Consider the following 57,671-nt stretch of genomic DNA (forward strand, 5'->3'; position numbering starts at 1 on the left):
ATAGTGAAACAAGCGAAGAAGTTAATATAACTAAAGTAGATACTTGAAGACTTTATTCTCAGAATTCCAAATTTTAGTAAGCTCGATTAAATCGAACTTACACCTAATTTGCTTGGTGACAATAGCGTTTTGGACCCACCTGACCCCATGCCGAACTCAGTAGTGAAACGAAACAGCGCCGATGATAGTGTAGCATTTGTTATGTGAAAGTAGGTCATCGCCAGGCTCCAAATAAGAGAAACCCGTTACAGTAATGTGACGGGTTTTTTGTTGTATGAAATAAAATTAGAGCTCTCAGCTTTAAGCCGTCAGCTATCAGCTGCACAGCGTCAACCTATACACCGTAGCGTGGGTTGAGTATCACGAAACCCACGGAAAAATAAAACCACGGACGATGAGGTGTAGCATTTGTTATGTGGCTCTCTACCGCTGTGGGCACTATGCCATCCTACTGCGTAGCGCACCATGGCGCCAAATAAGCGAAACCCGTTACAGCAATGTGACGGGTTTTTTGTTGTCTGATATAAAAGTGATTTAAGTTTTTATTTTAACTGGCTAACAATTAGAAGATCCCATAGGCTTCAGTTTCTTCTGTATTTTGGTGTTGCAGGTGTTCAGGTCTAAATATTGCTCCGGGATCTATAAGTACACTGTGTTTTTGTTCAAGTTTTATTAAGCCTATCATCATATTTTTTGTTTGTGGTTCGATATCAAACCCAATCGATGTTAGCTTATCCAATGGTTTGATGTCTTCTTTACTGATATTGATATTGTCTTCTACTTTATCAACTAACAGGCCTAGGTGAGGAGTATGTCCATCTTTTGTAGTGAAAATGATGATAGGTTTGTAATCAAGATTAATTTGCTCTCTTGCGGATTCGAAAAGCCTCATGAGTACATTAAAAACGCTTCTTTTTTTTGTATTGAAATGAGCAATAGCTTTCTCTTTTCCTAACCGCCTTTGCATATCAAGCAACTCATTAGCCATAGCATGAAGCTCTCTATGGGGGGTATCGAACTTATCCAGAATGGTTTTGAGATCCTCGTTATCAGTTTTAAAATTAGTATACCATTTACCAAATTCACATTTATCAGGGTCGGTTGACTTATTAAAAGGCGTACCATGTGTCAGGCTAGCTTCAAGAGCATCTAACCACTCTAAATGATCTTTTTCACGTTCTACAAGGAGGTCAGAAAGTTGCTTGTTGGTGATATATGTTGATTGGTTATTGAGAACAATACCTAAGTCAAATATTGGTGTTGGTGTTTCCATATAGTCTTTTACACCAATAAAGCTCTTATTGTCATTTGGTAATGAAGTCAGGTTATTTTCAAAACGCTCCGTTAATAATATGTCTAATATCTTTAACGAAATAGTTTTTTGTCCAACACGAAAGTTAATTAAATCCATAGTTTCCTCATCACCTCCTAGTAGGGTTATATAAGAATAGAACAGTATTGAGAAATAGCAGCTATTTTAATGAGAATAATGAACGATATACCTTATGCTTGTCTGTTTGTTCTGAATAGGTAAAGAGTTCATGTATTTCTTTGTTTTTGCGAAATGTTTCGTCTAGTTGTGACATTAAGCACTTTGCTTCTAAAGGGGATTCACAACTGGTTGCTGCTAGGCTAAAAATGACTGCATTTAAATAACCCTCAAAGTGAAGTCGAGTCGGCCTATCGATATTTTTATCTCGCATATCAGATAAGAACTCTTTACACCAAGTGTTATCGCATTGTGCAGGGTTAGGCACAACCTCAGTCACCATTAAGTCAGTAGGGTACTTCAAGCTAGAAAATAAGTCAGGGCTAGAGGCAAAGGAAATACTGGTATAATCTGGTTTAAAGTCTTCTTCAAACGCTGTGTTTATAAATTTTGACAGAGGGCTGTATGTACCAACCAAGCAAATAGCAGTAACCCCACTGCTTTTTAATGTTTTTAGTGCTCGATCAACATCATGAGTATTACGGAGGTAACGTGCTACTTTAATAGGTTTTAAGTTATATTTTGAGAGTGATTTTAACAGCCCTGTCTCTACAACATAACCAAACTCATCTGCCTGAATTAAAAAACCTATCTTAGTATGCTTTTTCTCTTCGACTAAATATTCTATCTGTACTTTTGCCTCATCGTAATAGCTTGCTCTAATATTAAACACGTTTATAGTCGGGTTTAAGTGCAAAAAGTCAGCTCCACTAAAGGGCATAAGATAAGGTATCCGCAGTTTTTCTAATATTGGTGAAACGGCATGGCTTGTAGGAGTGCCCATTGCCCCAAATAGGGCTAAAACATTTTCGTCTTGAATAAAGCGATGGGTATTATTAACAGCCCTTTTAGGTTCATATCCATCATCGGCAACGATAAGGTTTATTTTTGAACCGTTGACTCCCCCTTTTTTATTAAGCTTATCAAAATAGGTTTGGCTCCCTAAATGAAGTTGCTCGCCAATTTGCTTTGCTGGGCCACTTAAGGCGATGGACATTCCTAATTTTATTTCAGGGGGCTTTGAAGCAGAGCAAAAGCAACTAACGAAAGCAAACAGCCACGGCAAGAAATTAAAATATATTTGAATGTGAGAGAGTTTCATACCAATTAATTACAGCCCGTTTAAATTGTTTACTAAGTGATTTTTTTCCGCTACTAAGTAATGTATGGTGTGGCTTTTCTGACGACCAATTTTGTAATATTAGTCTAATTAAAAGGTATTTGGTATGTTCATCACAATTTTTTAGGCTACTTGGGCAGTGCCAAAATATTCGCCACAATACAGGTTTGATATTGTGAATTTGATAATCACTCGCTATATATGCTTTTAATCGCTCATTTTCGCTTTTTGAATAGGGGGTGTTTTTCATATTACTGATGATCACTTCGACTAATTGGTGATCAAGCTGCTGGTAATGACCGAGCAATTGAAATGCGAAGTCGGCGCTAAACTGTGTGGCTAACGCCTTAATTAAGTTATTGCCTGCATCGGACGGTTTAATAACTAGCGCTGAATATTCTGCAGTTGCTTTATCTTTTTTAAAGCCTAACTTTATTAGACTGAAGTCATTATTTTGCCAAAACCTCAACAACGTATCATTAGCGCCAAAGCTTGCTCCAAAATAGTGGCAGTGTGAAGACAATTGAGTTTCTGTAAATTGAAGTAATTGAGAGCCAATATCATTGTTCTGTTTATCTGGTGCAACAGCAATACGCACAACACGCGCCATTTTCTTTGTTAAAACCGCTGAATTAAACGTAAGTTGAGCTAATGTTTGCGCCATTAAATGGCCTTGTGGCCGACGTTTACCAGCTGCGACTTGTTGAGATATTTCAGGTGTTAACCCACCTTCTATCGCTACCAAACACACTGCAATAATTTTGGAATCATCAAAACACGCAAAAAGACGTTGCGAACTGGCATCGAGCAGGTGGCGTAAATCATTTACGCTGTTTTGATAATGCGCCAATGACAGTAAGCCAACAACTTCAATTAGTAATGACTCATCATGTAAGAAGTTTTTAGACTCTATTTCTTGAAATACAATAGGCCCAAAGCTGCTGGGCTGGTCATCATAGTGAGCATTAAGTGCAAGCAGTGTACATACTTGTTGCTCTAGAGGGTCGTTAGTTGCAAAACGAATTGGCTGTTTGAGCTCAATGCTGCGCATGTTTTTATAATGGGTTTGTAAATAGCGCTTAAATTTTAATGTGTAGCCTCGACCATTGCCTTCATAGCCCACCATAGTACTTGCAAATACAATACGTGGGTAATGGGTGAGCATTTTTATAAGTAGTGGCACGGGGATAGAGGCAGCTTCATCTACAAATAATACATCACATTCTGGAAGCTCGTTCAGTAACTGATCGGGCGGGCTATAATGTAAATTTGCCAGTTGTTTATCTGATGCGTTGTAGCTTAAATTATGTGCTTGTGCGAGGTGTTTAAAACAACTGTGTAATGCAGTAAATTGTTGAGCACAAATCACTATTTTTTTATCTGACAATTGCGCAGCAGCGAAACCCAGTGCTGATGACTTTCCTCGGCCTCTATCTGCACTTATTAATAAAGGGCGATTTGCTCGGCCGTTAGCTGTTTTTACAATTTGCTCAATGCACGCTTGTTGCTCAGTTAAATCAATAACTCCCACTTCGACAGTGTTATTATGAGTAGCTGTAAAGCCATTTAATTGGCTAAAATGCAGTGCCTTACTTTGTGGTAATAATTTTGCTAAGCGTTGGTTAAAAAAGCTTATGGGTCGATTTTGCGCATAGGACTGAAAATAGGTTAAAGCAGGATCACACCAATTTTCTAAGTTACTCACTTCAGGCAAAAGCAGTACCAACAAACCACCTGCTTTAACAGTGCCGCTTAGTGCTGCGAGTTTGTCGGGTAAAATGCCACTAAAGCCATCATAAATCGCATGATCAAACTCTTGACCTAAAATTTGATGAGTGTGCTCTGGCCAAAAACTAGAAGTTAGCTCTGTGCTTTTTGATAATACATTGACCTTGGCGCCATTTAGCTCGTTGAGCAAGTGCTGAGCAGCTAAGTAGCACCAGCTTTGTTCACCTGTGATCAGTAATAATTGCCTATGCTTAGCATAGGCAAGTTGTGATAATGCTTTGTTTAGCTCAGTATTAAATTGCTTGAAGTCGTGCATATTGGGTTACTAGCCATTTACTGCCAACATCGTCAAAGTTCACTTGTACTCGTGATTGCGCACCAGCACCTTCATAATTTAACACCGTACCAATACCAAACTTTGCGTGCACAACGCGTTGGCCTAAATTAAAGCCGCTATCTTCAAATGCTGCATGGCTAACCGATGAGCTAAAGCGTCCAGCAGCAGGTGGGCGAGAGACTTGAGTTTTTATGCGGATTTCTTCAACACAGTCTTCAGGCATTTCACGTAAAAAGCGTGACGGGCTGTGGTATTTTTCTTGGCCGTATAAACGGCGGCTTTCGGCGTGGCTAATATAGAGTTTTTCCATTGCTCGTGTCATGCCTACATAACACAGGCGACGCTCTTCTTCTAAACGACCAGATTCTTCATTACTCTGCTGAGAAGGGAACATGCCTTCTTCAACACCCACCATAAATACCAACGGGAACTCTAAACCTTTTGCTGAGTGAAGGGTCATCATTTGCACAGCATCTTCATGTTCTTCAGCTTGGCCATCACCCGACTCAAGCGAGGTATAGGCTAAAAAGCCTTGCAGAGGTGAACTAAACTCTTCGTCTTCGGGTAATTCGTACTGCCCACACGCGCTAATAAGCTCTTCTAAGTTTTCTACTCGAGCACGGCCTTTCTCGCCCTTTTCGGCTTGGTACATGGCCATTAAGCCTGATGTTTGAATTGCGTACTTGGCTTGCTCTTCGAGTGTCAGGTCGCCAATTTTCTCTTCTATATGCTCAACGAGCTCTACAAACTTACTAACAACGCTAGCTGCACGGCCAGATAAGTGCTGTTGTTCAACAACTGCTTTAGCTGCATACCAAAGAGGTAACGACTCAGCACGAGCACAATCACGTATATGGCTAAGAGTTTTATCACCAATACCGCGAGCAGGCGTATTGATGACGCGTTCAAATGCAGCATCATCTTGACGGTTACCAACAAGGCGTAAATAAGCCAAGGCATCTTTGATCTCTTGACGCTCGAAGAATCGCATACCGCCATAAATACGGTACTTTAAGCCTTCTTGTAACATGGCTTCTTCAAGTACCCGCGATTGCGCGTTACTACGATATAAAATAGCCGCATCTTGCAATGCATTACCCGCATTGAGCCAGCTTCGCAACTTACTGCTAACAAAGCGTGCTTCGTCTAATTCGTTAAACGCGGCATAGATAGAGATTGGCTCACCTTCATTGCCATCAGTCCACAGGCTTTTACCCATACGGTCTGAGTTATTTTGAATCAGCGCATTGGATGCTTTAAGAATGGTGGCGGTAGAGCGGTAGTTTTGTTCAAGACGAATTGTCTCGGCTTCAAAATCAGTTAAAAAGCGTTTAATGTTTTCAATTTTTGCACCGCGCCAGCCATAAATACTTTGATCATCGTCTCCAACAATCATAATGCTGTTGGTATCGCCTGCAAGTAGTTTAAGCCACGCATATTGAATGGTGTTGGTATCTTGGAATTCGTCCACCAACATGTGGGCAAAGCGCTGTTGATAATGGCGCAGTAAGGTTGGATTATTTTTTAATACTTCAAAGCTGCGTAGCAGAATTTCGGCAAAATCAACCAAACCGGCACGATCGCAAGCTTCTTGGTAAGCGGTATACACCTTAAGCATCATTTGCTCATTGATATCATACGCTTGAATGTCTTTTGGGCGAAGACCTTCATCTTTTTTCGCGCTGATGTACCAACCAAATTGCTTAGCAGGCCACTTCTTATCATCAATGTTCATCGCTTTTAACAAGCGCTTAATCATTCTTAGTTGGTCATCGGAGTCTAAAATTTGAAATGCTTCAGGTAAATTAGCTTCGCGGTGATGTGCGCGTAAAATGCGATGCGATAAACCATGGAATGTACCAATCCACATGCCGCCGACTGGTGCGCCGAGTGTTTCTTCAACCCGAGAGCGCATTTCTTTTGCAGCTTTATTAGTAAATGTTACCGCGAAAACGCTGTAAGCAGATGCTTGCTCTACCTGCATTAACCAAGCTATGCGATGAACCAGTACTCGAGTTTTACCAGAGCCAGCGCCTGCTAGCACCAGCATATTTTGCAGTGGAGCAGCTACGGCATCCCGTTGTTTGTCATTTAAGCCATCGAGTAATTCTGAAACGTCCATCATCACGCCTTTTCAATCAATATTGTAGGCAGTATAACAGGTGTTTTTGTTAGGCTAAATAAAATACTGTTTTTATAAACAGTTAATTTTAAAATGTTCTTTATTCTATTTAACCGTGTTTTTAGCTAAGCTATTGTTGTATGAAATATTTGCTGTAGCCAATTTGACTGATATTTAGTAAAAATCACGATTTAAGATAAGTTTCTATTTATTGGTTTTTATATAAGTTTATGATTATTAATAAATTAAAGAGTTGGCACGAAGTGTGTAAGTATCTAATAAGAAAATTAAATTAATAACTGAGGTTAATATGGCAGAGCAAGGTTCAGGCGGTAATGTAATCGCAGCAATTTGTAATATATTTTTTCCAGGACTTGGACAGTTAGTGCAAGGTCGTATTATGGCGGCAATTTTCTTTTTCTTAGCCTGGGTTATTAGTGGCGTACTAATTTACGTCGCAATAGGTTTTGTGCTTCTACCTATCGTATATATTTGGGCCATCATTGATGCCGCACGCTTTAGATCCTACCGGTAGAAAGCTTAATTGAAATGCAAAAGATAGCGCTTTATAGCGCTATTTTTGTATCTGGCTTTCGTGATCCACAACTGACTAGGTTATAATCCTATGTATTAGTTGTATTGAGACAAAGTTATGGAATATCAATTTATTCGTGACCCGATTAGTGGTTTACGTATTAAAATTAGCAGCGAACATGCTGTGATTGGACGCTGGTTAAATGAAGAGATTGGCAAAGATAAAATTGCCATGGTACAGGCTTTAATTGCATCAGTTGCCAGTAGCTTTGAGCCATTAAGGCTGCAAGGTCAAGAAATTGATTTAATCTTAAATAAAGATGAAGCCATTTTTGAGGCACATGCATTGCACCAAGATTCAGAAGATCTTGTTGCCTATCAAGACGATGAACTTATGCTAGAAGAAAATGGATTAAGTAGTGGCTGTGGTTTTGAGGACTTTGTTGATTTAATCAATTCATGGCATGAGTTTACAGCAGGAAGATAAGCACAGAGCCGCAGCTCTGTACTATAAATTTTATTTACGTTATTACTGTTCAGAGACTGATTTAACAGCGGCGAGCAGTAAGTTTTCAGTCAGGCGGACTTTATAATTTGGGTTAGCATATTGAAAATTCACTAACCCTTTTTTATCCACCACAAATACCGCAGGAACAGGTAGCGCAACTTTTGCTTTACCATCGAGTGATACAAAGTTTACTCCAAGCTTATTACGATAAATCGTGGCGGTTTTATCATCTAAGTAGAATGCAAGTCCGAGTGCTTGGCTTAAAGTCAGGCTATCGTCTGAGAGTAATTGATAATTAGGTGAATCAATTTTAGTTTCAGCTAGTTTTTCAGGGCTATCAGGTGATATGGCAATAATTTGCGCCCCCAAATCAGCAATTTGTTTTTCTATTTTTTGAATACTTGCTAATTGCTTTGAGCAATACGGGCACCAGCCGCCGCGATAAACTATCAGTACAGTTGTTTTCTCTGCAAAACGTTTACTTAAATCAATATTATTTCCGTCTTTATCTTTTAGCGTTGTAGCAGGGATTGTTAGCCCAGGCATAAGTGGACTCACTTGCTCAGCTTCATCAGCAATATTAGTCGCTGTTGCTGCAGATACACCTGCACTTAAGAGTATAGTAAAAGTAAGTAAAATTGATTTTAGCATGTAGCTCTCTTTTTATTTGATTTAGATAATGAAACTAGACAGGCTAACAACAGAAATAATTTCAATAGATCTGAGTTATCTGTATTATTAACCGCAATTAGGAAACAGTAACTGGAAGAGACATGTCTGCCAATTTAAATAAACTAGTAGTAATGCTAGAAATGCAAAACGCCATGAATACCAAAGTTCATGAGCAGTGGTTTAGCCAAGGTTTTGAGTGGAACCGTGCAATTTGGGTTGAGTGTGCTGAAATGCTCGATCATTACGGCTGGAAATGGTGGAAAAAACAAACACCAGATACTGAGCAAGTTATCTTAGAGCTAGTAGATATTTTTCATTTTGGATTATCACTGCGCATTGATGGTGAGACAAGTTACCTAGATTTAGCAAAACAGCTTGAAGAAGAATTGAGCTCACCAAAAACAGCAGATGACTTTAAGCAAACACTTGAAATACTAGCGGCGTCAGCTGTTGCTGATAAAACATTTAATGCTGCTGCTTTTGCAGGTTGTATGGCTCAAATCGGTATGAATATTGACGATTTATACCGTGGCTACGTGGGTAAAAATACGCTTAACTTCTTTCGCCAAGATCATGGTTATAAAGATGGCAGTTACATTAAAGTGTGGAACGGTAAAGAAGACAATGAGCATTTAGTTGATGTTGTTAAAAGCCTTGATACCGAACATGCAGGTTTTGCAAAACTTGTATATCAAGGCCTTGAAGCGCGTTACCCTAAAAACTAAGGGTGTACGTTGCTAAAATCGGTGATGCTTAAATAGTCATCTATTTCATTGTGCGGTTGCTTACTATCAGGGTTTGCAACTGCCAATAAATGACCTATGCCAAACTCCCTCGCTGCATTTAATACACTTAAGCTATCATCGACAAATAACGTACGCTGTTTATCAAACCCTAAATCAGCTTGCACTTGCTGCCATAAGCTTTGGCTTTCTTTACTGACACCGTATTGATGTGTAGAGACCACCCCATCTAAATAGTTATCTATATCCGTTTGTTCAAATTTAAGCATCACACTTTCAGGGTGGGCATTGGTTAGTAAGATAAGCTCTTTACCTGCTTTGCGCATGGCGCTTAAAAACGCGGGCACATCTTCGCGTACTTTGATCAAATGCTGGGTTTGGCGTTTAAGCTCCATAATTGGCAGGTTTAGTTGCTGCTCCCAATAGTCGAGGCAATACCACTGAATTTGACCATGCACGGCTTGGTAGCGTTTGTGAATATCAGCTTTGGCATCCGTTAAACTTATATTTTGCATAATCGCGTGTTGTTCAGGGATAACATTTAGCCAAAAGTGATTATCAAAATGCAGATCGAGTAAGGTACCATCCATATCTAATAGTACGGTGTCGATTTTCGACCAATTTAGCATAGGCATTTCTCTATAAAAGATTTATGATTGTGTTAAGCATCCATGATAACAAATTAATGCCAATGACACAGAAAAAGCACCCAACACCACCGCACATTATTAGCAATCAAGTTGTTGCAAAAAGTCGTTTATTTACGGTTGAATCACTAGATTTAAAGTTCTCAAATAATGAACAACGTCAATACGAACGGATCCGTGGCGGCGGCAGAGGGGCTGTGATGATAGTGCCATTAACAGCTGATAACGAATTACTGCTGGTTCGTGAGTACTGTGCGGGCACAAACGATTATCAACTTGGTTTCCCCAAAGGTTTAATCGATCCCGGCGAAACGCCAGAGCAGGCTGCCAACCGTGAGCTTAAAGAAGAAGTTGGCTTTGGTGCTGAGCAATTAGAGCCACTTAAAAAAGTATCTATGGCCCCTAGCTACTTCAATGCCACGATGCACATTCTGTTTGCACAAGGGCTTTACCCGCAAACGCTTGAAGGGGATGAACCAGAGCCATTAGTCGTAGTTAAGTGGCCATTAACGCAATGGCAGTCATTATTACAACAAGATGACTTTACAGAAGCACGAAGCGTTGCAGCTTTGCTATTATTAATGAAGCGCATTGATTCGGAGAGCGGTGAATGAATAAATTACTAGAGCCATGTATTGAGCTTGCACAAAGTGCGGGGGCGGCTATTATGGCGATTTATAAGAAAGATGATATTGGTCAGCAGGAAAAGTCAGATCACACTCCCGTCACAAAAGCTGACTTAGCCGCCAATGATGTTTTAGTCGCAGGATTAAAAGCCCTTGCGCCTGATATTCCTATTATGTCTGAGGAAACACCTATTCCGCCTCTTGCCGATAGGCAAGATTGGCAGCGTTATTGGCTACTAGACCCAATGGATGGTACTGGCGAGTTTATTCTTGAAAGTGGTGATTTTGCCGTAAACATTGCGCTGATCGAAAATAACCGACCTGTATTAGGTGTCATCTTCTGGCCGGCAAAAGGGGTTACCTATTTTGCTAGTCACCAAAACGGCGCATTTAAACGCACTGATGGTGTTGATGAGAAAATCAGTGTAGCTACACCTGATAATTTAACGTTAGCTGTTAGCCGTCGCCAAAAAATAGAAGCCGTAAGTCAGTATTTAAATACCCAATTTACAACGGTAGCGGTGGGCTCATGCTCACTAAAAGCTTGTATTGTAGCTGAAGGTAAAGCCGATTGCTTTTTACGTATTGGCCCGACTGGTGAGTGGGATACCGGTGCTTCACAAGTGATTGTTGAAGAGGCGGGTGGTTGTATTACTGATGCTGAATTTAACCCACTTACGTATAATCAGCGAGAGAGTACTGAAAACCCAGACTTCATTGTAATGGGGCACCCAGATTGGGAGTTCCAGAAAATGATAAGTCCGCACCAAAGAGCGCTTTAATCAGCGCTTTGTTTGCTTTTTGTTCGGTTAAACAGCTTTAAGTGGTTTAGGCCTTGCATTCTAATTTTATTACTATATGATAGCGCTCTCTTCGAAACAGGCTCGCAAATAACACGAAACTGTTAAGAAGAAATTACAGGCGCGGGATGGAGCAGCCTGGTAGCTCGTCGGGCTCATAACCCGAAGGTCGTCGGTTCAAATCCGGCTCCCGCAACCAATTCTCTTCGTTAGACTTGGTGCTGTAAAACTCTAACTTAAGAGGTTAAATTAAGTAGTCGATAGACTTAAAATATACAGGCGCGGGATGGAGCAGCCTGGTAGCTCGTCGGGCTCATAACCCGAAGGTCGTCGGTTCAAATCCGGCTCCCGCAACCAATTTCTTTTAAGGAGTTGGCAGCCACGTTGTAATGTAAGCAACGTTAAATAAGTATACATATTTCAGGCGCGGGATGGAGCAGCCTGGTAGCTCGTCGGGCTCATAACCCGAAGGTCGTCGGTTCAAATCCGGCTCCCGCAACCACTGAAATTACAATTTAGAATATTAAACAGACACGCCCAAAGCGTGTTTTTTTATGCCTGAAATTCAGTGAGTGCAAAGATTGGGCTACTCATAACCCGAAGGTCGTCGATTCGCTCTTCATAAATTCCGGCTCCCGCAACCAACTGAAATAAAATGTAATAATGAATCGACATTCTATGTGAGTGTTTTTTTATGCCTGAAATTCAGTAAGTGCAAAGATTAGGTGACTCATAACCCGAAGGTTGTCGTCACTGCGTGAGGCGCTCTCTCTTTATTAATTCTGGCTTCTGCCACTATTAAAATTACACGTTCTATTAAATCGGCACGGCTAAAGCATGTGTTTATGGCCTAAGTTCAATGAATTAATTAGCTAGGTGTTTTAATAGTTAAGCTGATGAGCGAGTGTGACGCGAAAACTCAAAACTCCTCTTTAATCTGTTTTTGAAGGAAATAATCTAATTCCATAACTAAATGGAATAACAAAGCAGATTCTATTCTTTTTTTATTCGCCAATACCCCGTTATTCTTCATGCTCAAAGAAACCTTTGGGGCGGGCATTAACGCTTTAAAGTTGAAACAAATTTTAGGCAAACTGATTTACTTATAAAAGTAGTCATTTTGTAGTTAACTTTTAGGGTTACGGGGACGAATTCATGTTGTTAGGTCAACTCAATGCAGCGGCAAGCCCGCTATCGCAAGAGCAAGTACAAAAGCTACAAGGTTTAGTAGCTGAGCTTAATCCAATTCAGCAAGCTTGGGTGAGTGGTTACCTTGCTGCGAATGCAAATACTGCAGCCCTTGGTGGAGCTGTGGGCGCAGCACCGAGTGCAGGTGAAGCAGCGGCATTAACTATTTTATATGGTTCGCAAACCGGTAACTCAAAAGGTGTAGCAACTAAGCTGAAAGAACAAGCAGAGTCACGTGGTTTGGCTGTAAAATTGGTTAGCATGGCTGATTACAAACCAACGGCGTTGAAAAAAGAAAAGTTCTTAACTGTTGTTGTATCTACTTATGGTGAAGGTGAGCCACCAGAAGATGCAGAAACACTACACGAATTTTTAACCACCAAGAAAGCGCCTAAACTCGATGGCGTTAAAATCGCGGTCATTGGTTTAGGTGATTCAAGCTATGAGTTTTTCTGCCAAACAGCCAAAGATTTTGAAGAGCGCTTAACTAAGCTTGGCGCAGAGACTATCTATCAGCGTGCTGATTTAGATGTTGATTACGATGATGAAGCAGCTACCTGGATCACTGGCGCATTAGATGCCTTTGAACCTGACTTAAAAGCACAGCAAGATGCAGGCGGCCAAGTAGTCTCTATGCCATTTGGCGCACCAACAGCAGCTGCTAGCCAATACACTAAACAAAACCCTTTTGCGGCAGAATTAAGCTTGGTACAAAAAATTACCGGTCGAGATTCAACTAAAGATGTACGCCACGTTGAAATCTCTCTTGAAGGGTCAGATATTACGTATACTCCTGGTGACTCACTGGGTGTGTATTTCTTAAATGATGAAGTATTGGTCGACGAAGTACTTGAACTGACGCAAATTGATGCAGCCAGTAAGGTTCAACTTGGCGATGAAGAGCTAAGCATTCGCGATGCATTAATTGAAAAATTAGAGCTGACTCAATCCTACCCAGGCTTTGTTGAAAAATACGCAGTGGCGACTGGTACACCTGAGCTATTAAAGCTGGTGGAAGATAAAGCGGCAATGCGTGAATACATTGAGCCTCGTCAAATATTTGATGTGATACGCCAAAATCCAGCAAAAATTGAAGCACAAACCCTCGTAGATTGCCTGCGTAAGCTGCAAGCGCGTTTATATTCAATCGCTTCAAGCCAAGCTGAGGTTGAAGACGAAGTACATCTAACGATTGGTCTTGTTGAGTTTGATGCTTTTGGAAGTGAGCATTTAGGTGGCTGTTCAGGTTATTTGGCCCACCGTGCTGAAGAAGGCTGCAAAGTAAAAGTATTTAGTGAGCATAACGACAACTTCCGTTTACCTAGCAATGACGACACACCAGTGATCATGGTCGGCCCAGGTACGGGTATCGCGCCGTTCCGCGCATTTTTACAAGAGCGTGATTCGCGTGAAGCATCGGGTAAAAACTGGTTGTTCTTTGGTAATCCTCACTTTACTCAAGACTTTTTGTATCAAGTAGAGATTCAAGGTTATTTAAAATCAGGCCTATTGAGCAAAGTTGATGTGGCATTTAGCCGTGACCAAGCTGACAAAGTCTATGTACAAGATAAGCTTCGCCAAAACAGTAAAGACGTTTTTGCATGGCTAGAAGCGGGGGCGCACATATACATTTGTGGTGATGCAAACCGCATGGCGAAAGACGTACACAATGCTTTGGTTGATATCATCAGCGAAAATACCGGTAAGAGCTTTGAAGAGTCTGACCAGTATTTAAAAGACTTACGTAGCGCAAATCGCTATCAGAAAGATGTGTACTAAGTACACAGTGCTTACTTTACAAAAGCACCGCTAACAGCCGTCACTGTAACAAATTTAGGATTAAACATGAGCGAACAAGATAAAAACGTAAAGCTTTCTGATAACGAGCGTTTGAAAAGAGAAAGTAACTTTTTACGTGGCACTATAGAGCAAGATTTAAAAGACGAGATCACCGGTGGCTTTACCGCGGATAACTTTCAGTTAATTCGTTTCCACGGTATGTATCAACAAGATGACCGTGATATTCGTGGTGAGCGTGCTAAGCAAAAGCTTGAGCCACTTCACAATGTAATGCTACGTGCGCGTATGCCGGGCGGCATTATCAAGCCAGAGCAGTGGCTTGCGATTGATAAATTTGCCGATGAGAAAACCAGCTACGGCAGTATCCGTTTAACAACGCGTCAAACATTTCAGTTTCATGGTGTATTAAAGCCAAATATTAAAGGCATGCACCAAATGCTTAACAGCGTAGGTATCGACTCAATTGCAACCGCAGGTGATGTGAACCGTAACGTACTATGTACTACTAACCCTGTTGAATCTGAGCTTCATCAAGAAGCGTATGAGTGGGCGGCAAAAATTTCAGAGCATTTGTTACCAAAAACCAAAGCGTATGCAGAGATCTGGTTAAATGGCGAAAAAGCAGAAACCACTGAAGAGCCAATTTTAGGGTCTAATTACTTACCGCGTAAGTTTAAAACAACCGTAACTATTCCACCTAATAATGAAGTGGACGTACATGCAAACGACTTAAACTTTGTCGCCATTGCAGAAGATGGCAAGCTAGTTGGCTTTAACGTGTTAGTTGGTGGTGGTCTTGCTATGACTCACGGCGATACTGCTACGTATCCACGTAAAGCGGACGACTTTGGTTTTATCACTCTAGAGGACACGTTAAAAATTGCTGAGCATGTTGTGTCAGTACAACGTGATTGGGGTAATCGTTCAAACCGTAAAAATGCAAAGACCAAATACACTTTAGACCGTGTTGGTTCAGATGTATTTAAAGCAGAAGTAGAAAAACGTGCCGGTGTTACCTTTGCTCCTAGCCGCCCATTTGAATTCACTCACCGAGGGGATCGTATAGGTTGGGTTGAAGGCATAGATGGCAAACACCACTTAACGTTATTTATTCAAAGTGGCCGTATACTCGATTACCCAGATAAGCCACTGAAAACAGGTTGTCGTAAAATTGCCGAAGTTCACCAAGGTGATATGCGCATGACGGCGAACCAAAATTTAATTATTGCCGGTGTGCCAGCTGATCAAAAAGCTGTGATTGAAGAAATTGCCCGTAACCACGGTTTAATTGACGATAAAGACACTGAGCAACGCAAAAATTCAATGGCCTGTGTGGCACTACCCACTTGCCCGCTTGCAATGGCAGAAGCTGAGCGTTACTTACCAAGCTTAGTTGAAAAGACCGAAGCACTGCTAGCTAAGCATGGTATTCCTGATGACAGTATCATCATGCGAGTGGTGGGTTGTCCCAATGGCTGTGGTCGCGCAATGTTAGCCGAAGCGGGATTAGTCGGTAAGGGCCCAGGTAAATATAACGTGTACTTAGGGGGCAACCTTGAAGGCACACGTATACCTAAATTGTATTTAGAAAATGTCGGTGAAGACGTTTACTTAGAGGCCTTTGACAAACTAATTGGTCAATGGGCGAGTGAGCGTAACGACGGCGAATGTTTTGGTGACTTTGTTATTCGTAGAGGCATTGTTGCTGAAGTTAAAGTGTCAGTCACTGATTTTCACGCTTAATTAAAAAGCAAGCGAGTGAGCTTGCTGAGGTTTGGAATTTACTATGAGTGAATTTAAAAACATATTACAGCTCGATAGAGAAAGCCAAGCGGCGTTGCTTGCAGATGCTAATGGCTTACTAAAAGACTTAAACGCTGAACAACGTGTTGCTTGGGCGCTTGAAAATTTACCTGAGACGCAGTTTTTATCATCAAGCTTTGGTATTCAAGCTGCTGTGATGCTGCACTTAGTGACAACACAGCGCCCAGACATCCCTGTGGTATTAACGGATACAGGTTACTTATTCCCTGAAACGTATCAGTTTATTGAGCAAATGACAGCGCGTTTATCACTTAATTTAAAAGTGTATAAATCAGCCCTTAGCCCTGCATGGCAAGAAGCTAAGTTTGGTAAGTTGTGGGAACAAGGCGAAGCCGGGATTAAGCAATATAATCAGCTTAATAAAGTAGAGCCCATGACTCGCGCGTTAAAAGAGATTGATGCTGGTACTTGGTTTAGTGGCCTACGCCGTGACCAAGCATCTACCCGTGCTGATAAGCAAATTGTTGAGATTAGCCGCGGTACGGTAAAAGTTTACCCAATTATTGAGTGGACTAATCGCGATGTGTATCAATATTTAACCAAGCATGACTTACCTTACCACCCGCTTTGGGAGCAAGGTTATGTGTCGATGGGTGATGTTCATACCACACGTAAATTAGAACCGGGTATGACAGAAGAGGAAACGCGCTTCTTTGGCTTAAACCGTGAATGCGGACTGCACATAGATGGTGACGGGATTTAATCCTAAATAGTTATCTGAATATTCCTAAACGCAGCTCAGCTGCGTTTTTTCATTTATGGCTAAAGTATACTCAATGAGTAATACTTAATGCGTACTCATTTATGAAACAAGTTTCTTTAGTTTTACTATTATTATTTTATAGCCAAGCGCATGCTGATACTTTTCGTTTAGCGTTGCCTGAAGATGATTACCCTCCATTTCATTTCGCTAACAGTGATAATGAGGGTATATTAAATAAAATTTTGTCTCTATTCTCAGCTGAAACTGGCTACATTATTGAAAAAGTGATCGCATCTGAAATGCGGTCGGTTAAATTAGTGCGTGATAGTAAGGTTGATGCTCGACTTGAATCAAAGGCATGGCAGCCTGATAGTAGCCAGTACTATTGGAGCGATGGCATTGCTACAATAGAGGATATTATTGTTGTCAGTCAAAATGGTGATCCGGCCTCTTTTCATTCGCAAAATGAGTCGATAGCAGGTGTGTTGCTCGCTAACTATGGGTATGTTTTTCCAGAATATGAGCAGTTACTAGCAGATCAGGTGATTCGTAGAGAGAACTTTTATTCTGATCTCGCTATTTTGCATAGCCTCTATAATAATCATAAAAATACACGTTTTACTATTATGTCTCGCGCTGTATTTAATTGGTATCGCCAAAAATACCCTAAGTTTCATATTCTCAATACTAGCCACTTTAGTGTTGGAGAAGAGCCTCTTCAGTTACAGTTTTCATTTACGCCGCGAGGCAAAGTACGTGCAGATTCCTTTAATAATTTTTTAAAAAAGCTGAAAGCTAATGGTGAGCTTGCTAGAATAATAAATAGCTATGAATAAGCTTATTTATTTTTAAATACACTCTTCAAGGAATGAAAATGAAGTATTTTGCCTACATATTAATCATGCTATTACTTATCAGCATCACCACCTTATTTTACCTAAAGCGCCCGGATGGAAAATCTTGGTTGAGCCTAGAACAGATTTCACACACATCAACAAAGCTAAAATCACAAGCGGTAGCTCTATCAAATAATACCTTGGATGAAGCGGTAAAATTAGTAGCAAATACACATCGTGACTTGATACAAAAAACCAATGATGATTTCTCAGCATCTACCGTGATTTATAAATGGCAAGATCAGCATGGGCAGTGGCATTATTCAGATCAACCCAACCCAAATGGTAAAAGTGAAAAAATGCTCTTAGACCCCAACGATATTACTGTGGTTGAAGCCGAAGACACCTCTATTTTAAAAGGCAGCGCCAAGTCAGGCCAGCTTGTTGTTACGCAAAACCCCGCAAATGCGTATAACCCTGTTGTTATCAAAAAATTGTTTGATGATGCGCAGCAAGTAAAGAAAAAGTTGGCAGAGCGGACTGAGCAACTTGAAAAAGCAAACTGAACATATACTTTTGTTTAATAGTGCTAATTATCTAAGTTTATACTCTAACTCATACCCTTTTAACGATCAGCAATGCTAGGAAAGAAAGTATGCTCAATGGCTGAAGGTAAGTTATAGAACTTGAGCCACTCTTGGGTGATTGTATTTATTTCACCGGATTGAATGAGTTGACCTAGCTTATGATCAAACCGATCTCTTAATTTTTTATCGTGAAACACAATAAACGACCCTTGGTAATCCAATAAATCAAGCGAGACGTAATCATTTGGGTTTAAGCCAGATACATAAGCTGTATGCCTATAAAACATTAAGTAATCGCCAATTCTCACATCAATTTTGTTCTTATGCAGTAGCTTATTGAGCGCTTGCTGATTGGCAGTTTCAAAATATTTAACTGAATCTGACTGGGTAAATTTTTTAAACTCATTGCCAAACAAGTTTGATGCCCCAGTAAAACTAGCTAGAGTAAAGCCATTTAAGTCATGTAATTTTTTTATATCGTTCGACCATTGGTCGGTGTGCATGATTACTCTATTTAAAAACTTCACTCTATATTTAGATGTGTAACTATTCGAAGGTGGCATTGCTGTGTAATTAATTGCAACATCAGCGACGCCATTTATAAAATAACGTTTAATAGCATCGTTGTTTAACGAGACTAAATTGATATTGTTGTAGCCTTCTTTGTTAAGAACTTTCAGTAGGATTAGATCGAAATAACCATCACCAGTAACGTCGTCCTCTTGAAAGTAAGGGGCAAAGTTACCTGATGCGATTGTTAATTTTTGCTGTGCAAGCGCCTCTGAACACAAAGCATAGAACATTGTGCTGTATAAAAAGAGTTGATGTAAAAAAGACCTACGTATTCTTTGTATTAGCATGAATGCTGGCCGATTTATTGTGCTTATCTTCTAAATTCATAAGGATCAATGTTAAACAAATCTTGGTTGGCAATGAAAATAAAACACCGAACGCAATACACGATGCACTAATAACAATCTTATTAATACTAGTAATAGCATCAAAATAGTCAGAAACCAAAAGATAGTGACCTAATATAATAAGACTTAAGCCCAATATTATGCTTAATCTGAGTATTTTGATGATTATTAGAGGAGGCATCAGTACGCTTTGTTGATTACTAATACCTTCAGTGTAGCCAAAAATCCTTAGTTCAACTTGTTCTGAATCAAATAAGCAACTATTGAGGCTGCGCAGTAGTAAGTAGCGCAGCCTCTAGGCAGTATTATTGCTCAAGCATGTTTCTTAAAACGTATTGAAGGATGCCTCCATGTTTGTAGTAGTCCCATTCCTTAGGTGTATCAATACGCACATCAGCACTAAAGCTCACTTGTTTCTCCTCACTGTTAGTGGCTATCACACTGACTTCGTTTGTTTTATCAAACAGGCCTTCAATATCAAATGTTTCTTGGCCCGTGAGTCCTAAAGATTCATGGCTTTCACCTTCTTTAAATTGCAATGGAAGTACGCCCATACCAATTAAATTAGAACGATGAATGCGTTCATAGCTTTGCGCGATAACAGCTTTAACTCCTAACAATAGGGAGCCTTTTGCAGCCCAGTCTCGTGATGAGCCTGTGCCATATTCAGCACCTGCAAGCACAACTAATGGCGTGCCTTGCTGTTGATAACTCATCGCAGCATCATAAATACTTGCTAACTCGTCTTCAGGCTGAGTACGTGTGACACCTCCTTCAGTGCCTGGGGCAAGCAGGTTTTTTAATCTTACGTTGGCAAAGGTGCCGCGCATCATCACTTCATGATTACCACGACGTGAGCCATAAGAGTTAAATTGGCCTTTTTCAACACCATGTTGTTGCAGGTATTCACCCGCCGGAGCACTGGCTTTAATTGCACCTGCTGGCGATATGTGATCGGTTGTGACAGAGTCACCTAGTTTTGCTAAGCAACGTGCTCCACTAATAGTTGGGATGCCTGGGGGCTCAACTTCCATGCCCTCGAAGAAAGGGGCTTTCTTAATGTATGTAGATGCATCATTCCAGTCATACAGTTTACCATCAGGTATTTTGATTTGTTGCCAACGCTCATCACCTTTATATACATTGCCATAGCTAGAGGCGAACATCTCTTTAGTCACTGTTTTTTGTACCAGTTCATTGACTTCATTTACGCTGGGCCAAATGTTTTTCAAGTAAATGTCATTACCATTTGCATCTTTTGCTAATGGCTCGTTGTATACATCAATATCAGTTCGTCCAGCAATTGCATATGCCACAACCAGAGGTGGTGATGCGAGGAAGTTCATTTTTACATCTTGATGAATACGCCCTTCGAAATTACGGTTACCCGATAGGATAGAGCTTACAACTAACTTGTGTTTTTGAATTGCATCAGATATTTCATCAGCAAGTGGTCCAGAGTTACCAATGCAGGTAGTACAGCCGTAACCCACAAGGTTGAAACCAAGGGCCTCTAAGTCATCCATTAACTCAGCATTTTTTAGGTAATCAGTGACAACTTGTGACCCAGGAGCTAAAGAGGTTTTAACCCAAGGTTTAACATCTATACCGAGTTGACGGGCTTTTTTGGCAACCAAACCTGCGGCTAAAATTACGCTTGGGTTTGATGTGTTAGTACAGCTGGTGATAGCGGCAATAACACATGCGCCATCGTTGAGCTCAAACTCTTGGCCTTTAAATTTCACTTTAGCTGCGCCCATAAATTGAGCTTCATCTACTGGTTCATCAGGATTGGTCGTAGGGCCTTCACTTTCAATACGAGATTGCTCTTCGTCGCTTTTATCGCGGTTTGCGATACGATCATCTTGAAAGCCTCTTAAATGCTGAGTAATAACATCACCAGCTTGATCTAGGGGAATTCTATCTTGTGGACGTTTAGGACCTGCTAAGCTGGGTACTATGTCATCAAGTTTTAATTCGAGCTTGTCGGTGTAATGAGCTTCATCGCCGGCATTACGCCATAAACCCTGGTGCTTGGCGTAATCTTCGATTAGTTTTAATTGTGTTTCATCGCGGTTAGTTAGGCGTAAATAGTTAATTGTTTCATCATCAATCGGGAAAATACCGCAGGTAGCACCATATTCAGGAGCCATGTTAGCGATCGTTGCGCGATCGGCTAATGGTAGGTCGGCGAGGCCATCGCCATAAAATTCAACAAATTTGCCAACCACGCCATGCTTTCTAAGCATCTCTGTTACAGTCAGCACTAAATCTGTAGCGGTCGTTCCCTCAGGAAGACGGCCATTGAGTTTCATGCCCACTACTTGTGGAATAAGTAAGCTGATAGGTTGTCCTAACATTGCGGCTTCAGCTTCTATGCCCCCTACGCCCCAACCAAGTACACCCAAACCGTTGATCATTGTTGTATGAGAGTCAGTCCCAACGAGTGTGTCGGGGTAAGCAAACTTTTGGCCATTGCGCTCTTCATTAAATACCACACGGGCGAGGTATTCTAGATTAACTTGGTGAACAATACCGGTTGCGGGTGGCACCACTTTTAGGTTATCGAAAGCAGTTTGACCCCAACGTAAAAACTCATAACGCTCTTTATTGCGTTCATACTCAAGTTTGGCATTTAAATCAAACGCGCCGTCATCGCCATAACCATCAACTTGCACGGAATGATCAATAACAAGTTCTGCAGGAGATAGTGGGTTTATTTTGGCAGGGTCGCCACCGAGCTTTTCCATGGCATCACGCATGGCTGCTAAATCAACAATGGCAGGCACGCCTGTAAAGTCTTGCATAACAACGCGCGCAGGTGTGAAAGCAACTTCTGCGCTTGGTTTAGCTTGTGGATCCCAATCTAATAAGGCTTCAATGTCTTGTTTTTTTATGTTGATGCCATCTTCATTACGTAACAAATTTTCAAGTAGTACCTTGAGTGAAAAAGGTAGTCTTTTGGCTTTATCACCGAGCCCCTGTAATGAATGAATGTGAAATTGCTCGCCGTTAATTGTGAGTTGTTTTTGGGTGTCAAAACTATTGCTCATTATATGCCCCTTTGTGTTACCGGTGCTGAATGCGTTGGTATTGTGAATATCCTTAAATATAACTTTAGCGTTTAATAGCTAAACTTTTACTAGTCAATTTATTGCAAAATATATAGTGCAAAGTGTATACCAAAATTGGATTGTTGCATTTTTATACATCGCATGTGCTAAGTGTGGTGGTAGGCTTTTATTTTTCAAGGGGGTTATATCCAAGCCACCTCAAGATGCGCGCATCGTTGGAATTCTGCATTTTTAGGTGGTTTGGGTATTCTAAGGCAAGCGCCTTCTTGGTGTTATTTTAGCCAGCCTTTATGTATTGCTTTGTGGCTAATAGCTAATAGTAAAAGAGCGATAATAATTACAAGTATTGGCATAAATACAGCGCTAGCACCCATAAGTTCTAAACTATTTATAACGACAAAATTATAAAACTGTTGTACAAAAATCGCTAATGTAGAAAGTGCAAATACGCTGCGAGCTAAGGCTTTTTTACACAGCAGTAATATACAGCCTAACGTTCCGCCAAACACCGCAATAGCAAAAGCAAGTGTTGACCATAATGGAATGTTTGAATAGGCAGCTTGTTGTTCTACCGGGAGTTTACTGATCATTTCAGGAGTCATTAGCATTTGCATCACAAAGGCTATAACCCCAAGTAAGTTCCAAACAAGTGCCGCCCATGCAGTGCTTTTTAGCCAAGTTGGTAAAGTGTGAGTTGTCATAATACCCTTTTTTAATTGTTATTATAAAAGAGTAATTAAAGACAGCTATTGCTTAATTGACAAGTACTTTTTAATTTAACCAAATGAAATAGGGCGACGACCCGTTTTTTCGTCCACTTTTGGCTTTTTCGTGCGTTTACGTTTACTTTTAGCTGGCGTTGCTGCTTGCTCAGGTGCTTTAGCAGTTTCAGATTGTGAGCTTTCTGTTGGTCTTTGCGCGGGGGTTGCGTCTTCACTCAAGGTTAATTGAAACCATTCACCATCAAACTCAAGTACATCACCACTGTATAATTTTTTCCGTTTTATTGTACATATTTCATGGTTAACGCCAACATAACCTTCAGTAATTAAATTTTTTGCTTGGCCACCACCTTCTACTAAATCAAGAACTTTGAGTAGTTTGCATAGTTCAATGGGTTCTTCTTCTAATTCAATTTCAATGTATTCGTCGTTCATGTTTGATCTCAGTGAGGTAGGGCATAGTCTTTATTATAAAGGCTTAGAGCGAGTTTTGCACTATCGCTTAATTGGCAATTTAAAACTCTTATCTGGAATTTAAAACTTTTCTAGTCTTTCTCACGTATTTAAAAAAACTGTAGCATTTTAGCGTTAAGCTCCAGCTTTCAAATCTGGCCTGTTATTTGCCAATACATGTTTCAAATTTATATCCGCTAGATAGCAGCAACCAAAGTGTAAATGTTATTACACTGATTATGGAGTAGAAAATGGGCGTAAGATTAGCAATGAGAAAAGAGTTAATGGGGTTGAATAACTCAGATATGTTAACAGCCGATGATGTCAGAACCCACCTTACAAAAACAGTTAAGCAGCGCTCACCAAATATTAAAAAAGGGTTTTCAGTGATTTCTAAGTTTAACGATAATCACAGTCAGCTTGTCAGTGGTGACAACAACAAAGAGCGCTTACTTAAATTTGAGCGCCATCGTTTGTTCAAAGATGTGTTGTATACCCGCCAAAGTGTTGATGCGTGGTTAAACAGCCAAATCAATTAAGTTGCATTTAATGGCTGCCTCCAATAGACTACAAGTGTAATCAATAGGGGCAACCATGAAAAACGGACTTTTAACATTCATCTTTCTCGTACTTTTGGCAGCATGCCAACAACCCACCGTTTATATCTTTAGTGAAAACCTTCAGGATGAACAGCGAAAGCAGCTTGATGCGGCGTTAAAAGCACAATCATTACCTTATGAGTATGTTGATATTGGTGTGCCGAGAGAATTTGGCGCAGCTACATTGATGCTAGCAAGTGATAAAATCCTCCGCGCGCAGGCGCAGCAATTAACGGTTATTATGCAAGAGTTGGGGTACCAACCAGAAGTAAGTTATACAACACGTGCAAATCACTTTTATGGTGATGGTAATATTGGTTTTTATTTAAAAAATAGCGATCCGGATGAAGCGTTTACTATGCCGAGAAACCTACGCACCACTGAGTGTGAAAAGGATGAGTATAATGATTTAGCGGTGAGTTTCACTGGTCAACATGCTGAGTTCACTTTAACCAGCGGGGCAAAAGTGACATTAAAATGGGAGTATTTATATGGTTACTTAGTTATTTACTACCGTAATTATTCGCAAGCATACAACCACACTCAGCCATTGATCAATACACCTTTTGGCGTCAAGCCATCAGACACATACACTATAACGGCTTATGTTAATAAGCCCAGCTGGCTAAATTGCTCATTACAAGTCGTTTATATGGATTAATGCAGATCTAACCATGGTTTTCAATATGCTCACTAAGCTTTGCAATGCGCTCGCTCATTCCTTCAATTATACGGTCTTTAATTTTTTCGCGAATAACATTGGGTAATCGTGTTAACGCTTCTGGGGTGACAGCTAATACAATAGTATCGCACATTGCACGGGCGCTGGTGCTTCTAGCACGGTTATTAATAAACGCACCTTCACCTATAAATTCACCGGGCTCAATTGTGCCTAAGTCGAGCAAGTGGCTATGCCTAAAAATAACAATTTTGCCGCTCAATATAATATAGAGCTGTTTATCGTTATCAAACTGCTTAAACACAAAACGATTTTGTTGCACTAAATATAAGTGGCTAAATGATTCAAGCAATATTTGTCGTTCGTCTAAGGTAAACTCTTTAAAAAAGTTTAGCCTGTTGATGATCTCCATTTGCCTTATTAATGGAATATGTTCAATTAACTTCATAGAAATAGGTCATTGCTGTTACTTGCTATCAACTGATATTGCGCTCTTTTAACTTACGGGTCAATGTATTGCGGCCCCAGCCAATTTTAACCGCCGCTTCTTGCTTATGCCCTGCACAGTTAGCTAATGCTGTTTTTATTAAACGAGTTTCTAATTGCGCTTGAATATTCGGCCAGATATTCTCTTTGCCTTGCTTTAACTCTTGATTGAGCCATTGCTGGAAAGAGTCAAGCCAGTCGCCTTCTTGTTGAGTGGCTTCAGCTTCGAGTATTTCAGGCGGTAAATCTTGTTCACTTACCAGCTCACCAGGCGCCATAACAGTTAACCAGCGACAGGTGTTTTCAAGTTGGCGAACATTACCTGGCCAATTGAATAGACGCAGTAAATCAGTAGCTTTAGGGCTGAGTATTTTACTTTCTACTTGTAGGTCTTTTGCACTTTTATGTAAAAAGTGTTGCGCTAAACGCTCTATATCTTCGGTGCGTTCACGCAAGGCTGGTAAGCGTAACCTCACTACGTTTAAACGATGGAATAAATCATCCCTGAATTTACCTTGCTTAACAAGATCTTCAAGGTTTTGGTGTGTTGCAGCAATAATACGTACATCAACTTTAATACTTTGATGACCACCTACGCGGTAAAACTCGCCATCAGCAAGCACACGCAGTAAACGTGTTTGCACATCAAGGGGCATGTCACCAATTTCATCCAAAAATAAAGTGCCGCCATTAGCTTGTTCAAAGCGACCTTTGCGCACTGTATCGGCGCCGGTAAATGCGCCCTTTTCGTGGCCAAAGAGCTCAGATTCAACTAACTCTTTTGGAATTGCCGCCATATTTAGAGCAATAAATTGATTTTCTTTACGCGGGCTGTGGTTATGTAAGGCACTTGCAACGAGCTCTTTACCTGTGCCTGACTCACCATTAATGAGTACGCTCATACTCGATGCTGACAGCTTACCAATCGCTCGAAATACCTCTTGCATAGCAGGCGCTTCACCAATAATGTGAGCACTTTTTGGAGGCGCAGCTTTACGCTTAGTTTTCTTTGCTGAGTTTGCACGGCAAGCACTCTCGACCAAAGCGACCGCTTCATTTAAATCAAATGGTTTTGCGAGATATTCAAAAGCACCTTTTTGGAATGCATTGACCGCGGAGTCTAAATCTGAGTGGGCAGTCATGATGATTACCGGTAATCCAGGATTTTGTTCTGCGATTAACTCCAGTAATGCCATGCCATCCATGCCAGGCATACGTACGTCAGAGACAAGCACGGTTGGTTGGCTAAATTTAAGTGCTGTTAATACATCTTGTGCATTAGCAAAACTTTCAGTATTAAATCCTGCGCGCGAAAGCGCCTTTTCTAAAACGAAGCGAATAGACGCATCATCATCAACAAGCCAAACTGTTTTCATGGCGACTCCAACCGATTAATCCACAAAAGGCAGATATATATTAAATTCTGTGTGACCAGGCCAGCTATCGCATTCGATATAGCCGTTATGTTGGTCTATAAGAGTTTGCGCTATTGAAAGCCCTAATCCGGATCCCCCTTCTTTGTTGGTGATCATCGGATAGAAAAGAGTCTCTCTAATACTGCTATCTATTCCTGGTCCGTTGTCTGATATTTGGATCAGCAGTGCTTTTTTAGGCGCCTTTCCGGGCCTGCGCTGTTGATGGTTAATGCGTGTTTTTAGCTTAATCACACCCCCATCAACAAGTGCTTGCTGAGCGTTGCGAACAATATTTAATACCACCTGTTGAATTTTCCCTTGATCTATATACACGTCGGGAATGCTCGGGTCGTAATCTTTTTCTAGGCTAATATTGTTATTACTATCAAGTGTACTCAATTTAACAACCGACTCTAACGTTTGGTGAATGTTACCGTGTGTCTTTTTTAGTAACTGATTCGGTCCTAACAGTTTATCAACGAGCTCACGCAGGCGATCGGCTTGTTCAATTATAAGTTCAGCACATTGGTCTCGCTCTTGCTGATCAACCTCATACTGCAATAATTGCGCCGCTCCGCGTATTCCACCAAGGGGATTTTTTATTTCATGAGCAAGGCCCCGTATTAAGTTACGTGCGGCTTGGTATTGGTGCATCTGATTGGAGGCTTGGTCATGGCGAATTTCATCATCGGTTTGACGACATTCAAATAAAATATAAAACGCATCATCAAGCTTTACACGGCGTGCACTGATGGCTAACTTTGCGTGGCGAGAATCTACGAAAACCACGTCTGCTCTGTGCTGGTGGCAATCCACCCCGTCGATAAGTGAGTAGTGAGCTATACGTTTAAGGTCTACAGAGTGGTAGTTAAATAAGCTATCGAACGGTTGGTTGAGCATCCGTTTAGGGCTGAGTCCTAATAACTCACTGGCGCTGTCGTTTACATAAACAAGGGTAAAATCTTTATCTACCAAAATAACCGCGGTGGTTAGGTTTTTCCAAATACTGGCAAGTAACTCAGGGTCAAATTTTTTATTATCGGGCATGTTGCACCATTTTAGTGCGTTGATGATAACCGCAGCTTAGCATACTTTATTTATTTACAGTCGCAACCAAATGGACTGCTTCATATTTATAATGCAGATTGTCTATGCATAAAAAATACATGGCTTGGGCTTACTGCGATAAGTTTACCTGTTGGGTCAAATAGCTTAACTTGTAAAGAATGTTCACCACGGTCAACATTTCTAAGCGCAAACGTATTAGTTGCACTTGGTTGAGCATGTGCGATCCCATCAACGAATAATTGAACTTTAAAGTCACTTTCAAAGCGAGGGGTTACGCGACTATTTACGTATACCGAACCGGTATTTTCTCTGATAGTTTGTTCATTTTCAGGCGACGCTATTTCTATTTTAAAAGGCTTTATTGCAGTCGGTTTAGTTTCATTTAAAATGCTGGTATCCGTTGTTGGCATGGAGAGTACTTGACTCGTTAGTTTGACTTCTACTGCCCCAGGCCTGGGCGTGTCTGAAAAAACGAGTACGCCATTTTTATCTTTCCATGAATAAATCTTCTTATCACCAGCTTGACTGTAAAAACTGAATAAAATGATTATCAATAAACCAAGAATTGTAATTTTCACTTTTCGGCCAGCCTTGCATTTCAAAAAACTGCTTAAACTTTAGTGGAAAAAAAACCGTTTTGCCATAAAAAAAGCCCGACAAGCGGGCCTTGAGAACACACATTAAGACTTGTCTATAATCTAGACAATTCTATCTACAGCGAATTAAACGCTGTAGTACATTTCAAACTCAACTGGGTGAGTTGTCATGTTAAGCTTTTCAACTTCTTGAGACTTAAGGTTGATGTAAGCATCGATTAAGTCATCAGTGAATACGCCACCTTGCGTTAAGAACTCACGGTCAGCACTTAGTGCTGCAAGTGCTTCGTCTAATGAAGCTGCAACTTGTGGAATTTCAGCTGCTTCTTCTGCAGGTAAGTCGTATAAATCTTTATCCATTGCATCGCCAGGGTGAATCTTGTTTTTGATACCGTCAAGACCAGCCATAAGCATTGAAGCAAATGCAAGGTAAGGGTTAGCAGTAGGATCTGGGAAGCGCACTTCGATACGACGACCTTTTTCTGAAGGTACCACTGGGATACGGATTGAAGCTGAACGGTTACGTGCAGAGTATGCAAGCATTACTGGTGCTTCAAAGCCTGGTACTAAACGCTTGTACGAGTTAGTAGAGGCGTTAGCAAAAGCGTTAATTGCTTTAGCGTGTTTGATGATACCACCGATGTAGTAAAGTGCGTCTTCAGAAAGACCGCCGTACTTGTCGCCAGCGAATAAGTTAACGCCGTCTTTAGCTAAAGATTGGTGACAGTGCATGCCTGAACCGTTGTCGCCAACGATAGGCTTAGGCATAAATGTCGCTGTTTTTCCATATAAATGAGCCATGTTGTGAATAACATATTTCATTTCTTGGATTTCATCAGCTTTTAATACCATTGTGTTAAAGCGAGTAGCGATTTCGTTTTGACCAGCTGTTGCAACTTCGTGGTGATGCGCTTCAACAACTTGACCAAGCTCTTCAAGCACTAAACAAGTAGCTGAACGCCAATCTTGTGAAGAATCAACTGGTGAACATGGGAAGTAACCGCCTTTAACACCTGGACGATGGCCAGAGTTACCGCCTTCGTAATCTTTATCAGAGTTCCATGCAGCTTCTTCAGCATCAATTTTATACATTGAGCCTGACATGTCAGTTTTATATTTAACGTCATCAAATAGGAAGAACTCTGGCTCTGGGCCGAAAAGCACAGTATCAGCGATACCTGTAGAGCGCATGTATTCTTCTGCGCGTTTTGCAACAGAACGCGGGTCGCGCTCATAACCTTGTAATGTAGATGGCTCTACAACGTCACAACGAACGATTAATGTTGCTTCTTCTGTGAATGGGTCAAGCTTTACTGATTCAGCAACTGGCATTAATACCATGTCTGATTCATTGATGCCTTTCCAACCTGCGATTGAAGAACCGTCGAACATTTTACCGTCTTCAAAGAAGTCTTCATCAACTTGGTGATGAGGAATAGAAACGTGTTGCTCTTTACCTTTAGTATCTGTAAAGCGTAAATCAATGAACTTAACGTCATTTTCTTTAATAAAATCTAAAACCGATTGTGACATGTGTCCTCCAACTGTTGGGTTTTATTATTGCTGCATAACTGCTTTTGAGTTTAAGTAAGCTGATTTTGTGCCAGTTTTATAACCGATTGTTTATAGTGCGGAAAAATAAAAGCACTTGAAATACCAATTAACAAAAGCACCAACTTGGTGCGTAAATGTTACTTTTTGGTGCAATGTTTACAACGCGTGTTTGCTGACAATTTAATCACTTTGAAATTAGCATAACCTAAATGCTAAAGACTTCCAAAAATATCCTAAAAATAGTCAAAATGACCGAATTGAACTAAATAATTGAAATTTAATTCATATATTTGTCATATATAAAACAGATACTTAGTAAAAGTATTGAGAAAGTTTTGAAATTTATATTGGATAAACTTTCATCCATGTCATTAATGAGGGATAATATGCGCCCTTTTAAATCCTATGCTGGGACATCTGGTGAAAACGCAGATGAGTGCGTAGATCTTGCAGGATCAATGAGAATAAACTTCTCTGAGTAAATATATGAGCATCGAACAGTTAAGAAATATAGCGATTATCGCGCACGTTGACCATGGTAAAACAACCTTAGTTGACAAACTACTTGAGCAATCAGGTACATTAGAAACACGCGGCGGTAACGAAGAGCGCGTGATGGACTCAAACGACATTGAGAAAGAACGTGGTATTACCATTTTGGCTAAAAACACGGCCATCTCTTGGAATGACTACCATATCAATATCGTAGATACCCCGGGACACGCCGACTTTGGCGGTGAAGTTGAACGCGTACTTTCGATGGCTGACTCAGTATTATTACTTGTTGATGCTCAAGAAGGTCCAATGCCACAAACGCGTTTCGTAACGCAAAAAGCATTTGCGCAAGGCTTAAAGCCAATCGTTGTTATCAACAAAATTGATAAGCCAGGCGCTCGCCCAGATTGGGTTATGGATCAAATCTTTGATTTATTCGACAACCTTGGCGCAACTGACGAACAGTTAGACTTTAAAGTAATCTATGCATCAGCTATCAATGGCTGGGCAACACTAGATTTAGACGAGCCATCAGACAACATGGAACCTATGTTTAAGATGATCGTTGACGAAGTATCACCACCGGATGCAGATCCTGAAGGTGACTTCCAAATGCAAATCTCTCAGCTTGATTACAACTCGTATAAAGGTGTAATCGGTATCGGCCGTATCAAACGTGGTTCTGTTGCGCCTAACCAACAAGTTACAGTTATCAGTGCTGACGGCACGACTCGTAACGGTAAGATTGGTTCAGTACAAAGCTACCTAGGCCTTGAGCGTATTGAAACGGATAAAGCGTTCGCTGGTAACATCGTAACAGTTACTGGTCTTGGCGAGCTTAAGATTTCAGATACGATTTGCTGCCCTAACAATGTTGAAGCATTACCACCACTAAGTGTTGATGAGCCAACAGTAACGATGACGTTCTCTGTAAATAACTCTCCGTTCTGTGGTAAAGAAGGTAAGTTTGTAACATCACGTAATATTCGTGAGCGTTTAGACAAAGAATTAGTACACAACGTAGCACTTCGTGTTGCTGATACAGATAACCCAGATAGCTTCCGTGTATCGGGTCGTGGTGAATTACACCTTGGTATCTTAATCGAGAACATGCGTCGTGAAGGTTATGAGCTTGCTGTATCTCGTCCAGAAGTAATCTTACGTACTGTTGATGGTGTGTTAGAAGAACCGTATGAAACACTAACAATTGACTGTGAAGAAGAGCATCAAGGTTCTATCATGGAGCAAATTGGTCTTCGTAAAGGTGAGCTAACTGACATGGCACCAGATGGTAAAGGCCGTATGCGTATGGACTTTATGATCCCAAGCCGTGGCTTAATCGGTTTCCAAACTGAGTTCATGACACTAACATCAGGTTCTGGTTTACTTTACCATACGTTCGATCACTACGGTCCGCACAAAGGTGGCGAGCTAGGTGTTCGTAAGAACGGCGTAATGATTGCTAACGCAACAGGTAAAGCACTTACTAACGCGTTATTTAACTTACAAGAGCGCGGCCGTCTATTTATCGGTCACGGTGTTGAAGTTTATGAAGGTATGGTTATCGGTATTCATAGCCGTGATAACGACCTTACAGTTAACGCACTTAAAGGTAAGCAACTTACAAACGTTCGTGCATCTGGTACAGATGAAGCACAATCTCTTGTTCCACCTCTAGATTATACACTTGAGCAAGCGCTTGAGTTTATCGATGATGATGAGCTAGTTGAAGTTACACCTGAGAACATTCGTATCCGTAAGCGTCACTTAACTGAAAGTGAGCGTAAACGTGCGGGTCGTGCTCCTAAGTCATAATCTATTAATTTAGAATAATGATTTTAAAAGCCGCTGTATTGAAAGATACAGCGGCTTTTTTGTTTTTAAAGTAAGAGAAGTTTTCAGTTTTTAGTATTGAGCTCTAAAAGAGTAAGAGCTAAAACAACTGATAATGTAAAACCCCTATTTTTTGGGTTTCGCTGCGCTTCTAACCTACATACTAACTTACATCACTTTTTCAGTAGCAAAGTGATTTTGCCAAACACATCAGCATCTATATAGCCAAGGTTACGACTGCCGTTAACAGGCTGTACGTCGTGTGAGCCCATAAAGTGCTCACGCACTTTACTGCCGTCGTTATCGCAGTAGGCGAGCATAAAGCCGACGACTTGCTTTGGCGTTAATTTAAGCGGGGTGTTTTGCGTGCCTTCTTGGTAATCATTTGGGTAGAGCTTTATTGCTACTTCCCAAGTGATATTGTAGGGGGCGTTCGTATTACGCTGCCAGCGACTGACTAAGTGGTCTGTGTATAAGTGAGGCTTTTTATCTGGCCCGAAATCGGCGGCTTGGTTATCAAGGCCAATATGATAGGCAAATGCTGTATGGTTAAATTGATGTTTACCGCCAGATGCGTCACTGTCAATAAAAATTTCGAGGGCATCATCATCCCAATATTTTACCGTTGGATCTGGGTGTGTATCAATTAGTACATCATCAGCAATATCAGCTTGCAAGTACAGATAACCCTCATCCCACAGTAATTTGTAGCGACCTTTAAAGTCCTTGCTTGAATCAGGGAGAATACCATCCATAAGGTATGGCATGGTTTGCCAAGTGGCTTTGTCCCAGGCGCTTTCAGCAACACCATCAATAGTAATTGGCGTAGATGTGTGTTCTACATCAATAGCGAAAGCTGCATTACATACTAATAAGCTTGAAATCAATGCTGATTTTTTCATGTTATTCTCAAATATATATTTTTAGTAATATTGTCTGAAACATAGTTTGAAAACAACAAGTAAAAAGGGACGACTGCTAAATAACATCTGTAGTTATCAGCATACGATAAGAACAGATTTTTACATTTTTTAGTGTTTAAAACAGGTAAAATAACGGGGTGCTTAAACTAATACACATTCAAGGAATTATTGTGGCTAAAGCGTTACCCTTAGTTATGGTTGTGTTGTTATCAGGTTGTACTTCTTCACAAATGATGAGCTCGGGTTGTGATTTTGTTGTTGGCGGCGCACAAAGCCAGCAACGACAAGCGCAAAACCTTGCTATGGATAGGACAGATACAAACCAAGAAATGAATGTGATTAATGGGTTCTTACAGATGCTATTGGGGCCAATCAATCGTTCACTTGGTGGTAATGAATGCAGTACTGAAGACCCCGATAATATGTATCCAAACGTCGCTTTATAAAGCGACGCTTTCTCCTTCATTTAAAATATACAGAGGAGTTGGCGACTCCATTTTGTTGTACATGTGTAATAAGCGCAGCAGTGCTGAGTGGCTGCTGTGATCGCCCATTTTCCAACTAGAATTTCCATACCCCCATGGGATCATGACCTTACAGTTAAGGTCTTGTGCTGCACTTAGCGCATCCTCTGGTGTGGTATGAACGTAACGATACCAGTCGCCATTTTCTTCATGGTAATAAGAGGCTATGGGTATTAAACAAATATCAATTTCACCATATTTTTGCTCAATATCGCTAAAATGCTGTGAATAACCTGTATCACCGGCAAAAAACAGTGTTTTACCATTTTGTTCAAGTAGCCAGCTACTCCATAGATCTTTATCGTTATCTTCGTAGATAAACGGCACTAAAACACGACTACTAAAATGGTGTGCAGGCAATGCATGAATGGTTAAATCATCGATCTTGGTTTTTGCATACCAAGCCATTTCGCTAATATTAAAGCCACCCGTGGGGAAGTTATCTGCCATACCGAGTGGTGTTAGATAGCGAGGTGAATTGCCGATTTCTTCTATATCTGCTTTATTAAAATGATCATAATGAATATGTGAATACATCACAGCGTCTAAGTTATTTATTTCGCTTTTTGTAAGCCAATCGCCAGGTTTACGGTAAAACCCAGAGGCGAGTCTAAAGGCTAAATCAACAGGAGAATCAAATTGATCTTTAACTGGATCAAATACCACTTGTTGCCCATTGGGGGTTTTTATCATAAACCCAGCATGCCCGAGCCAACGAACAACGAAACCAGTTTTGAGTTTAGGATTTATTCGCTCGCCTTGGTACTGACAGTTTTCAGCCTCTGTTTCACATACTAAGCGAGTGTTTTTTGGGTAGCAGTCACTTTTACAGCTAACAGGGTAAGTTTTTTTGCCGGGGTAAAGGTTATGATAGCGGCCAGCTCGTTCACCATCTTTATGAAGAGGTACAATCGTATCTGGGCCAGCAATGATCTGCACATGATTCGCAGCACTACACGCTGCTAGTATGCTCGAAACGATGATCAGACTAAAGGTACGTATTTTCATTGGTAACTGAGTTTATTATTGTAATTGCTTAAAGTGTACCAAAAACAGCTGATTAAAAAATATTAAAAAAGTAACAAAAAATAACAAAAAAGCCTGCAAAATTGCAGGCTTAATACTTTTTAACTCACCAACTCGCGGTTTTTAAATAACCTGAACTCTGGTTTATCCCGCTTTATTCATTTGCTCAATGAACTTATTAGAATCAGCGATAGACTTATTCATGTCATCCATTAACACTTTTATGTCGCGTTTGAGGCTAGTAAATTCACCTTGAATTGCTGTTACAGCTTGCGCATTAAGATTATGTTTTAAGTATAAAACATTATCTCGTAGTGATGATAATACAGGTTCCATTTTGCTTTCGGCGTTACGCATTGAGCGTAATAACTTTTCAAAATCGCGCTTGGTTGAATTAAGTTGCTTATTGCTTTGGCGTTTTAATGAGGCGTTTGTGTATTGCTCTAATTCATCGGCCCATTCGTCGAACAATGCCTCTGCTACGTCCTCAACTTTATTTATATTAGTGGTTACGTCATTGGCAGCTGAGAGGCTTGACTCGTAATCACTATTAAGTTGGTCGTAGGCTTCTTTTAGGTCGCCGCCATCAAAGTTAATGAGGGTAGATAAACGATCTAAAGCCGATTGAAATTCTTCTTGAGACTCTTCCTGAGAGTCCTTAGTTTCTTCAACGCGGTCAACCAAAATGTCGCGTTTGTGTACACCTACAGATTCCATGGCAGAATAATAAGCAGATTGGCAACCTGTTAAGGTCATTGTTAACGCAAGTAAGGGTGCGCTGAGTACTGAAAGTTTTTTCATTGAGATCCCTTTTAATTCCCGTTTAGTTTTTAAATTATGTGGTGGATTGCTATGATAATCAAAACTATTTTGCAAAAAGTTAACTTATGAACGACAGGGTAGCACATTATAAGCATCAAGCAGGCTCATTTCTGCGTCAGCAGCCGGGCTGGTGGATGCAGTATTTAAACCGCTGTATTGATGACCAAATCACAGTTAATGCGGGCTATTTAGCGTATGTAACATTACTCTCATTAGTGCCTTTAATTGCGGTTGCAGTGGCAATATTTTCAGCTTTCCCTGGTTTTGAAGATACGCGAGTTGCGATTGAAAACTTTTTGTTCACTAATTTTGTGCCAGCGTCTTCAGATGCAATAAGAGAGCATGTGAGTTCATTTGCAGGTAACGCTAACCAGATGACAGCGGTAGGGGTGAGCTTTTTAGCAGCAATAGCGTTGTTGTTAATGAAAAATGTTGATGCGACGCTTAACCGTATCTGGCGTATCAAGAAGAAACGACCTTTGATGATTTCACTCTCTGTATATTGGATGATTTTGACTTTGGGGCCTGTTTTATTAGGGGCCAGCATTGGTATTTCTTCGTATATTGTTTCTTTAGTTTCATTTGCAGATCAAGGAATTCCGGGGTTTAGTGGCTTTTTAATAAAACTTTTACCCTTTATAATTTCTATGGCGGGCTTTATTTTGCTCTATACTTTAGTTCCAAATACACCTGTTCCATTTAAGGCGGCGATCCCCGGTGCAATTTTTGCTGCGGTTTTGTTTGAATTAACAAAAAAAGGGTTTGCTTTGTATATTAGTCACTTTCCATCCTATGAGTTAATTTATGGGACAGTGGCAACCATCCCAATTTTGTTTGTTTGGGTATACCTTTCGTGGACGGTCGTGTTACTAGGTGCAGAATTTACAGTGTGTATTAGCCCTAAAAATATCGAAGATACACCCGAGATCCAACTTGAAACGGACTCATCACACACATAACATTTGCACCGCTGATACAGGAGTCAGCGTTATGCAGTTATACCCAAGCATCACCCCTTATAATGACTTTCATCTGAGTGTCGGTGAGGGTCATCAGCTTCATGTGCAAGAATATGGTAACCCCAATGGGCTTCCTGTAATTATTTGCCATGGTGGCCCAGGACTTGGTTTAAATCGCGATAATTGCCGTTTTTTTGATCCCACTCGTTATCGTATTATTTTATATAGCCAGCGTGGCTGTGGCCTGTCTACTCCTCACCAAGTAAGTCAAAATACCTCTGACCATCTCATTGAGGATTTGAATTACCTCAGACAATCATTGGGTATCGATAAGCTATCGCTTTGTGGAGCATCATGGGGCGCAACACTATGCTTGCTGTATGCAATTAAGTATCACAAACACGTTGCAGGACTTATACTACGCGGTACATTTTTAGCGACTCACGCTGATTTTGAATGGTTATATGGCCCAAGTGGTGCTGCGGCACAATTTTACCCTGAGCTTTATCAAGACTTCTCACAAAGCCAACGTGATGTGAAAAGTATTTTTGCGTCTTATAAGCAGCACTTATATGGCGATGATCAAATTCATGCCAGTCACTATGCAAAGCAGTGGTGTCAATGGGAGGCTGTTCTATCACAAGGAAAACAGTCACCGCAGTGGGCGCTAAATTGCCCTCAGCAAGGGCTTTTTATGGCTCGTTTAATGGTGCATTTTTTCAGCGAGAATTGTTTTATTGAGGAAAACTATATTGTAAAAAATAGCCATAACTTGCATAAGCTACCTATGTGGTTTATTCACGGTAGACATGATTTAGTCTGCCGTTTCAGTGTAGTACAACAGTTTGCAAAACAGCTCAATGCACAGCTATTTGTGTTAGATGAAATTGGGCACGGTGTTGATAATCAGGTATCTTTGTCAGCAGTGCGGCGTGCTGCCGATCTTATGTCTATCAAATTATCGAGGAATAAATGCAAGGATTAATTCAGCGCGTAAAACACGCGAATGTACAAGTAGATAATCGTGTTATAGGTCAAATTCAACAAGGGATATTACTGTTATTAGGGGTTGAAAAGCTCGACGATAAAGCAGTCGCAGATAAACTGCTGCATAAAGTGAGCAACTACCGTATTTTTACAGATGAAAACGATAAAATGAATTTGAGTTTAAAGGACATTCAAGGTGAGTTGCTGGTTGTATCGCAGTTCACATTAGCCGCAGATACCAAAAAGGGTATGCGACCTAGCTTTTCATCTGCAGCAACGCCAGATCAAGCACGTGAGTTATATGAATACTTTGTGAGTCAGGCACAGTCTCAAGGAATAAAAGTCGCAACGGGTGAATTTGCCGCAGATATGCAAGTGAGCCTCTGTAACGATGGTCCGGTAACCTTCAATTTAAAGGCCTAAAAGGTTTATTTACTTATCATGACAATATGATTTGTGTAGTCGGGTATTTTTTCAATATTGGGGGGCTTGCCAAACGTGGCGCTTAACAGTTGCTCAAGTTGTTTGAGTTGTGATTGATGCGCTGATAAAAAGTTAATAAATAAATGCCCGTTAGTGCTAAGCGCATCCCGTATTTTTTCATAAAAATGGTGTTTATATAAAAAAACGGGTGCATCTAGCTGACTAAAGAGATCAAGAATAACCCAATCATATTGTGCGTTTTGACTAAGCGCTGCTTGAGCGTCAGAACACTTTAAATTACTGGCATTAACACCATCAAAGAAGCGCTTATAACAATCAATAATGCTGGCGTTTTTTTCAATAGACGTGAGTTGGCAATCAGGGTTAGTGTGTTGTATATAATTGCGAATAGCGCCAGCTCCAAGGCCCAGCTCAAGTACTTTTTGGGGTTTAGTCAAAGGCAGCCATAAACAAGCTAGCGATTGTAAGTGTGGAAACAATAGATGGCTTGGATTATTTTTTTCAACCACTGACTGTAATATATCGTTGATGAGTAACCAGCGAAACTGCTCGTATTGGCGAACTTGAATGCAATCAGCACCCTGTTTGTGCCAATAGATAAGCTGTCCGATGCGATGGCAATCTTCGATAAAGCTATGCTTTACAATGCCAGCACTTACAATTAAATTTTCCATATATGTATCTTAGACGAGTCAACATAAACCGCCAGCCTGTTAAGCTTGTTTTACAGTTCAAATAAGGGCTCACCAAAGTCGTATTCCAAGTTTTTTAAAGATAGCGTATGGTAGGTCGCAATAAAAAACGCTGCTTTATATTATTTATCGATGGTAGATATGTTTAATGCGGTAATAGCACAACAGGAGAATGTATGTTTCAGGTAACTACGCCACAAAGCAGTGAAGATTGGCAGGCATATTATCAATTACGCTGGCAGGTATTACGTGCACCTTGGCAGCAGCCGCGCGGCTCTGAACAAGATGACTTGGAACAGGACGCTGAACATCGGTTTATAAAAAATAAATCTGGAGAAGTGCTTGGTGTTGCTCGTTTACATTTTAATAATCAGCAACAAGCGCAAGTACGTTATATGGCGGTTGCTGAGGGAAATCGTAATCAGCATATTGGTAGTCGGTTGTTGCATGAGCTTGAAAAAATAGCGTGGACGCAAGATGCTGATGAGTTGGTGTTATTTGCACGTGAACGCGCGTTAGAGTTTTATAAGCGCCATGGCTATGAGTTAAAAGAAAAAGCACACTTGGCTTACGATGATGTGCAGCACTTTAAAATGATCAAGCAAAAACCGTCTGAGCCTGGCTGGTTTCGTCATCCTAATTGGACCCAAGTGTTACAAAATACATGGCGCGAATCGATTCCAATCAGTGATGCGATGGGAATTAAAGTTGAAAGCTATACTGATTGGCAATTTACCACCCGCGCTGATTTAAACGCCAACCTAAACCTACATAATACGATGTTTGCAGGTTCTATCTATAGCTTAGCGACGTTAACAGGTTGGGGCGCAACTTATTTAGCGCTTAAAGAGGCCGGTCTTGAAGGTAATATTGTGCTTGCTGATGCCAATATTAAATACTTAAAACCACTTAATAACGATCCTCGTGGCTGTGTCGATTTAAGTGCTTGTAAAGGTAAACTGGTGGAGCTTGAAACAGATTCTAAAGCAAGCTACATAGTGCCCGTTGAAATTTACGACGGTGAGTTACTTGTAGCCGAGTTTGAAGGCACATTTAAAATCATTAAGTAGCCTGAATTTAGCACTAATAACAAAAAGGCCAAGCGATTGCTTGGCCTTTTCTTTAGAGTAAATCAGTTAATAAAATACCCACACCTATGCGCTCAATATCCGCGTTGTAATCGATCAAGCTTTCGCCATAGCCATTAAAGTATTGTGCATAACCTCTTAATCGGCCCCATAGCGGGAATGACCAGTCAAGCTGGATCGCACCGCGGTTATCTGAATTTAAGTTATTGCGTGTCATAAAACTAAATTCATGCTCTTCGTAGCGATAAGCGCCACCAAACTCAAAATAGCCCATATATTTGTATATATCTGGGTTATCGTCGCCCTTGGCTTCCATAGGATCTTCTTTTCTATCTTCAGGAATGCGGTACCAAGGCTTGAAACTAAATACAAAGCCATCTTTCTCCCATAAGAAATCAGCATAAATTCGATTCCATGAACGAGAGTTAGGCTGACTACGACCATTTGATTGATGCACCATCCCTATAGATATCGCCATTTCATCACCCCAAAGTACGTTTTCAGGGTCGAGGTAGTTAATCCAAAAAATTTCAGGCTCATAGTTTGTTTCGCGAAATGGCGATGAAATTTCGTTGTTATAAAACTGCCAAAATGACTGCAAGGTAAAACCAAAAAATACAGTTTGATCGTCATCTGCAAAATCATTATAGAGCGGTACTTTAATTGAAAGTTGGTACTTCACTTCTAGGTTATCAAGCTGCTCGCCGCTGGGTTCGTCAGATAGTTCGTTTAGTCGGCCAAAAGGGCGAGTATTTGGATTTGATACATAGGATAATGGCAGCAAATAGTTACGCTTATGGGGCGTGATAACATTGCGATTTTTTTGACTTACTTGTTCACGTGCTTTGCGTTTATCAAGCGCAGTTATTTGCTTAGTTTCATCTAGTGCAGAACATTTTTTTCGAAGCTGTGCTAGGGTTTGGTTTTCGTCCCCTGCTATTGCTTCGTTTAAGATGCATTGTTTTACTAATTCAATATCACTGTCTTGTTCGTTTGTCTTTTGTGGGTCTGCTTGTTGTGCCAACACGCTAGTTGATAACAACGTAGTAAGTAAAATCCCATTGCGCCAAGTCATTATTATTCCTTTGGTAAACTAAATAGAGAGTCTATGTGGAGCTGGTGGACTTGTGCCACTGCTTAAGCGGCTGAAAGTATTTATTCAGTTTATCTGTCCACAAGCAACTTTAACAGAAGATCTGTGAATTGTTACTGAACCTAATACATTTTGGTGCCTTTTGATTACAAATACAAAGAAAAAGCGGCCGAAGCCGCTCGTTCATGCACTTTTTCCGCTTGGATAATCGTGCTCTCACGCAATGAGAAGGGGTGAGCTCTAAAGAATCTAAAGCTCAAATACGTTGGTGAAAAATTTGTAGAGTTCGGTGCCTTGATTCACACTTGCTGAGGCAAAGTGCAAAATTGCAATGGCATCACAATCGAGAGTGAGGGTTTGTAATGGCTGCTCACTAAGGTAGCGCTCCATTCGTAATACTTTAGCAATTGGCTCGCCAGCTTTAATATGGCCACCAAGCGGGGCTATATATTCAACCATGCCACCCATGGGCGCGTAGTAAGCGAAGTAGTCAGCGAGCAGACAGCCATAGCGCTTCATTTGTTTTGGTTGAAAGGGCGCATCAACAAAAACCTGCTTATGATTTAAATAACTTAAAATACTGTTGGCGTCATCCAGTGCTGCGCTTAAATCGATTTTTTCTTGGCTACCTAGCTCAACAGTAAACGCTTCGACTTGTACGTTAAATTCACGGCCTTGCTTTGCTAATTGTTCAGTTAATTGCCACCAAGGACAAAAGCTGGCTTCGTCCATTGCGCCGTCAAAGTCATTTGGAATAAGTAGTACGTGGGGGATATTGAAATAGCTGGCGCTTTGCTTTGCGTAGTCAGGGCAATATAGGTGCTGGCTAGAAATAGGGCCTGTGTGTAAGTCGAGGACAATATCTGCTTGATGTGCGAGCTTTTGCAAATTAAGCGCAATACGTTTACCTGTGGTTAAACGATAATCGGGCCCTGTTAATTGTTGATCTACTTCATCTATCAGCGCGGATTTAAACGCTGTTTTTAAGGTTTCATCATCGGCATCACGGTATTGCTCTGCAAAGTTAACAGCTAATTGACTGTTGCAATGATACATACGGTTCCAGTTAGTGCCCGTAATTGGATCAAAGCGACCAAGAGTAAATTCCCCTGACTTTTGATTGCAACCAATTGGGTTCGCGTAGGGCACTAAAGTGATATCACCTTTTAAGTTCAGTTGCTTTAGCTGTTCGAGCAATTGATAAATGACCGCGTTGCCTTGTACTTCCGCGCCATGCATATTTGCTTGTATATAAACGCTTGGTCCGCTGCCATCGCCTTTTAAACGATACACCGGAATGGTTAGCGGTAAGCCGTTGGCAACCTCACCCACGACAATGTTTTCTTGGCTGATTGGGGTTGTATTACTCATCTCAATTACCTTAAGTAGTGACTGGCATCTTCTGCTTGGCGAATACAGGATAATTTACCGTTTTGTAATACATACTCAGCGGCAAGTTCATGGCATAAAAAGTAGGGCATGCTTTCAGTAAAGCCGTAAGCACCACATTGACTAAATGCGAGCCAATCATCTTCATTTAAATCATTCGGTAAATGATGCTCACCTAAGCAGTCAAGCGCAGTACATAACGGGCCGTATAAGCTCACTGCTTGGTTTGGTGCTGTTGAATCACGTAATAACCGCGCTGGGAAATCTTGGCTAGTGACCGCTGGGCGCAATAAATGATTAATGCCACCGCTTAAAATGACTTGTTGTTGCCCATAATTTAATTTGCGCTCGACAACAGGGGTTACGTAATGACCACATTCGCCGACAGCATAACGGCCAAGCTCCATCCATAACTCTTCAACGCCAGAATCACGCTTAATTTTTGCAAGCTCATCGATTAACGCATCCCAACTCAAAGTTGGTGCATCAAGCGTGTAAGGAATGCCTAAGCCACCGCCTAAATCGAGCACGTTTAAATGAATACCTAAATCGCTTGCTAGCTGCTGTAGTGGCGCGACCATTTGTGACCAAAGCTGGGCGAGTTTGTCGCTACTAAGCATATTTCCCCATTGAAAAATATGCAGGCCATCAAAGTTAAGTGCAGGGTAATCATTCGTATTGAGTGCTTGCCATTCATCGCAGCCTAAGCCAAATGGTGTAAGGCTGTCGCCCCCTAGTGGGTTCTTTTCACCTTCAGGCCAACGTAATTGCACACGCAATAACACCTGTAGTTGGCACTGTTTTGCAATTGCTTGCTCATTTAGCCAACGCACTTGATTGAGACTTTCGGCGACAAATATACGCACGCCTCGCTCGATAAAGTGTTTAATTTGTTTAGGGCTCTTTGCAGGCCCAGTGTTGAGCACGCGCTCGCTGTTAATACCTTGAGCAAGTACTTGCTCAAGTTCGCCTTTACTTGCAACATCAAAGTTAAAGCCTGCGTTATCTAAACTTTGTATGACTTTAGACAGTGGGTTGGCTTTAACTGCGTACCAAAGTTTTACTTCGGTTTGCGCCACTAAACGCGCTAAATGTGTATTTAGTGAGTCGAGATCGTAGACAAAAAATGGGGTATCGAGGTTACTCGAAAGTTCATCAATGGCGGTTTTAACTGGCGTGCTCAAAAAGGTCATTAACGTAAAACCTCTTCTAGTAGTAAAGACGCATCACTTTGTTCATCACGGTATTTTACGATTAATGCACATGACATGCTTAAACCCTGCTCGCGTGCCCAGTCATTTGAAGCCGGGCGTGAGCCAGGGATCACAATGGCGTACTCAGGGATTGGCTCGCCTTTATCTAGTTGACGCTCGTTAACGCAGTCATAAACTGGGATTGTGGCTGATAAACGCACACCTGGCGCAAGTACCGCACCTTTTTTAACAACGACCCCTTCAACGATTACACAGCCAGCGCCGATGAACGCATCGTCTTCTACAACAACAGGGCTTGCGCCAATTGGTTCTAGCACACCACCTAGTTGCACAGCAGCACTTAGATGAACGTTTTTACCTACTTGTGCACACGAACCAACAAGAGCGTGGCTATCAACCATAGTGCCTTCGTCAATAAACGCACCAATATTTACATACGCTGGTGGCATAATAATTGTGCCTTTAGCAACGTGTGCACCACGGCGAACACTTGAACCACCGGGTACCATACGTACGCCATTTTCGGCGGTAAATTCTTGCGGTGCCAAGTTGTGCTTATCAACAAAACCACCGGCAAACTCGGTGTTAGTACCGTTTTTAAACGCTTCTAAAATACCTTGTTTTACTTCAATATTAGCGTGCCATTGGCCTTTTTCGTCTTGTGTTGCAGCGCGAACGGCGCCTGATTCTAAATTATTTAATAGTTCTAACCAGCTCATTATAAAAACCTGTGTTTAATGCCAAGATAAAATGGTGTTGTTTGCATTGTTAATGCAATCTGTTTGCGTTAGCTCGAGATGAGTTAACGGTGGACGCAAATACGGGCTGTTTAGTCGCCCTTGTAAATGCATCAAAACTTTTACGGGAATGGGGTTTGCGACGGCAAACAAGCTATGGATTGCTTGCGACCAATCAGCAAATAAATTTGGGTGCTGACCGCTAAGGCTGCGCTTAACAAACTCATGGGTTTGTGCTGGCCATGCATTAGCTGCTACAGAAACCAAGCCTTTCGCTCCGGCTTGAGAAAAATAAGGCATAAGGGCATCATCACCGCTGAATATTGCTAACTCTGGCGAGGCTTTTCTAAACCCTTCAAATTTAGCAATATCACCGCTGGCTTCTTTAAGTGCCCATAAATTTTTATGATCCTTTAAAGTGCTAACAACGGCTGGTGGAATATCTACCGCACTGCGACCAGGTACGTTATAGAGCATGCATGGGTGAACACTTGCGTTGAGTAGGCTTTCAAACCAATGAGTTTGACCTACAACGCCAGGCTTGGCATACAGTGGTGAGCCCAGTAAATAACCGTGAATAGGCAGTTGATTACAGTACTCTACCCACGCAATTTGTTGGGTTAGGTTCATACCGCCAACGGCAACCATTAATGGCACATTGAGTTCTAACTGACATACATGCTCAACAATGGCTTGTTGCTCTTTCAGACTAAGCGCTAAGCCTTCGCCCGTACTACCGAGTAGTAAAATGCCATTATTAGCAGCTTGTTGTTGTACAACAAGTTGTTCAAGTACCGCATAATCTACTTCGCCGCGGTCAGTAAAAGGCGTGACGAGAGCGGTCCATAGCGGGTAGTCGTTTAAATTAAAGTTGTTTTTCATCTGCAACGAACTTATCAGGTGTTCGCTGAGTAAAATGAGGAAGAAATATAGATATGCCGCATTTACATCAGTCGAACTTTAAAATTCGAAGAGCGAATGGGCTTAAATAATAGGGCGCACAGGCCTTATTATGCTAAGACCAGAAGCTCTCCACCAAACTTATCAACAGCGCAGCTGTTGTTGGTGACAGTCGCTGGGATTCAACCCAGTCGCCCGAAATAACCCTTCACAAAAAGTGTTATTTCTCGGCGTTAATTCCCCTCACGTATGATCACTGGAGTGTGTGCTCCTCACATACGTTACCTGAATAACGCACCTCTTCTAGCCCACAGTGTGAGTTTAAAATGTTCAAACTCACACCTTAAATAGGGGTAATGGCGGTGATTAAAGCATTTTAGCCGTCTAGGTGTCAAGGTAGAAGCGATCGTTTACTCGAGAGTATTACGTATAAGGTCATTTTTCCGTACACTAATAAGCAGAAACAGTAAAGGTAGTAAAACGATGGAAAAGTTTCAGGATATATATAAACGAGCAGCACAAAGAAAAGGCGGTAAGGCCATGCTTCAGCAGCTATTACATCCGCCCTTAAAACCGTCTCAGCTGAAAAGCTTACCTGATGACGCATGGCTTGAGGAATTTACCCGTAAAGTGTTTCAAAGTGGCTTTTATTGGTCTGTTATTAATAGTAAGTGGGCTGGTTTTAGGGAAGTATTTTGGGATTTTAGTGTTGAAAAGTTACTGATGATGCCACCTGATATGCTAGAACAAAAAGCCAGTGATGAGCGTATTGTGCGTAACTTTAAAAAGGTACAAACGATTACTGATAACGCATACATGATTCATGAAGTAGCGAGTGAACACGGCAGTTTTAGTGCGTTTATTGCAAACTGGCCTACAGACGACATTATTGGCTTATGGGCGTATTTAAAAAAACACGGTGCGCGCTTAGGTGGTAACACTGGGCCTTATGCATTAAGAACTCTAGGTAAAGATACGTTTTTACTTTCACGCGACGTAGAAAGCTACTTGCGCGCACATAAAATTATTGATGGTGGCTTACAAACTAAAAAGTCGCTCACTGCCGCACAAGCATTTTTTAATGAATTACAGCAACAAAGTGGCTTAAGTTTACAAGAGCTAAGCTTAATCGTAGCCTATAGCGTGGGTGATAACCGTGTGGGTATTCAAACAACTGAACCGCAGTAGCGGCGAAAGGTAATTTAATGAAATTAGTATCACGCTATACCGACATAGCAGAGCAATTTGCTATCGCCGATAGACCGAGTCCAGTTGGCGAGCCCTCGCTGCTGTTATTTAACGACGCCGTGGCTAAACAATTGAGTATTGATGTTTCATCAGCACAGCAAGCCGCAGTGCTTAGTGGTAACCAAATAGACTCAACTGTAGCGCCCGTTGCGCTGGGCTATTCTGGCCATCAATTTGGTCACTTTTCACCTCGCTTAGGAGATGGCCGCGCGCATTTACTTGGGGCTGTTGCCGATCAACAAGGATTACTTTGGGATATTCAGTTAAAAGGCTCTGGGGCGACACCGTTTTCTCGTGGTGGTGATGGTCGCTGCGCTATTGGCCCGGCAGTACGTGAATACATAATGAGTGAAGCAATGCACGCACTAGGCGTGCCGACAACTCGATGTTTAGCGGTGGTCGCAACGGGCGAAACCGTTTACAGACAACCACCACAGCCTGGCGCGATTGTGACTCGAGTTGCATCAAGTCATATCAGAGTAGGGTCATTTCAGTATTTAGCAACGCAAGGAGATGTTGTAGGTTTAAAAGCCTTAGCTGATTTGGCAATTACACGACATTATCCACATATACAAAGCACGGGTCCTGAGCGTTATTTAGCCTTCTTGAGTGAGGTAATTAAAAAACAAATAGAACTAGTTGTGAGCTGGATGCGGGTAGGGTTTATTCACGGTGTAATGAATACAGATAACACACTTGTCAGCGGTGAAACCATTGATTATGGCCCGTGTGCGATGATGAATAGTTTTGATTTTGATACAGTATTTAGCTCCATTGACCGTCAAGGCCGTTACGCATTTGGCAATCAACCTAATATTGCAAACTGGAATTGCGCACGGTTAGCTGAGAGTTTAATACCGTTAATAAACGAAGATGATGAACAAGCCGTTGCTTTACTTAGTCCTCTAATTAATAGTTTTGCAGAAAAGTTTAATCACGCATTTACTGACATGTGGGCGCAAAAGCTAGGGTTGGATGGGCACAAACCTGAAGATAGCAAGTTAGTGGCTGAGTTATTAGCATTGTTAAAAGATAACTCTCTTGACTATACCAATACGTTTGACAGTTTAACGAGGTCGTTGAAAGGAAGTGTAACACTTCCTTCGGTATTATCCTCTTGGTCTGAGAAGTGGGCTCACAGGACACACAAACAAAGTTACTCAATCATGCGAAAAGTTAATCCAACATTGATCCCGCGTAACTATATGGTAGAAAAAATCCTAAAAGACTTTGCTGAATCGAACCACAGCCCCATACTAAGCGAATACTTACAAGCACTGCAAAACCCCTATACTCAAAGCATCAATGAGTCATGGAATCATGCAGCTTCAGATGAAAAAAATTATCAAACTTTTTGTGGTACTTAATAAGCAGGGCTGCACAAAACATGCTTGTGTAGCATCAATAAAAATTTAGATAATGAATTATTATTGGCTCAATGCGCCAAGTTGCAATTATTAACTGTTATTTATAGGTATTTATTGGAAATAAACACGGTTACTACTTGTTGATTCAAAATTAAGCAATATAATGCTAATAAGGGTTTTAAAATCTGTATCGCTAATTTTATATAGGTGGCGATACGTTAAATAATTGAATTTAGATGTTTATTGTAAGTTTAAAATGCAGCTTTTTCGTAGGTTAGGTAAAGTTTATTATCTGGTCTATACTGATTAGCGTTTTTATTCTAAAAATACTTTTATAAAAAACACCATGAATGTGTTTTCGTTAAGTAATGATTAACAAAAGATTCTGTACTCTGGTAATACTTAATTAGGCTAGGGTCACTTAGCTACAATTTTAATTGTGAAAATGGGAAGGAAACAATGAAATTAAAATCTCTTACTATTGCTTTGGCACTAGCTGCAACTAGCGCTTCAAGCTTCGCGGCTGAAAAAGAAGGTTTCTTTATCGGCGCATTTGGTGATTACTATGACGCTTCTTGGGAAAATGTTCGTGGTAGTGCCGGCACTAACGTTGATGATTCAACAGGTTGGGGTCTTGAACTAGGTTATCGCTTTAGCGATTACTGGAGTGCACGTTTAGAGTATGCTGACATGGACTTTGACATTTCAAGTTCAAACCCAGCAATGACAGCAACAAGCCTAGAAGGTGATCGTTTAGGTGTTGATGCACTTTATCACATCAATGGCGGTCCTTTTTACGGTATCGTTGGTCTTAAAAACGTTGATGCAATGGAAAGCCTTACATTTGCTAACGTAGGTGCTGGTTACCAACATTATTTCACTGATAACTTCGCGTTCAACGCAGAAACATCAATCTTCCAAGGTCTTGACCGTGGTTACACTGATGTTGGCGCTAAGCTAGGTCTAAGCTACTTGTTTGGCAATCAAAGCTCATCTGCTGCACCAGTAGAAGCTGCACCAGTAGCAGCAGTTGTTCCAGTTGCTGTTGCTCCAACAGACAGCGATAACGACAATATTCCTGATGCAGATGATCAGTGTGCTAACACACCGATGACTGATGCAGTAGACGGCACTGGCTGTACTCTATATGAAGATCGTGAAGTAACTAAGAGCTTACTAATTACGTTCCCTAACAATACAGCTAAAGTTTCACAAAAGTACTTAGATGACATCGATGCAGCTGTTGCTTTCTTAAATGAGCACCCAGGTACTGAAGTGCTTCTAGAAGGTCACACTTCAGCTGTAGGTAAAGCAGACTACAATAAATGGTTATCTAAAAAGCGTGCAGATTCAGTTGCAGCTCGCCTTATCGAAGATGGCATTGAAAAAGAGCGCATCATCACGGTTGGTTTAGGTGAAGAGCGTCTTAAAAATGAAGCTAACACGGCAGCAGCACATGCTGAAAACCGTCGTGTTGAAGCACACGTAACAGTAATTGAGCGTGTTAAAGTTAAGCGTTAATTTATAATACTGTTCTAAAAACCCAGCTTTTGCTGGGTTTTTTTATGCCTGATATTCAGTGATGATCAATTTATGTTATATCCATGAAATGGCCTTTCACTTTTTAATATTTACTAAAGCTTTGTGCTATGCCGATTTTTGCTCTTACCTCAACGCACAAGGGTTCATCATTAGAATACTCTAACCCCTTGCTGCTTAAATTATTTTTGCTTTTATTTGGATAAATAATTTTGATGATATGCGGCTACTATTAAGTATCGCAGAACAGAAAATGGGTGAAGTCTTAACAGACCCAAGTAATGTTGGTCAACTTTATGTTGCAAATGCTTTATTTTATAACCGTATTCTTGCAAGTATAGAAATTCATACTAAATGCTCGCTCTAATCGAGGCTGCAAATATGAGTAAGTTATTTACATTAACTCAGCCAAACGAGCTTCTTAACTATCTGAGCTTCTACAAAATTCGATTATACTAAAAAGGCTTACAATACATTAATTTAGCTTCTTAAGTCCTTTTATTGCGAATTTTTTATTAAGTCAGCGTTCATTTTTGCTTGACGCATAATTGTAAGGGACTAAAATTACGTGTGTTTAAACATTTTAACAAATGTTATTTTTTGTTACCAAGGAGGGTACGTAGAGCTTTGCTCTCTTCTATTTGGGTAACTTTATAGCAGAGAATAAGGCATGTTCATGAAATTACCTCTATTAATACCCGTCCTTTTTAGCGCATCAGTCTATGCAACACCGAACCCCTCTTTTAGTGAAGTGCGTATAGGCCTTGAAACAATAGGCTATAGTGAAACCCTAAATGATGTTGCAGGCTTTGGTCAGCTTAGCCAATCGATAGATGTTACCAACCCAGCGATACGTCAGCTTTCTTACACAGGGATAGATGATGATTGGGGTTTTTATGTTGAGAGTGCTGCAACAATCTCGACTGATATCGCAACTGAAACTTGGTATATGGGGGAGTTTGGTGCTGTTCAGCAAAATGCATTTAAACTCAAAGCCAATGAGATTGGTTTTAAAGGTGCTTATAATTTTTCACAAGCAATACAATTCACAGTGGGTACAAAGTTTTTTACTTCCAGCTTTACACGTTCAAACTTTTCTTTTGTACAGCCAGGTGCTGATTCATTTGATAAGGCCTTAATTGCTATTTCAGATGATCCAACTAATCCTGCACGCTTTACTTTACCTGGCATGGAAGGCGGGCAAACAGGTTCACAGCAAAACTACACATCTCAACTTCGTCCAGTGATATCTGTATCCGAAGATCAAATGGGTATTTTACTTACTCTAGGTGCTCGCTATGACAGCCGCCTCAAAGACAGTTTTAATAAATATAGTTGGTATTTAGAAGGCGAAGTAAGTAGCCCAATGTACTCTGAAATTCAGAACACCCAATTTGAAACAACAACATTAACTGACAGCTTTAATGGCTGGGGAGTGTTTGCCAGAGCGGGTATGCGTTATCAGGTTATGAATCACATTGCGATTCTTGCTGGCATAGACGCACAATATAAATCGCGCGATATCGTGACTAAAAACCTTGAAAATGGCCAACGTTTAAGAGTACCAGAAGTGGAGTATAGCAATGTTTCATTCACTCTTGGCGCACAGTGGAGCTACTAATGAGAAAACTATTACTCGTAACTATTTTTATGGGAATCACATTGAGTGGTTGCAAAACGATTGAGTCAGTTCAAAAAGATCTTGCTGGTTTAGCAGGTGAACAAGCAACACCGGAACAACAACAAGCTGCTTTTCAAAAAGCAGAGCAAGCATTTGGGGAAGCGTTAACTGCTTATAACCTTATAAAATCTGAATCGCTCGCTGAGTATGATATTGAAAAAGTAGAGGAAGCTCAAAAAATTTGGCAAGTGCTTGAGGCCGAGTTTGAAGAACTAAGGCTTACGCCGGAGCGTGCGCTTGATAGTGCATCATTATTTTCATCAGATACGGTTGCGGATGAAGTAATGGAGCAATGTCAGCAAGTTATCAGCCTTGTAACAGCTGCCAACCTTTCAAAAGATCGTATTACAGCTGTATTAAAACCAGTCAGGGAAGAGTTTGCAGTGCTTACTCAAATTGATGCAAAAATTCATTTTGAAAAACGTTATACCGTCTTAGAGCAAAGACATGAAGAGTTAAAAGAATTACTCATTGAGGGTGAAGAATCACAAGTAAGACAGTATGTTCCTCAACTTTTAGAGCAACTTACAGCACTTGAAAAAGATGCAGTTGTGCAGTTTTATTTTTCAGAACATATTCGCAAAATCTATCAATTAGCTGATTCTGATAAACCCGACGTTTTTCCTGTTGTATATAGCGATATTAAATCTCAATTAGCACAAGGTGAGAGCTACGCAAAGAGTAATTACCGAGATTATGACAACATTAAGCTTGAAGCGAATTTAGTAGCGCACCAGATAAAACGAATTAATAGCCTTTTCAATGAATACTTAAAAACAAAAACAGCATTAGATGACAAAGATATTGAAAGTAAATTACTTAAATTTGAGTATGAGTTAGCTGAATTAACAGAGGCTGTTGGGTTGGGAGATTTAAGACATCTATCATTCACAGAGCAATTACAGCAGATTAAAGGTGCGTTGTAATACATATTTAATCTAAAGTCGTTTTAGGGTGACTTTTATAAGTTTAGGGACGCCGCTCACAGGCTTCCCTTTATAATGAGGAATACGAATGGATTTATTTAATACAAAGCTTCGTGTGGGTATATTCACTGGGGCATTACTTTTAGCTGGCTGCGGTGGCGGCGGCGGTGATGAGGGCTCTTCTGGAATTACACCTACACCACCCCCTGCAACCAATTCAAGCCCTACAGTTAGCCAAGCTACGGTTGAAGATGCGCTTGAGCAAGAAGCGTTAACATTAAACGCTACAGCTTCTGACAGTGATGGTAGCATTGCATCCTACAGTTGGAGCCATGATGCAAGTTTTGAGTTTACCAGCAGCGGCCTAAACACTGCTGAAGCAACATTTACTTCTCCCGATATTACAGAAGATGTAACGGTCAAATTTACTGTTACAGTGACAGATGATGACGGAGCAACCGCTTCATCAACGCAAGAAGTCCTCATTAAGCGTAAAGTTTCAAATGTTACGATTACTGGTATCGTAACAGATGAACCTATTGCCAATGCTGAGCTTGAGATTGTGGTTGGGAGTGAGTCTTTTAATGTTCAGGCTGGTGATAATGGTCGTTACACTGCGGTGTTAGATATTGACGAATCATCAGCTAAAGAGCTAGTAAGGGTTAAAGCAAAAGGCTTAGATACGCTCAATCCAGGTGTTGAGTTTGTATCGCAATTGAGCTCAGTCGAAAAACTTCTCGCGCAAGCAGGTGACGATAAAACCCTCGATAGCAATGATAATTTTGGTGTAAACATCACTAATGTTACCACTGCTGAGTTTGCGCTTTTAACACGTGATGGCAAAGAGCCTGCAAGTGAAGCAGAGCTTGATAGTGCATTATTAAATGTTGATGCTGATGAAAAAATACAGTTAGCCACACTTATTAAGATTGTTGTTGATAATCCAGACTATTCGTTACCAGAAGGCGTTAATAGTACACTAGAGCTTGTTGCAAACGAGCAGGTAGCAAAACAGTTTGAAGAAGAAGTAACAGAGAAAGACCCTGAGATCATCGAAAAAACTAAAAAAGAAATTAAAGAAGATAATGATCTAGTTACAGGTGCAAAAGGCACGCTTGAGGGAGAGTATATTATTAACTCACCTCGTTATCATACGAATACAGCGTTTCACTTAAGCCTAATGGCTGATGGTAGCGGTGAGTTTAGCGCTAATACCAGTAGTGCTATCACTTGGTCTGAAAATGAGGGTGTGTATACATTAGCGTTTGATAAAGAGGTTACGATTTATCAAAATTCAGATGCTGAAAGTTCTGAGTCTTTAGTTTTAACAGGGCTTAGTTTTATAGTATTAGCTGAAAACGATGTATTTAGAACCATCGAGATCACGCGCTCAACAGAGCGAATGATAATTGATAGAAACTCCGGCTCAGTCACAAAGACGACCGAAGAAGATGAAACGTACACTACGAATCTAATATATAAAAATAAAACCATTTCATTATTAGCTGAGCAGCTTATAGGTGAGTGGGCATTTCATGCGTATGAGAATGATTACGATACTAGTGACGATCCTGACCTACCTGAAACCCTACAATTCTATGCTGATGGTACAGGCGATGTTGGTAGTAACAGCAGCGAAGCATTTACTTGGCAGCTAAACAGCCACAGCTTAACTGTTAACTATGATGAAGATGGTGAAACAGGGCAGCTTGAGCTTTGGTTTACAAAAGCATTAAGTGGCGGTTATCAATTAGTTGGTCTTGATACGAGCTTTGATGAGCCGAGCGACACCCTAACGGGACTATTAATTAAGAAACAAGCTGTTACCACGACGAACGAAGATTTAGTTGGTCGCTGGCATGGGTTTATCGGCACGTCTCAATCGTATGATTTAAATATTCATAGCGATGGCACAACCATGATTGGTTTGGGTATTACTGACTGGCAAGGGCATTTAGAAGATGGTCAGTTTATACGTAAGCGCTTCATTTATAACAATGAGGTTGTTACATCATGTGAAGGCTTTGATGCAAGCTGTTATCTTAATAGTGAAATGATTCACGAGTTTATTAGTATTGTTGATAACCTTTTTTATATAAACCGAACTATCAATTATTACTCACCAAATGGTGAGATTAGCTCTCAAGATGGCGCGATATTAGTTTATGAATATAGCAAAGATTTAAGCTACAGCGCATTTACCGAAGAGCTATTAGAGAATTACACTGAGTTTTATTCAGCTGATGGACAGACCGACAGAGTTTACGCTGAATATGACGAAAACGGTAATGTAACATACGCTGTAGAATTAGAGGGCCAGACCTATACTGGCGCAACCTTTAATGACGGTGTGTTAAGTTATGACCGAAATGGTGAAAAGTGGCATTTCGAACTTGTTTCATCAGATACCGATAGCATTGTTGTTTGCCATTATAAAGACGGCGGTACATGTAATGCTGCATCACAAATTACTTACTTACCAAAGCGCCCTAAAGTTACCCTTACTGCTAACTCAAATGGTAATGGTGAAATTTCACCCGCATCACAAGCGTCATTTTTCTATCAAAAAGTTGGATTTGAAATCATTCCTAGCGACGGTTTCGTTTTAGACGCAATTGAAGGTTGTGATGGCTACGTTGAGGGTAATCACTACATTGCACTTGCTGGAAATATGGATTGTGAGATCAACGCAACCTTCAAACCACAATCCTTAAGTGCAAATGACTATATGTTGAACAACAGTGATTTGTATTTTGCTCAAGCATATGGCTTAACATTAGATGAGGGGGGAGCCGGGCTGTTTACCTACAATGGCGCGAGTGCTATAAGCTGGTATAAGACTGCAGAAGGAGTTGAGGTAGCCCCGATAGATTCAATTGTAGTTAGAGAGTTTGTTGGTTTCAAAGATGTTGATGGCCAACAAGTAGAAACACAAAACCGTCTGGAAATAAGTCAAATAAAGCTGGTAGGTATGCCTGAAAAGGGTAAAGGCTGGCAATGGATGACAGTGACTTACGATCATTTCGAAGATGATATTTGGATTAGAAGTTCAACAGAAAGTGCGAATGTATACGCTTATTTAAATGCTGACTTTTTAACCATTACTGAATCTGACATCATTGGTGATTGGTCAGTTAAAACGGAATATGATGATAGTACATTAAATGTTACCTTTAATAGTGACATGACAGGTACAACGGTTAACTTAGCTACCGATGAAGTCGAAACATTCTCATGGCAGTTTTTAGAAGGTACCTTGGTGTTGAACAATGCACAAGATGGCAATGTTGATAATCTTTATATGACAAAAGATATTAATGTGGGCTATCAGGCTGCGGTAAAAGGCAGCGATCAAGATGGTACTTATACTGATTCAATTATGATGGTTCGTCGTAATGAAGTGGATGTTAACGCAGGTAACTTCATCGGTAGACATGAATTTCGGGATGGACATGATGTTGATAGTCACTGGTCTGATTTCCAACTTTATGAAGATGGAACACTTTTTTTCTTATTTAGTAAAAGTTCTATTACTGGGGACTTTGTAAATAATCGTTTTGTACGTACTTTATATCTAGATGAAAACTATAATATAGTAGAAGCATGCGATACAGCTCAACCAAACTGCATACTTTATTATGAGTTTGTTTATAAATTAATAGCAGCAGATGATAACCGTTATTATGTAGAAAGAATTACAAGTATGCAAAATGACGAGACTGGCTCGTTAGAAAAAAGTTATGCACACCTTTATGTTCATGATTTCTCGCCTTCTACTAAGGTTGAGCAATTTGAAGAGTATAATTTACAAAATTCGACCGTGACACTCTATAAGCCCGATGGAAGTACTTGGATGCTTTCTAGCGACTCTGAAGATAGGACAAGTTACACCATTCAAATTGCTGAGCAACCTGCAATAGAAATGATGCTAGTCGATGGTAAGTTGTCGTTTGTTGAAAATGGACAGGATACTTTAGTTGAGCTGCTTGATAACGACCGTGAAAGCATTACTGTTTGTAAGTACTTAAAGGGTAATACTTGTCAAGAGCAAGATAAAATTCAGCTCAGTACAATTATGCCGTAACTAGCAGATGAGCTTGATAACACTAACCTAATAAAATAGCCGCATAATGCGGCTATTTTTATTTTTAAATTAAAAATTCAATAAAACCCACATTTAGATCTTACTTTTATACTTTTAAACGCCTTTAATTAAATAAAGACGCAAAAATTCCTCTCTACTTGCATTAAAATCCCCCTCATTATTTATGAGTTAGTCTCTTATTTTTTAGGTGATATTTTATGACAGCATTAAACAACCAGAACCTATTGCAACTTCGTTTTGTAAACCAAGCTCATATCGAGGCGGTAAAGCCATCATTTGCTAATCTTCCAGCTAACCCTTATGCCGATGGTGCGTTTCGTAAACGTCGTTATTCAGTAATTAAAGTGCAAAATGATGAACTTGTTTTACAAGCTACGAAAGCCTTTGTACAAGATGATTCAATCAATACCTTCCAAGGCAATGTAGAACGTACTTATGAGAACTTAGAGCAGAGCTTACTGCAAAGTGATGGTATGAAAAGTATCGTTAATGAGTTTCGCGCGATTACAGGGATAGACGAAGAGCGTGATATTGAAATTCACCAATTTAGAATGCTTGCTATTGAAAGCGATACGCCTCCTGCGCCAGAAGGTATTCATCAAGATGGCTTTGATCACGTGTGCATTTGTGGTGTATCACATGAAAATTTAGAGGGCGGTGAATTACTTGTTTATGAAAATAAACAGGCTGAGCCGTGCTTTAAAATGGAAATTAAAGATGGCATGTTTGCACTGATTAATGACCGTGAAGTATGGCACAACGCTACACCAATGAATAAAATTGACGCAAGTAAAGACGGTTACCTAGACTGTTTTGTATTAACGGCTTAAGGAATGGCAATGAATTTAACTAAACTACGCCGTCAATTTCCGGCATTAATGCAACAAGTTGCTGGTAAGTCACCTATATTTTTAGATGGCCCGGGTGGTTCGCAAGTACCGCAATCAGTGCTTAGTGCAATGTCGGCTTACTTAGGTTATTACAACTCTAACTTAGGCGGCGCGTTTTTCTCAAGCGATAAAACCGTTGAGCTAATGGCTAATGCGCGCCAAGCAGCGGCTGATTTATTAAATGCCCCTTCTCGCGATCAAATCGTATTTGGCGCGAATATGACCAGTTTAACATTTAGCTTTAGCCGCGCAATTTCACGTGAATGGCAAGCGGGTGATGAAATCATCGTGACCAATGCTGACCACTTTTCAAATGTATCGTCGTGGCAACAAGCAGCACAAGATAAAGGCGTGAAAGTTAATGCAGCACGTATCAATGAAGCGGATTGCAGCCTAGATTTAGCACATTTTGCCAGCTTACTAAATACCAACACCAAGCTTGTAGCTGTAACTTACGCATCAAATACCACTGGGTCTATTAACGATATTCAACGTATTGTTGCGATGGCTCATGAAGTGGGTGCATTGGTTTATGTTGACGCTGTGCATTATGCACCGCATGAATTGGTTGACGTGCAAGCGCTAGATTGTGATTTTTTAGCGTGTTCTGCGTATAAGTTTTTTGGCCCGCATTTAGGCATGGTCTATGGTAAGCGTGAGCACCTTGAGGGGTTTACACCTTACAAGGTTGAACCTGCTAAGGATATTATTCCAGGGCGCTGGGAAACCGGCACGCAAAGCTTTGAAGCACTCGCAGGTTTAATTGCTGCGGTTGATTATATTGCTGACATTAGTGAGCTTGATGATAGTTATTCACGCCGCGAAAAATTAGCTTCGGCTTTTGTTAAGACTAAACAACATGAAATGGCACTAAGTGAGCACTTCCTAACACGTTTGGTCAATTATCCTAAAATCAAGCTGTTTGGTATTGATGATTTAGAACGTTTATCAGAGCGCAC

Annotated in this window: 50 protein-coding genes, 3 tRNA genes, 1 rRNA gene and 1 riboswitch (1 of these 55 running past the window's edge); of the genes, 30 read left to right on the forward strand and 24 right to left on the reverse strand. The window is 40.7% G+C overall.

What is annotated here, in order from left to right:
* The first annotated feature begins 111 nt into the window (after positions 1–111).
* Positions 112–226, forward strand: a 5S ribosomal RNA gene (rrf, locus tag C7Y70_RS11165).
* Positions 227–562: 336 nt separating this feature from the next.
* Here rrf and C7Y70_RS11170 read toward each other — a convergent pair.
* The 4 genes from C7Y70_RS11170 to uvrD form a co-directional block, all read right to left on the reverse strand.
* Positions 563–1,411 carry a CZB domain-containing protein gene (locus C7Y70_RS11170; RefSeq protein WP_099296361.1) on the reverse strand — a complete coding sequence of 283 codons (849 nt, stop codon included), beginning with the start codon at positions 1,409–1,411 and terminating at the stop codon, positions 563–565.
* 61 nt (positions 1,412–1,472) lie between these two features.
* Positions 1,473–2,591, reverse strand: coding sequence for an ABC transporter substrate-binding protein (locus C7Y70_RS11175; protein WP_135474985.1), 1,119 nt, complete (start codon positions 2,589–2,591; stop codon positions 1,473–1,475).
* Positions 2,560–4,653: a GNAT family N-acetyltransferase gene (locus tag C7Y70_RS11180; protein ID WP_135474986.1), complete on the reverse strand. Its 2,094-nt coding sequence runs from the start codon at positions 4,651–4,653 to the stop codon at positions 2,560–2,562. Before C7Y70_RS11180 ends, C7Y70_RS11175 begins: the two co-directional genes overlap by 32 nt.
* Positions 4,631–6,796, reverse strand: a complete 2,166-nt coding sequence (uvrD, locus tag C7Y70_RS11185; RefSeq protein ID WP_099296358.1) for a DNA helicase II — start codon at positions 6,794–6,796, stop codon at positions 4,631–4,633. Before uvrD ends, C7Y70_RS11180 begins: the two co-directional genes overlap by 23 nt.
* 310 nt (positions 6,797–7,106) lie before the next feature.
* Here uvrD and C7Y70_RS11190 point away from each other — a divergent pair, with 310 nt between their 5' ends.
* Both C7Y70_RS11190 and C7Y70_RS11195 read left to right on the forward strand, forming a co-directional pair.
* The gene (locus C7Y70_RS11190; RefSeq protein WP_058560768.1) at positions 7,107–7,331 is read left to right on the forward strand and encodes a hypothetical protein; all 225 of its coding nucleotides are present in this window, start codon (positions 7,107–7,109) and stop codon (positions 7,329–7,331) included.
* Positions 7,332–7,448: 117 nt separating this feature from the next.
* Positions 7,449–7,817, forward strand: a complete 369-nt coding sequence (locus C7Y70_RS11195) for a YacL family protein (RefSeq protein ID WP_135474987.1) — start codon at positions 7,449–7,451, stop codon at positions 7,815–7,817.
* A gap of 42 nt (positions 7,818–7,859) precedes the next feature.
* Here the strand turns inward: C7Y70_RS11195 and C7Y70_RS11200 are convergent, their stop codons facing one another.
* Positions 7,860–8,489 (reverse strand): peroxiredoxin-like family protein, encoded by a 630-nt coding sequence (locus C7Y70_RS11200; protein WP_135474988.1) that lies wholly within the window; start codon positions 8,487–8,489, stop codon positions 7,860–7,862.
* Between the two features lie 122 nt (positions 8,490–8,611).
* Between C7Y70_RS11200 and C7Y70_RS11205 the strand changes: the two genes are divergently transcribed.
* Positions 8,612–9,235 carry a dUTP diphosphatase gene (locus tag C7Y70_RS11205; protein WP_099296355.1) on the forward strand — a complete coding sequence of 208 codons (624 nt, stop codon included), beginning with the start codon at positions 8,612–8,614 and terminating at the stop codon, positions 9,233–9,235.
* Here the strand turns inward: C7Y70_RS11205 and yrfG are convergent.
* On the reverse strand, positions 9,232–9,882 hold the full coding sequence (yrfG, locus tag C7Y70_RS11210) for a GMP/IMP nucleotidase (protein WP_099296366.1): 651 nt from the start codon (positions 9,880–9,882) through the stop codon (positions 9,232–9,234). The genes C7Y70_RS11205 and yrfG overlap by 4 nt on opposite strands.
* 62 nt (positions 9,883–9,944) lie before the next feature.
* On the opposite strand from yrfG, the gene nudE reads away from it, so the two are divergent.
* From nudE to C7Y70_RS11260, 10 genes are all read left to right on the forward strand, one after another.
* Positions 9,945–10,514, forward strand: a complete 570-nt coding sequence (nudE, locus tag C7Y70_RS11215; protein WP_180270442.1) for an ADP compounds hydrolase NudE — start codon at positions 9,945–9,947, stop codon at positions 10,512–10,514.
* Complete coding sequence (gene cysQ, locus C7Y70_RS11220) at positions 10,511–11,308, forward strand: 3'(2'),5'-bisphosphate nucleotidase CysQ (RefSeq protein WP_135474989.1); 798 nt, start codon at positions 10,511–10,513, stop codon at positions 11,306–11,308. The genes nudE and cysQ overlap by 4 nt, the downstream gene beginning before the upstream one ends.
* Positions 11,309–11,448: 140 nt before the next feature.
* Positions 11,449–11,525: transfer RNA gene (locus tag C7Y70_RS11225), tRNA-Met, on the forward strand.
* 81 nt (positions 11,526–11,606) lie between these two features.
* Positions 11,607–11,683: transfer RNA gene (locus C7Y70_RS11230), tRNA-Met, on the forward strand.
* A 68-nt stretch (positions 11,684–11,751) separates the two neighbouring features.
* Positions 11,752–11,828 (forward strand) — tRNA-Met (locus C7Y70_RS11235).
* 653 nt (positions 11,829–12,481) lie between these two features.
* Positions 12,482–14,293: an assimilatory sulfite reductase (NADPH) flavoprotein subunit gene (locus C7Y70_RS11240; RefSeq protein ID WP_135474990.1), complete on the forward strand. Its 1,812-nt coding sequence runs from the start codon at positions 12,482–12,484 to the stop codon at positions 14,291–14,293.
* 66 nt (positions 14,294–14,359) lie between these two features.
* Complete coding sequence (gene cysI / locus C7Y70_RS11245; RefSeq protein WP_135474991.1) at positions 14,360–16,057, forward strand: assimilatory sulfite reductase (NADPH) hemoprotein subunit; 1,698 nt, start codon at positions 14,360–14,362, stop codon at positions 16,055–16,057.
* A gap of 43 nt (positions 16,058–16,100) precedes the next feature.
* Positions 16,101–16,841, forward strand: coding sequence for a phosphoadenylyl-sulfate reductase (locus C7Y70_RS11250; protein WP_135474992.1), 741 nt, complete (start codon positions 16,101–16,103; stop codon positions 16,839–16,841).
* A gap of 101 nt (positions 16,842–16,942) precedes the next feature.
* The gene (locus C7Y70_RS11255) at positions 16,943–17,677 is read left to right on the forward strand and encodes a transporter substrate-binding domain-containing protein (protein ID WP_135474993.1); all 735 of its coding nucleotides are present in this window, start codon (positions 16,943–16,945) and stop codon (positions 17,675–17,677) included.
* A 38-nt stretch (positions 17,678–17,715) separates the two neighbouring features.
* Complete coding sequence (locus tag C7Y70_RS11260; protein ID WP_135474994.1) at positions 17,716–18,243, forward strand: DUF4124 domain-containing protein; 528 nt, start codon at positions 17,716–17,718, stop codon at positions 18,241–18,243.
* Positions 18,244–18,302: 59 nt separating this feature from the next.
* Here C7Y70_RS11260 and C7Y70_RS11265 read toward each other — a convergent pair whose 3' ends face one another.
* The 4 genes from C7Y70_RS11265 to C7Y70_RS11285 all read right to left on the reverse strand — a co-directional run bounded on the left by C7Y70_RS11265 (position 18,303) and on the right by C7Y70_RS11285 (position 23,415).
* A complete protein-coding gene (locus tag C7Y70_RS11265) occupies positions 18,303–19,067 on the reverse strand; it encodes a transporter substrate-binding domain-containing protein (protein ID WP_167850811.1) in 765 nt (254 codons plus the stop codon).
* A gap of 422 nt (positions 19,068–19,489) precedes the next feature.
* On the reverse strand, positions 19,490–22,237 hold the full coding sequence (acnA, locus tag C7Y70_RS11275) for an aconitate hydratase AcnA (protein ID WP_135474996.1): 2,748 nt from the start codon (positions 22,235–22,237) through the stop codon (positions 19,490–19,492).
* 293 nt (positions 22,238–22,530) lie between these two features.
* The gene (locus tag C7Y70_RS11280) at positions 22,531–22,959 is read right to left on the reverse strand and encodes a hypothetical protein (RefSeq protein WP_135474997.1); all 429 of its coding nucleotides are present in this window, start codon (positions 22,957–22,959) and stop codon (positions 22,531–22,533) included.
* A gap of 75 nt (positions 22,960–23,034) precedes the next feature.
* On the reverse strand, positions 23,035–23,415 hold the full coding sequence (locus C7Y70_RS11285) for an RNA-binding S4 domain-containing protein (protein ID WP_099295479.1): 381 nt from the start codon (positions 23,413–23,415) through the stop codon (positions 23,035–23,037).
* A 269-nt stretch (positions 23,416–23,684) separates the two neighbouring features.
* Between C7Y70_RS11285 and C7Y70_RS11290 the strand changes: the two genes are divergently transcribed.
* Both C7Y70_RS11290 and C7Y70_RS11295 read left to right on the forward strand, forming a co-directional pair.
* The gene (locus tag C7Y70_RS11290; RefSeq protein WP_135474998.1) at positions 23,685–23,972 is read left to right on the forward strand and encodes a hypothetical protein; all 288 of its coding nucleotides are present in this window, start codon (positions 23,685–23,687) and stop codon (positions 23,970–23,972) included.
* Between the two features lie 55 nt (positions 23,973–24,027).
* Positions 24,028–24,693: a hypothetical protein gene (locus tag C7Y70_RS11295; RefSeq protein WP_135474999.1), complete on the forward strand. Its 666-nt coding sequence runs from the start codon at positions 24,028–24,030 to the stop codon at positions 24,691–24,693.
* Between the two features lie 7 nt (positions 24,694–24,700).
* Here the strand turns inward: C7Y70_RS11295 and C7Y70_RS11300 are convergent, their stop codons facing one another.
* From C7Y70_RS11300 to glnA, 5 genes are all read right to left on the reverse strand, one after another.
* On the reverse strand, positions 24,701–25,159 hold the full coding sequence (locus C7Y70_RS11300) for a cyclic nucleotide-binding domain-containing protein (protein ID WP_135475000.1): 459 nt from the start codon (positions 25,157–25,159) through the stop codon (positions 24,701–24,703).
* Positions 25,160–25,187: 28 nt separating this feature from the next.
* Entirely contained in the window at positions 25,188–26,573 is a 1,386-nt protein-coding gene (gene ntrC / locus C7Y70_RS11305; RefSeq protein ID WP_099295475.1) for a nitrogen regulation protein NR(I), read from the reverse strand.
* Positions 26,574–26,588: 15 nt separating this feature from the next.
* Complete coding sequence (gene glnL / locus C7Y70_RS11310) at positions 26,589–27,659, reverse strand: nitrogen regulation protein NR(II) (protein ID WP_099295474.1); 1,071 nt, start codon at positions 27,657–27,659, stop codon at positions 26,589–26,591.
* Positions 27,660–27,745: 86 nt separating this feature from the next.
* Positions 27,746–28,258, reverse strand: coding sequence for a DUF4124 domain-containing protein (locus C7Y70_RS11315; protein WP_099295473.1), 513 nt, complete (start codon positions 28,256–28,258; stop codon positions 27,746–27,748).
* A 144-nt stretch (positions 28,259–28,402) separates the two neighbouring features.
* On the reverse strand, positions 28,403–29,809 hold the full coding sequence (glnA, locus tag C7Y70_RS11320) for a glutamate--ammonia ligase (RefSeq protein ID WP_099295472.1): 1,407 nt from the start codon (positions 29,807–29,809) through the stop codon (positions 28,403–28,405).
* Positions 29,810–30,316: 507 nt separating this feature from the next.
* On the opposite strand from glnA, the gene typA reads away from it, so the two are divergent.
* A complete protein-coding gene (gene typA, locus C7Y70_RS11325) occupies positions 30,317–32,140 on the forward strand; it encodes a translational GTPase TypA (protein WP_099295471.1) in 1,824 nt (607 codons plus the stop codon).
* Between the two features lie 191 nt (positions 32,141–32,331).
* Here typA and C7Y70_RS11330 read toward each other — a convergent pair whose 3' ends face one another.
* Positions 32,332–33,060, reverse strand: coding sequence for a CBM9 family sugar-binding protein (locus C7Y70_RS11330; protein ID WP_135475001.1), 729 nt, complete (start codon positions 33,058–33,060; stop codon positions 32,332–32,334).
* A 191-nt stretch (positions 33,061–33,251) separates the two neighbouring features.
* On the opposite strand from C7Y70_RS11330, the gene C7Y70_RS11335 reads away from it, so the two are divergent.
* Positions 33,252–33,527 (forward strand): hypothetical protein, encoded by a 276-nt coding sequence (locus C7Y70_RS11335; RefSeq protein WP_135475002.1) that lies wholly within the window; start codon positions 33,252–33,254, stop codon positions 33,525–33,527.
* Here the strand turns inward: C7Y70_RS11335 and C7Y70_RS11340 are convergent.
* Complete coding sequence (locus C7Y70_RS11340) at positions 33,522–34,613, reverse strand: MBL fold metallo-hydrolase (RefSeq protein WP_099295468.1); 1,092 nt, start codon at positions 34,611–34,613, stop codon at positions 33,522–33,524. The two genes, C7Y70_RS11335 and C7Y70_RS11340, sit on opposite strands and share 6 nt — an antisense overlap.
* A gap of 162 nt (positions 34,614–34,775) precedes the next feature.
* Positions 34,776–35,432 (reverse strand): DUF2959 domain-containing protein, encoded by a 657-nt coding sequence (locus C7Y70_RS11345; protein WP_099295467.1) that lies wholly within the window; start codon positions 35,430–35,432, stop codon positions 34,776–34,778.
* Positions 35,433–35,518: 86 nt separating this feature from the next.
* Here C7Y70_RS11345 and C7Y70_RS11350 point away from each other — a divergent pair, with 86 nt between their 5' ends.
* From C7Y70_RS11350 to dtd, 3 genes are read left to right on the forward strand one after another with little or no spacing between them, the layout of a single operon-like run.
* Entirely contained in the window at positions 35,519–36,412 is an 894-nt protein-coding gene (locus C7Y70_RS11350; RefSeq protein WP_099295466.1) for a virulence factor BrkB family protein, read from the forward strand.
* Between the two features lie 31 nt (positions 36,413–36,443).
* Positions 36,444–37,397: an alpha/beta fold hydrolase gene (locus C7Y70_RS11355; RefSeq protein ID WP_135475003.1), complete on the forward strand. Its 954-nt coding sequence runs from the start codon at positions 36,444–36,446 to the stop codon at positions 37,395–37,397.
* On the forward strand, positions 37,385–37,822 hold the full coding sequence (gene dtd / locus C7Y70_RS11360; RefSeq protein WP_135475004.1) for a D-aminoacyl-tRNA deacylase: 438 nt from the start codon (positions 37,385–37,387) through the stop codon (positions 37,820–37,822). Before C7Y70_RS11355 ends, dtd begins: the two co-directional genes overlap by 13 nt.
* Positions 37,823–37,827: 5 nt before the next feature.
* On the opposite strand, the gene C7Y70_RS11365 is transcribed toward dtd, so the two are convergent.
* A complete protein-coding gene (locus tag C7Y70_RS11365; protein ID WP_135475005.1) occupies positions 37,828–38,517 on the reverse strand; it encodes a methyltransferase in 690 nt (229 codons plus the stop codon).
* A gap of 194 nt (positions 38,518–38,711) precedes the next feature.
* On the opposite strand from C7Y70_RS11365, the gene C7Y70_RS11370 reads away from it, so the two are divergent.
* Positions 38,712–39,605 (forward strand): bifunctional GNAT family N-acetyltransferase/hotdog fold thioesterase, encoded by an 894-nt coding sequence (locus C7Y70_RS11370; protein WP_135475006.1) that lies wholly within the window; start codon positions 38,712–38,714, stop codon positions 39,603–39,605.
* A 52-nt stretch (positions 39,606–39,657) separates the two neighbouring features.
* On the opposite strand, the gene C7Y70_RS11375 is transcribed toward C7Y70_RS11370, so the two are convergent.
* From C7Y70_RS11375 to dapA, 5 genes are all read right to left on the reverse strand, one after another.
* A complete protein-coding gene (locus tag C7Y70_RS11375; protein ID WP_135475007.1) occupies positions 39,658–40,698 on the reverse strand; it encodes a phospholipase A in 1,041 nt (346 codons plus the stop codon).
* A 267-nt stretch (positions 40,699–40,965) separates the two neighbouring features.
* Positions 40,966–42,087: a succinylglutamate desuccinylase/aspartoacylase family protein gene (locus C7Y70_RS11380; protein WP_135475008.1), complete on the reverse strand. Its 1,122-nt coding sequence runs from the start codon at positions 42,085–42,087 to the stop codon at positions 40,966–40,968.
* Between the two features lie 5 nt (positions 42,088–42,092).
* A complete protein-coding gene (locus C7Y70_RS11385) occupies positions 42,093–43,298 on the reverse strand; it encodes a PLP-dependent decarboxylase (RefSeq protein WP_135475009.1) in 1,206 nt (401 codons plus the stop codon).
* Positions 43,298–44,038, reverse strand: coding sequence for a 2,3,4,5-tetrahydropyridine-2,6-dicarboxylate N-succinyltransferase (locus tag C7Y70_RS11390; RefSeq protein ID WP_135475010.1), 741 nt, complete (start codon positions 44,036–44,038; stop codon positions 43,298–43,300). Before C7Y70_RS11390 ends, C7Y70_RS11385 begins: the two co-directional genes overlap by 1 nt.
* 15 nt (positions 44,039–44,053) lie before the next feature.
* Positions 44,054–44,938: a 4-hydroxy-tetrahydrodipicolinate synthase gene (gene dapA / locus C7Y70_RS11395; RefSeq protein ID WP_135475011.1), complete on the reverse strand. Its 885-nt coding sequence runs from the start codon at positions 44,936–44,938 to the stop codon at positions 44,054–44,056.
* A 135-nt stretch (positions 44,939–45,073) separates the two neighbouring features.
* Positions 45,074–45,267: riboswitch (Lysine riboswitch) on the reverse strand.
* A gap of 172 nt (positions 45,268–45,439) precedes the next feature.
* On the opposite strand from dapA, the gene C7Y70_RS11400 reads away from it, so the two are divergent.
* The 8 genes from C7Y70_RS11400 to C7Y70_RS11435 all read left to right on the forward strand — a co-directional run.
* Positions 45,440–46,144 (forward strand): DNA-3-methyladenine glycosylase I, encoded by a 705-nt coding sequence (locus C7Y70_RS11400; protein ID WP_099295456.1) that lies wholly within the window; start codon positions 45,440–45,442, stop codon positions 46,142–46,144.
* 17 nt (positions 46,145–46,161) lie between these two features.
* Entirely contained in the window at positions 46,162–47,571 is a 1,410-nt protein-coding gene (locus C7Y70_RS11405; RefSeq protein WP_135475012.1) for a protein adenylyltransferase SelO family protein, read from the forward strand.
* Positions 47,572–48,030: 459 nt separating this feature from the next.
* The gene (locus tag C7Y70_RS11410) at positions 48,031–49,092 is read left to right on the forward strand and encodes an OmpA family protein (protein WP_135475013.1); all 1,062 of its coding nucleotides are present in this window, start codon (positions 48,031–48,033) and stop codon (positions 49,090–49,092) included.
* Between the two features lie 694 nt (positions 49,093–49,786).
* Positions 49,787–50,731 carry a hypothetical protein gene (locus C7Y70_RS11415; protein WP_099295453.1) on the forward strand — a complete coding sequence of 315 codons (945 nt, stop codon included), beginning with the start codon at positions 49,787–49,789 and terminating at the stop codon, positions 50,729–50,731.
* Positions 50,731–51,717, forward strand: coding sequence for a hypothetical protein (locus tag C7Y70_RS11420; RefSeq protein WP_135475014.1), 987 nt, complete (start codon positions 50,731–50,733; stop codon positions 51,715–51,717). The genes C7Y70_RS11415 and C7Y70_RS11420 overlap by 1 nt, the downstream gene beginning before the upstream one ends.
* 88 nt (positions 51,718–51,805) lie before the next feature.
* Positions 51,806–55,801 carry a hypothetical protein gene (locus C7Y70_RS11425; protein WP_135475015.1) on the forward strand — a complete coding sequence of 1,332 codons (3,996 nt, stop codon included), beginning with the start codon at positions 51,806–51,808 and terminating at the stop codon, positions 55,799–55,801.
* A gap of 218 nt (positions 55,802–56,019) precedes the next feature.
* Positions 56,020–56,652, forward strand: coding sequence for a 2OG-Fe dioxygenase family protein (locus C7Y70_RS11430; RefSeq protein WP_135475016.1), 633 nt, complete (start codon positions 56,020–56,022; stop codon positions 56,650–56,652).
* A 9-nt stretch (positions 56,653–56,661) separates the two neighbouring features.
* Positions 56,662–57,671, forward strand: the 5' portion of a protein-coding gene (locus tag C7Y70_RS11435; RefSeq protein ID WP_135475017.1) for a cysteine desulfurase-like protein. It continues 223 nt past the right edge of the window; only the first 1,010 of its 1,233 coding nucleotides appear in the window; its start codon is at positions 56,662–56,664; its stop codon lies beyond the right edge, outside the window.

Source organism: Pseudoalteromonas sp. KS88 (genome assembly GCF_004766475.1).
In the GTDB taxonomy this organism is placed as follows: Bacteria; Pseudomonadota; Gammaproteobacteria; order Enterobacterales; family Alteromonadaceae; genus Pseudoalteromonas.

What these genes read in the sequence shown, in the direction of transcription:
- C7Y70_RS11170 (WP_099296361.1), bottom strand. Translation starts at nt 1,411, where the DNA reads ATGGATTTAATTAACTTTCGTGTTGGACAAAAAACTATTTCGTTAAAG.
- C7Y70_RS11175 (WP_135474985.1), bottom strand. Translation starts at nt 2,591, where the DNA reads ATGAAACTCTCTCACATTCAAATATATTTTAATTTCTTGCCGTGGCTG.
- C7Y70_RS11180 (WP_135474986.1), bottom strand. Translation starts at nt 4,653, where the DNA reads ATGCACGACTTCAAGCAATTTAATACTGAGCTAAACAAAGCATTATCA.
- uvrD (WP_099296358.1), bottom strand. Translation starts at nt 6,796, where the DNA reads ATGGACGTTTCAGAATTACTCGATGGCTTAAATGACAAACAACGGGAT.
- C7Y70_RS11190 (WP_058560768.1), top strand. Translation starts at nt 7,107, where the DNA reads ATGGCAGAGCAAGGTTCAGGCGGTAATGTAATCGCAGCAATTTGTAAT.
- C7Y70_RS11195 (WP_135474987.1), top strand. Translation starts at nt 7,449, where the DNA reads ATGGAATATCAATTTATTCGTGACCCGATTAGTGGTTTACGTATTAAA.
- C7Y70_RS11200 (WP_135474988.1), bottom strand. Translation starts at nt 8,489, where the DNA reads ATGCTAAAATCAATTTTACTTACTTTTACTATACTCTTAAGTGCAGGT.
- C7Y70_RS11205 (WP_099296355.1), top strand. Translation starts at nt 8,612, where the DNA reads ATGTCTGCCAATTTAAATAAACTAGTAGTAATGCTAGAAATGCAAAAC.
- yrfG (WP_099296366.1), bottom strand. Translation starts at nt 9,882, where the DNA reads ATGCTAAATTGGTCGAAAATCGACACCGTACTATTAGATATGGATGGT.
- nudE (WP_180270442.1), top strand. Translation starts at nt 9,945, where the DNA reads ATGACACAGAAAAAGCACCCAACACCACCGCACATTATTAGCAATCAA.
- cysQ (WP_135474989.1), top strand. Translation starts at nt 10,511, where the DNA reads ATGAATAAATTACTAGAGCCATGTATTGAGCTTGCACAAAGTGCGGGG.
- C7Y70_RS11240 (WP_135474990.1), top strand. Translation starts at nt 12,482, where the DNA reads ATGTTGTTAGGTCAACTCAATGCAGCGGCAAGCCCGCTATCGCAAGAG.
- cysI (WP_135474991.1), top strand. Translation starts at nt 14,360, where the DNA reads ATGAGCGAACAAGATAAAAACGTAAAGCTTTCTGATAACGAGCGTTTG.
- C7Y70_RS11250 (WP_135474992.1), top strand. Translation starts at nt 16,101, where the DNA reads ATGAGTGAATTTAAAAACATATTACAGCTCGATAGAGAAAGCCAAGCG.
- C7Y70_RS11255 (WP_135474993.1), top strand. Translation starts at nt 16,943, where the DNA reads ATGAAACAAGTTTCTTTAGTTTTACTATTATTATTTTATAGCCAAGCG.
- C7Y70_RS11260 (WP_135474994.1), top strand. Translation starts at nt 17,716, where the DNA reads ATGAAGTATTTTGCCTACATATTAATCATGCTATTACTTATCAGCATC.
- C7Y70_RS11265 (WP_167850811.1), bottom strand. Translation starts at nt 19,067, where the DNA reads ATGTTCTATGCTTTGTGTTCAGAGGCGCTTGCACAGCAAAAATTAACA.
- acnA (WP_135474996.1), bottom strand. Translation starts at nt 22,237, where the DNA reads ATGAGCAATAGTTTTGACACCCAAAAACAACTCACAATTAACGGCGAG.
- C7Y70_RS11280 (WP_135474997.1), bottom strand. Translation starts at nt 22,959, where the DNA reads ATGACAACTCACACTTTACCAACTTGGCTAAAAAGCACTGCATGGGCG.
- C7Y70_RS11285 (WP_099295479.1), bottom strand. Translation starts at nt 23,415, where the DNA reads ATGAACGACGAATACATTGAAATTGAATTAGAAGAAGAACCCATTGAA.
- C7Y70_RS11290 (WP_135474998.1), top strand. Translation starts at nt 23,685, where the DNA reads ATGGGCGTAAGATTAGCAATGAGAAAAGAGTTAATGGGGTTGAATAAC.
- C7Y70_RS11295 (WP_135474999.1), top strand. Translation starts at nt 24,028, where the DNA reads ATGAAAAACGGACTTTTAACATTCATCTTTCTCGTACTTTTGGCAGCA.
- C7Y70_RS11300 (WP_135475000.1), bottom strand. Translation starts at nt 25,159, where the DNA reads ATGAAGTTAATTGAACATATTCCATTAATAAGGCAAATGGAGATCATC.
- ntrC (WP_099295475.1), bottom strand. Translation starts at nt 26,573, where the DNA reads ATGAAAACAGTTTGGCTTGTTGATGATGATGCGTCTATTCGCTTCGTT.
- glnL (WP_099295474.1), bottom strand. Translation starts at nt 27,659, where the DNA reads ATGCCCGATAATAAAAAATTTGACCCTGAGTTACTTGCCAGTATTTGG.
- glnA (WP_099295472.1), bottom strand. Translation starts at nt 29,809, where the DNA reads ATGTCACAATCGGTTTTAGATTTTATTAAAGAAAATGACGTTAAGTTC.
- typA (WP_099295471.1), top strand. Translation starts at nt 30,317, where the DNA reads ATGAGCATCGAACAGTTAAGAAATATAGCGATTATCGCGCACGTTGAC.
- C7Y70_RS11330 (WP_135475001.1), bottom strand. Translation starts at nt 33,060, where the DNA reads ATGAAAAAATCAGCATTGATTTCAAGCTTATTAGTATGTAATGCAGCT.
- C7Y70_RS11340 (WP_099295468.1), bottom strand. Translation starts at nt 34,613, where the DNA reads ATGAAAATACGTACCTTTAGTCTGATCATCGTTTCGAGCATACTAGCA.
- C7Y70_RS11345 (WP_099295467.1), bottom strand. Translation starts at nt 35,432, where the DNA reads ATGAAAAAACTTTCAGTACTCAGCGCACCCTTACTTGCGTTAACAATG.
- C7Y70_RS11350 (WP_099295466.1), top strand. Translation starts at nt 35,519, where the DNA reads ATGAACGACAGGGTAGCACATTATAAGCATCAAGCAGGCTCATTTCTG.
- C7Y70_RS11355 (WP_135475003.1), top strand. Translation starts at nt 36,444, where the DNA reads ATGCAGTTATACCCAAGCATCACCCCTTATAATGACTTTCATCTGAGT.
- dtd (WP_135475004.1), top strand. Translation starts at nt 37,385, where the DNA reads ATGCAAGGATTAATTCAGCGCGTAAAACACGCGAATGTACAAGTAGAT.
- C7Y70_RS11365 (WP_135475005.1), bottom strand. Translation starts at nt 38,517, where the DNA reads ATGGAAAATTTAATTGTAAGTGCTGGCATTGTAAAGCATAGCTTTATC.
- C7Y70_RS11370 (WP_135475006.1), top strand. Translation starts at nt 38,712, where the DNA reads ATGTTTCAGGTAACTACGCCACAAAGCAGTGAAGATTGGCAGGCATAT.
- C7Y70_RS11375 (WP_135475007.1), bottom strand. Translation starts at nt 40,698, where the DNA reads ATGACTTGGCGCAATGGGATTTTACTTACTACGTTGTTATCAACTAGC.
- C7Y70_RS11380 (WP_135475008.1), bottom strand. Translation starts at nt 42,087, where the DNA reads ATGAGTAATACAACCCCAATCAGCCAAGAAAACATTGTCGTGGGTGAG.
- C7Y70_RS11385 (WP_135475009.1), bottom strand. Translation starts at nt 43,298, where the DNA reads ATGACCTTTTTGAGCACGCCAGTTAAAACCGCCATTGATGAACTTTCG.
- C7Y70_RS11390 (WP_135475010.1), bottom strand. Translation starts at nt 44,038, where the DNA reads ATGAGCTGGTTAGAACTATTAAATAATTTAGAATCAGGCGCCGTTCGC.
- dapA (WP_135475011.1), bottom strand. Translation starts at nt 44,938, where the DNA reads ATGAAAAACAACTTTAATTTAAACGACTACCCGCTATGGACCGCTCTC.
- C7Y70_RS11400 (WP_099295456.1), top strand. Translation starts at nt 45,440, where the DNA reads ATGGAAAAGTTTCAGGATATATATAAACGAGCAGCACAAAGAAAAGGC.
- C7Y70_RS11405 (WP_135475012.1), top strand. Translation starts at nt 46,162, where the DNA reads ATGAAATTAGTATCACGCTATACCGACATAGCAGAGCAATTTGCTATC.
- C7Y70_RS11410 (WP_135475013.1), top strand. Translation starts at nt 48,031, where the DNA reads ATGAAATTAAAATCTCTTACTATTGCTTTGGCACTAGCTGCAACTAGC.
- C7Y70_RS11415 (WP_099295453.1), top strand. Translation starts at nt 49,787, where the DNA reads ATGAAATTACCTCTATTAATACCCGTCCTTTTTAGCGCATCAGTCTAT.
- C7Y70_RS11420 (WP_135475014.1), top strand. Translation starts at nt 50,731, where the DNA reads ATGAGAAAACTATTACTCGTAACTATTTTTATGGGAATCACATTGAGT.
- C7Y70_RS11425 (WP_135475015.1), top strand. Translation starts at nt 51,806, where the DNA reads ATGGATTTATTTAATACAAAGCTTCGTGTGGGTATATTCACTGGGGCA.
- C7Y70_RS11430 (WP_135475016.1), top strand. Translation starts at nt 56,020, where the DNA reads ATGACAGCATTAAACAACCAGAACCTATTGCAACTTCGTTTTGTAAAC.